The 53,615-nt window shown below is 69.8% G+C and carries 53 protein-coding genes and 3 pseudogenes (1 of these 56 running past the window's edge); 29 read left to right on the forward strand and 27 right to left on the reverse strand.

Features of this window, described 5'->3' with window-relative positions:
- Positions 1 to 131: 131 nt before the first annotated feature.
- The 3 genes from HHL28_RS13590 to HHL28_RS13600 all read right to left on the reverse strand — a co-directional run bounded on the left by HHL28_RS13590 (position 132) and on the right by HHL28_RS13600 (position 3,642).
- Positions 132 to 806: an MBL fold metallo-hydrolase gene (locus tag HHL28_RS13590; RefSeq protein ID WP_075772417.1), complete on the reverse strand. Its 675-nt coding sequence runs from the start codon at positions 804 to 806 to the stop codon at positions 132 to 134.
- A gap of 113 nt (positions 807 to 919) precedes the next feature.
- The gene (gene pyk / locus HHL28_RS13595) at positions 920 to 2,359 is read right to left on the reverse strand and encodes a pyruvate kinase (RefSeq protein WP_075772418.1); all 1,440 of its coding nucleotides are present in this window, start codon (positions 2,357 to 2,359) and stop codon (positions 920 to 922) included.
- Between the two features lie 62 nt (positions 2,360 to 2,421).
- Positions 2,422 to 3,642, reverse strand: a complete 1,221-nt coding sequence (locus tag HHL28_RS13600) for a glycerate kinase type-2 family protein (protein ID WP_404325768.1) — start codon at positions 3,640 to 3,642, stop codon at positions 2,422 to 2,424.
- A 184-nt stretch (positions 3,643 to 3,826) separates the two neighbouring features.
- On the opposite strand from HHL28_RS13600, the gene HHL28_RS13605 reads away from it, so the two are divergent.
- Positions 3,827 to 4,621 carry an N-formylglutamate amidohydrolase gene (locus tag HHL28_RS13605; RefSeq protein WP_075772420.1) on the forward strand — a complete coding sequence of 265 codons (795 nt, stop codon included), beginning with the start codon at positions 3,827 to 3,829 and terminating at the stop codon, positions 4,619 to 4,621.
- 5 nt (positions 4,622 to 4,626) lie between these two features.
- Here the strand turns inward: HHL28_RS13605 and HHL28_RS13610 are convergent, their stop codons facing one another.
- Positions 4,627 to 4,803 (reverse strand): hypothetical protein, encoded by a 177-nt coding sequence (locus HHL28_RS13610; protein ID WP_169655282.1) that lies wholly within the window; start codon positions 4,801 to 4,803, stop codon positions 4,627 to 4,629.
- A gap of 283 nt (positions 4,804 to 5,086) precedes the next feature.
- Between HHL28_RS13610 and HHL28_RS13615 the strand changes: the two genes are divergently transcribed.
- The 4 genes from HHL28_RS13615 to HHL28_RS13630 all read left to right on the forward strand — a co-directional run bounded on the left by HHL28_RS13615 (position 5,087) and on the right by HHL28_RS13630 (position 9,414).
- Positions 5,087 to 5,386: a DUF1244 domain-containing protein gene (locus tag HHL28_RS13615; RefSeq protein ID WP_075772421.1), complete on the forward strand. Its 300-nt coding sequence runs from the start codon at positions 5,087 to 5,089 to the stop codon at positions 5,384 to 5,386.
- Between the two features lie 124 nt (positions 5,387 to 5,510).
- Complete coding sequence (locus tag HHL28_RS13620) at positions 5,511 to 5,774, forward strand: DUF2312 domain-containing protein (RefSeq protein ID WP_075772422.1); 264 nt, start codon at positions 5,511 to 5,513, stop codon at positions 5,772 to 5,774.
- A gap of 314 nt (positions 5,775 to 6,088) precedes the next feature.
- Entirely contained in the window at positions 6,089 to 7,543 is a 1,455-nt protein-coding gene (locus tag HHL28_RS13625) for a TrkH family potassium uptake protein (RefSeq protein ID WP_083699343.1), read from the forward strand.
- Between the two features lie 71 nt (positions 7,544 to 7,614).
- Positions 7,615 to 9,414 carry an acyl-CoA dehydrogenase gene (locus HHL28_RS13630; RefSeq protein WP_075772423.1) on the forward strand — a complete coding sequence of 600 codons (1,800 nt, stop codon included), beginning with the start codon at positions 7,615 to 7,617 and terminating at the stop codon, positions 9,412 to 9,414.
- 289 nt (positions 9,415 to 9,703) lie between these two features.
- Here the strand turns inward: HHL28_RS13630 and HHL28_RS13635 are convergent, their stop codons facing one another.
- The 3 genes from HHL28_RS13635 to HHL28_RS13645 form a co-directional block, all read right to left on the reverse strand.
- Positions 9,704 to 10,108, reverse strand: coding sequence for a type II toxin-antitoxin system VapC family toxin (locus HHL28_RS13635; protein WP_404326931.1), 405 nt, complete (start codon positions 10,106 to 10,108; stop codon positions 9,704 to 9,706).
- A 5-nt stretch (positions 10,109 to 10,113) separates the two neighbouring features.
- Positions 10,114 to 10,368: a hypothetical protein gene (locus HHL28_RS13640; RefSeq protein ID WP_075772425.1), complete on the reverse strand. Its 255-nt coding sequence runs from the start codon at positions 10,366 to 10,368 to the stop codon at positions 10,114 to 10,116.
- Between the two features lie 183 nt (positions 10,369 to 10,551).
- On the reverse strand, positions 10,552 to 10,821 hold the full coding sequence (locus HHL28_RS13645) for a helix-turn-helix domain-containing protein (protein ID WP_404325772.1): 270 nt from the start codon (positions 10,819 to 10,821) through the stop codon (positions 10,552 to 10,554).
- Positions 10,822 to 10,935: 114 nt separating this feature from the next.
- Between HHL28_RS13645 and HHL28_RS13650 the strand changes: the two genes are divergently transcribed.
- Positions 10,936 to 11,202: a hypothetical protein gene (locus HHL28_RS13650; protein ID WP_169655284.1), complete on the forward strand. Its 267-nt coding sequence runs from the start codon at positions 10,936 to 10,938 to the stop codon at positions 11,200 to 11,202.
- 30 nt (positions 11,203 to 11,232) lie between these two features.
- Here the strand turns inward: HHL28_RS13650 and HHL28_RS13655 are convergent, their stop codons facing one another.
- Positions 11,233 to 12,726 carry a hypothetical protein gene (locus tag HHL28_RS13655; RefSeq protein ID WP_169655286.1) on the reverse strand — a complete coding sequence of 498 codons (1,494 nt, stop codon included), beginning with the start codon at positions 12,724 to 12,726 and terminating at the stop codon, positions 11,233 to 11,235.
- A 19-nt stretch (positions 12,727 to 12,745) separates the two neighbouring features.
- Positions 12,746 to 14,596 (reverse strand): ribonucleoside-diphosphate reductase subunit alpha, encoded by a 1,851-nt coding sequence (locus HHL28_RS13660; protein WP_169655289.1) that lies wholly within the window; start codon positions 14,594 to 14,596, stop codon positions 12,746 to 12,748.
- A gap of 596 nt (positions 14,597 to 15,192) precedes the next feature.
- Here HHL28_RS13660 and HHL28_RS18765 point away from each other — a divergent pair.
- Together HHL28_RS18765 and HHL28_RS18770 are read left to right on the forward strand one after the other, a co-directional pair.
- A pseudogene (locus HHL28_RS18765) lies at positions 15,193 to 16,002 on the forward strand (FG-GAP repeat domain-containing protein); the annotation flags it as partial.
- Between the two features lie 353 nt (positions 16,003 to 16,355).
- Positions 16,356 to 16,538, forward strand: a complete 183-nt coding sequence (locus tag HHL28_RS18770; protein WP_404325774.1) for an ASPIC/UnbV domain-containing protein — start codon at positions 16,356 to 16,358, stop codon at positions 16,536 to 16,538.
- Between the two features lie 381 nt (positions 16,539 to 16,919).
- On the opposite strand, the gene HHL28_RS13670 is transcribed toward HHL28_RS18770, so the two are convergent.
- A complete protein-coding gene (locus tag HHL28_RS13670) occupies positions 16,920 to 17,702 on the reverse strand; it encodes a hypothetical protein (protein ID WP_075773185.1) in 783 nt (260 codons plus the stop codon).
- 77 nt (positions 17,703 to 17,779) lie between these two features.
- Complete coding sequence (locus HHL28_RS13675; RefSeq protein WP_075773184.1) at positions 17,780 to 18,520, reverse strand: hypothetical protein; 741 nt, start codon at positions 18,518 to 18,520, stop codon at positions 17,780 to 17,782.
- 233 nt (positions 18,521 to 18,753) lie between these two features.
- Between HHL28_RS13675 and dgcN the strand changes: the two genes are divergently transcribed.
- The 3 genes from dgcN to HHL28_RS18775 all read left to right on the forward strand — a co-directional run bounded on the left by dgcN (position 18,754) and on the right by HHL28_RS18775 (position 21,112).
- A complete protein-coding gene (dgcN, locus tag HHL28_RS13680) occupies positions 18,754 to 19,776 on the forward strand; it encodes an N-acetyltransferase DgcN (RefSeq protein WP_075773183.1) in 1,023 nt (340 codons plus the stop codon).
- Positions 19,763 to 20,767 (forward strand): N-acetyl-D-Glu racemase DgcA, encoded by a 1,005-nt coding sequence (gene dgcA, locus HHL28_RS13685; RefSeq protein WP_075773182.1) that lies wholly within the window; start codon positions 19,763 to 19,765, stop codon positions 20,765 to 20,767. The genes dgcN and dgcA overlap by 14 nt, the downstream gene beginning before the upstream one ends.
- 180 nt (positions 20,768 to 20,947) lie before the next feature.
- Positions 20,948 to 21,112: a hypothetical protein gene (locus tag HHL28_RS18775; protein ID WP_404325776.1), complete on the forward strand. Its 165-nt coding sequence runs from the start codon at positions 20,948 to 20,950 to the stop codon at positions 21,110 to 21,112.
- Positions 21,113 to 21,206: 94 nt separating this feature from the next.
- Here the strand turns inward: HHL28_RS18775 and HHL28_RS13690 are convergent, their stop codons facing one another.
- Positions 21,207 to 21,848, reverse strand: coding sequence for a methyltransferase domain-containing protein (locus HHL28_RS13690; protein ID WP_404325778.1), 642 nt, complete (start codon positions 21,846 to 21,848; stop codon positions 21,207 to 21,209).
- An 89-nt stretch (positions 21,849 to 21,937) separates the two neighbouring features.
- Here HHL28_RS13690 and HHL28_RS13695 point away from each other — a divergent pair, with 89 nt between their 5' ends.
- The 4 genes from HHL28_RS13695 (at position 21,938) to truA (ending at position 24,853) form a co-directional block, all read left to right on the forward strand.
- Positions 21,938 to 22,723, forward strand: a complete 786-nt coding sequence (locus HHL28_RS13695) for a ComF family protein (RefSeq protein ID WP_404325780.1) — start codon at positions 21,938 to 21,940, stop codon at positions 22,721 to 22,723.
- Positions 22,724 to 22,830: 107 nt separating this feature from the next.
- Positions 22,831 to 23,094, forward strand: coding sequence for a glutaredoxin 3 (grxC, locus tag HHL28_RS13700; RefSeq protein ID WP_075773180.1), 264 nt, complete (start codon positions 22,831 to 22,833; stop codon positions 23,092 to 23,094).
- Between the two features lie 3 nt (positions 23,095 to 23,097).
- Positions 23,098 to 23,925 (forward strand): carbon-nitrogen hydrolase family protein, encoded by an 828-nt coding sequence (locus HHL28_RS13705; protein ID WP_075773179.1) that lies wholly within the window; start codon positions 23,098 to 23,100, stop codon positions 23,923 to 23,925.
- A 187-nt stretch (positions 23,926 to 24,112) separates the two neighbouring features.
- Positions 24,113 to 24,853 carry a tRNA pseudouridine(38-40) synthase TruA gene (gene truA / locus HHL28_RS13710; protein WP_075773178.1) on the forward strand — a complete coding sequence of 247 codons (741 nt, stop codon included), beginning with the start codon at positions 24,113 to 24,115 and terminating at the stop codon, positions 24,851 to 24,853.
- A 3-nt stretch (positions 24,854 to 24,856) separates the two neighbouring features.
- Here truA and HHL28_RS13715 read toward each other — a convergent pair whose 3' ends face one another.
- From HHL28_RS13715 to dapD, 4 genes and pseudogenes are all read right to left on the reverse strand, one after another.
- On the reverse strand, positions 24,857 to 26,248 hold the full coding sequence (locus HHL28_RS13715; RefSeq protein ID WP_075773177.1) for a hypothetical protein: 1,392 nt from the start codon (positions 26,246 to 26,248) through the stop codon (positions 24,857 to 24,859).
- A 118-nt stretch (positions 26,249 to 26,366) separates the two neighbouring features.
- A complete protein-coding gene (locus HHL28_RS13720) occupies positions 26,367 to 26,957 on the reverse strand; it encodes a hypothetical protein (protein ID WP_075773176.1) in 591 nt (196 codons plus the stop codon).
- Positions 26,954 to 28,107, reverse strand: a pseudogene (dapE, locus tag HHL28_RS13725) (succinyl-diaminopimelate desuccinylase). Before dapE ends, HHL28_RS13720 begins: the two are co-directional and overlap by 4 nt.
- Before the next feature lie 8 nt (positions 28,108 to 28,115).
- Positions 28,116 to 28,958 carry a 2,3,4,5-tetrahydropyridine-2,6-dicarboxylate N-succinyltransferase gene (dapD, locus tag HHL28_RS13730; protein WP_075773174.1) on the reverse strand — a complete coding sequence of 281 codons (843 nt, stop codon included), beginning with the start codon at positions 28,956 to 28,958 and terminating at the stop codon, positions 28,116 to 28,118.
- A gap of 225 nt (positions 28,959 to 29,183) precedes the next feature.
- On the opposite strand from dapD, the gene HHL28_RS13735 reads away from it, so the two are divergent.
- A complete protein-coding gene (locus tag HHL28_RS13735; protein WP_075773173.1) occupies positions 29,184 to 29,486 on the forward strand; it encodes a hypothetical protein in 303 nt (100 codons plus the stop codon).
- Between the two features lie 308 nt (positions 29,487 to 29,794).
- Here HHL28_RS13735 and HHL28_RS13740 read toward each other — a convergent pair whose 3' ends face one another.
- Together HHL28_RS13740 and HHL28_RS13745 are read right to left on the reverse strand one after the other, a co-directional pair.
- Positions 29,795 to 30,280: a PRC-barrel domain-containing protein gene (locus HHL28_RS13740; RefSeq protein ID WP_169655291.1), complete on the reverse strand. Its 486-nt coding sequence runs from the start codon at positions 30,278 to 30,280 to the stop codon at positions 29,795 to 29,797.
- A gap of 77 nt (positions 30,281 to 30,357) precedes the next feature.
- Positions 30,358 to 31,089 carry a pyrimidine 5'-nucleotidase gene (locus tag HHL28_RS13745; protein WP_075769818.1) on the reverse strand — a complete coding sequence of 244 codons (732 nt, stop codon included), beginning with the start codon at positions 31,087 to 31,089 and terminating at the stop codon, positions 30,358 to 30,360.
- A gap of 154 nt (positions 31,090 to 31,243) precedes the next feature.
- Here HHL28_RS13745 and HHL28_RS18780 point away from each other — a divergent pair, with 154 nt between their 5' ends.
- From HHL28_RS18780 to HHL28_RS13760, 4 genes are all read left to right on the forward strand, one after another.
- Entirely contained in the window at positions 31,244 to 31,765 is a 522-nt protein-coding gene (locus tag HHL28_RS18780; protein ID WP_404325784.1) for a hypothetical protein, read from the forward strand.
- Entirely contained in the window at positions 31,666 to 32,850 is a 1,185-nt protein-coding gene (locus HHL28_RS13750) for a GGDEF domain-containing protein (RefSeq protein ID WP_404325786.1), read from the forward strand. The genes HHL28_RS18780 and HHL28_RS13750 overlap by 100 nt, the downstream gene beginning before the upstream one ends.
- Before the next feature lie 19 nt (positions 32,851 to 32,869).
- Entirely contained in the window at positions 32,870 to 34,123 is a 1,254-nt protein-coding gene (locus HHL28_RS13755; RefSeq protein WP_075769819.1) for a DUF2336 domain-containing protein, read from the forward strand.
- A 166-nt stretch (positions 34,124 to 34,289) separates the two neighbouring features.
- Entirely contained in the window at positions 34,290 to 34,526 is a 237-nt protein-coding gene (locus tag HHL28_RS13760; RefSeq protein WP_075769820.1) for a hypothetical protein, read from the forward strand.
- An 84-nt stretch (positions 34,527 to 34,610) separates the two neighbouring features.
- Here HHL28_RS13760 and HHL28_RS13765 read toward each other — a convergent pair whose 3' ends face one another.
- Together HHL28_RS13765 and aceA are read right to left on the reverse strand one after the other, a co-directional pair.
- A complete protein-coding gene (locus HHL28_RS13765; protein ID WP_169655293.1) occupies positions 34,611 to 34,769 on the reverse strand; it encodes a hypothetical protein in 159 nt (52 codons plus the stop codon).
- Positions 34,770 to 35,051: 282 nt separating this feature from the next.
- A complete protein-coding gene (aceA, locus tag HHL28_RS13770) occupies positions 35,052 to 36,347 on the reverse strand; it encodes an isocitrate lyase (protein WP_169655295.1) in 1,296 nt (431 codons plus the stop codon).
- A 268-nt stretch (positions 36,348 to 36,615) separates the two neighbouring features.
- Between aceA and HHL28_RS13775 the strand changes: the two genes are divergently transcribed.
- From HHL28_RS13775 to HHL28_RS13795, 5 genes are all read left to right on the forward strand, one after another.
- On the forward strand, positions 36,616 to 36,939 hold the full coding sequence (locus HHL28_RS13775; protein WP_075769821.1) for a BrnT family toxin: 324 nt from the start codon (positions 36,616 to 36,618) through the stop codon (positions 36,937 to 36,939).
- A gap of 99 nt (positions 36,940 to 37,038) precedes the next feature.
- Entirely contained in the window at positions 37,039 to 37,203 is a 165-nt protein-coding gene (locus tag HHL28_RS18785) for a BrnA antitoxin family protein (RefSeq protein ID WP_404325788.1), read from the forward strand.
- Between the two features lie 140 nt (positions 37,204 to 37,343).
- Complete coding sequence (locus HHL28_RS13785; RefSeq protein ID WP_075769823.1) at positions 37,344 to 38,792, forward strand: helix-turn-helix domain-containing protein; 1,449 nt, start codon at positions 37,344 to 37,346, stop codon at positions 38,790 to 38,792.
- A gap of 109 nt (positions 38,793 to 38,901) precedes the next feature.
- The gene (locus HHL28_RS13790; protein WP_075769824.1) at positions 38,902 to 39,609 is read left to right on the forward strand and encodes an aspartyl/asparaginyl beta-hydroxylase domain-containing protein; all 708 of its coding nucleotides are present in this window, start codon (positions 38,902 to 38,904) and stop codon (positions 39,607 to 39,609) included.
- Between the two features lie 62 nt (positions 39,610 to 39,671).
- On the forward strand, positions 39,672 to 39,983 hold the full coding sequence (locus HHL28_RS13795) for a hypothetical protein (protein ID WP_075769825.1): 312 nt from the start codon (positions 39,672 to 39,674) through the stop codon (positions 39,981 to 39,983).
- Here the strand turns inward: HHL28_RS13795 and HHL28_RS13800 are convergent, their stop codons facing one another.
- The gene (locus HHL28_RS13800) at positions 39,984 to 40,982 is read right to left on the reverse strand and encodes a site-specific tyrosine recombinase XerD (RefSeq protein ID WP_075769826.1); all 999 of its coding nucleotides are present in this window, start codon (positions 40,980 to 40,982) and stop codon (positions 39,984 to 39,986) included.
- 360 nt (positions 40,983 to 41,342) lie between these two features.
- Positions 41,343 to 43,016, reverse strand: a complete 1,674-nt coding sequence (locus HHL28_RS13805) for a hypothetical protein (protein ID WP_169655297.1) — start codon at positions 43,014 to 43,016, stop codon at positions 41,343 to 41,345.
- Positions 43,017 to 43,340: 324 nt separating this feature from the next.
- Between HHL28_RS13805 and HHL28_RS13810 the strand changes: the two genes are divergently transcribed.
- Positions 43,341 to 43,922, forward strand: coding sequence for a shikimate kinase (locus HHL28_RS13810; RefSeq protein ID WP_075769828.1), 582 nt, complete (start codon positions 43,341 to 43,343; stop codon positions 43,920 to 43,922).
- Positions 43,919 to 45,046, forward strand: a complete 1,128-nt coding sequence (aroB, locus tag HHL28_RS13815) for a 3-dehydroquinate synthase (protein WP_075769829.1) — start codon at positions 43,919 to 43,921, stop codon at positions 45,044 to 45,046. The genes HHL28_RS13810 and aroB overlap by 4 nt, the downstream gene beginning before the upstream one ends.
- Positions 45,047 to 45,262: 216 nt before the next feature.
- On the opposite strand, the gene hutH is transcribed toward aroB, so the two are convergent.
- From hutH to HHL28_RS13835, 4 genes and pseudogenes are all read right to left on the reverse strand, one after another.
- Entirely contained in the window at positions 45,263 to 46,789 is a 1,527-nt protein-coding gene (gene hutH, locus HHL28_RS13820) for a histidine ammonia-lyase (RefSeq protein ID WP_075769830.1), read from the reverse strand.
- Positions 46,789 to 47,714: pseudogene (gene hutG, locus HHL28_RS13825) on the reverse strand (N-formylglutamate deformylase). Before hutG ends, hutH begins: the two are co-directional and overlap by 1 nt.
- A 220-nt stretch (positions 47,715 to 47,934) precedes the next feature.
- Positions 47,935 to 49,617 carry a urocanate hydratase gene (hutU, locus tag HHL28_RS13830; RefSeq protein WP_075769832.1) on the reverse strand — a complete coding sequence of 561 codons (1,683 nt, stop codon included), beginning with the start codon at positions 49,615 to 49,617 and terminating at the stop codon, positions 47,935 to 47,937.
- Between the two features lie 169 nt (positions 49,618 to 49,786).
- Entirely contained in the window at positions 49,787 to 51,157 is a 1,371-nt protein-coding gene (locus HHL28_RS13835; protein WP_075769833.1) for a formimidoylglutamate deiminase, read from the reverse strand.
- Between the two features lie 106 nt (positions 51,158 to 51,263).
- Between HHL28_RS13835 and hutI the strand changes: the two genes are divergently transcribed.
- Positions 51,264 to 52,499 (forward strand): imidazolonepropionase, encoded by a 1,236-nt coding sequence (gene hutI, locus HHL28_RS13840; RefSeq protein ID WP_075769834.1) that lies wholly within the window; start codon positions 51,264 to 51,266, stop codon positions 52,497 to 52,499.
- 186 nt (positions 52,500 to 52,685) lie between these two features.
- On the opposite strand, the gene hutC is transcribed toward hutI, so the two are convergent.
- Positions 52,686 to 53,435: a histidine utilization repressor gene (hutC, locus tag HHL28_RS13845; RefSeq protein ID WP_404325791.1), complete on the reverse strand. Its 750-nt coding sequence runs from the start codon at positions 53,433 to 53,435 to the stop codon at positions 52,686 to 52,688.
- An 84-nt stretch (positions 53,436 to 53,519) separates the two neighbouring features.
- Here hutC and HHL28_RS13850 point away from each other — a divergent pair, with 84 nt between their 5' ends.
- Positions 53,520 to 53,615: the beginning of a hypothetical protein gene (locus HHL28_RS13850; RefSeq protein ID WP_404325793.1), read on the forward strand. The gene runs 369 nt beyond the window's last position; only the first 96 of its 465 coding nucleotides appear in the window; the start codon lies at positions 53,520 to 53,522; the stop codon falls past the right edge of the window.

Raw genomic sequence — 53,615 nt, forward strand, 5'->3', positions numbered from 1 at the left:
GGGAAGGCGCCGCAGGCAGGCGCCCATCCCGTCTGGCATCCCTTCCGCAGGCAAGCCGCTAAATCCGTGTCATCCGGCATCCATCCCTTTCATCCGTGCCCAAATCCTTCCGCACCCCCTCCACCCCGATGTCACCCCCGCATTGTCGCCCGGTCCCCGCAGAAGGGGTTGGTCTGGCGTTCCTGGCCGAAGGTGGACGGGTTGCCGTGGCCGGGCAGGAAGGTGATGTCGTCGCCCAGGGGGAACAGCTTTTCCCGGATGCTGCGGATCAGCGTGGCGTGGTCGCCCCCGGGGAAGTCGGTGCGGCCGATGCTGCCCTGGAAGATCACGTCGCCCACCACGGCGAAGCGGCTGGGGGCGTGGTAGAATACCACATGGCCGGGGGAGTGGCCCGGGCAGTGCAGCACCGACAGGGTCAGGTTGCCCACCGTCACCGTGTCCCCCTCCGCCAGCCAGCGGTCGGGGGTGAAGGTCTTGGCGTAGCGCATGCCGTATTCCAGGCCGCGGACCGGCAAATCCTCCAGCCAGAAGCCGTCCGCCGTGTGCGGCCCTTCCACGGGCACGCCAAGCTGCGCCTTCAGGTCCGCCACGCCGGCCGCATGGTCCACATGGCCATGGGTGACCAGGATGCGCTCCACCGTCAGCCCGTGCTGGCGCAGGGCGGCCTGCACCTGCGACGGCTCCCCGCCCGGGTCGATCACCGCGGCCTTGTTCGTGGCCGTGCACCACAGGATGGAGCAGTTCTGCTGGAACGGCGTGACCGGGATGATCATCGCCTTCAGCGGCGGGAGGGTCTGGGCGGTCATCGGGTCATCCCCCGTAGGTCGGATTAGCGGCGTCCGCCGCGTAATCCGACGGCTTTCGCCGTCGGCGTCGGATTACGGTGCATCGCACCTAATCCGACCTACCACAAGCCTCCTCACCCCTCCACCCACGCGATGCGCAGGATGTTGGTGTTGCCCGGGGTGCCGAAGGGGACGCCGGCGGTGACGACGATGCGGCTGCCGGCGGGGGCCAAGCCGTGGTCGTGGGCCAGGCGGGTGGCCTTCTGCACCATCTCGGCGAAGGTGTGCACGTCACTGGTGTGGATGGCGTGGACGCCGAAGGACAGGGTCACCCGGCGGGCCGTGTTCAGGTTGCTGGTCAGGCCGATGATGGGCACGTCGGGCCGTTCCCGCGCGGCGCGCAGGGTGGTGGAGCCCGAGGTGGTGTAGGTGACGATGCTGGCCGCCTGGATGGTGCGGGCCACCTGGCGGGCGGCGGCGGTGATGGCGTCGGCCGTGGTGCTTTCCAGGTCGGGGTGGGCGGCGTCCACGATCTTCTTGTAGTTGGGGTCCCGCTCCACGCGCTTGGCGATGCGGTCCATGATGGTGACCGCCTCGATGGGGTACTGGCCGGCGGCCGTCTCCGCCGACAGCATCACCGCGTCCGCCCCGTCATAGACGGCGGTGGCCACGTCCGATGCCTCCGCCCGGGTGGGCGTGGGGGAGGAGATCATGCTTTCCAGCATCTGGGTGGCCACGATCACCGGCTTCCCGGCGATGCGCGCCTCCCGCACGATCTGCTTCTGGAGGGAGGGCACGTCTTCCGGCGGCATCTCCACGCCAAGGTCGCCGCGGGCCACCATGATGCCGTCGGACAGCTCGACGATCTCTTCCAGGTGCTGGATGGCGCTGGGCTTCTCCAGCTTGGACAGCAGCGCCGCCCGGCCGGCGATCAGGCGCCGCGCCTCCGCCACGTCCTCCGGCCGCTGCACGAAGGACAGGGCGACCCAGTCCACGCCGATCTCCAGGGCATAGCGGAGGTCGTCCCGGTCCTTGGGCGTCAGCGGCGACAGTGGCAGCACCGCGTTGGGCACGTTCACGCCCTTGCGGTCGGAGATGCGGGTGCCGGCCTCCACCTCCGTCTCGGCGAAGTCCTCCCCGTGGCGCAGGACGCGCAGCCGCACCTTGCCGTCATCCACCAGCAGGATGGTGCCTTCGGCAATGGCGCGGAAGATTTCCGGGTGGGGCAGGCCCACGCGGGTCGCGTCGCCGGGGGTCTTGTCCAGGTCCAGGCGGAACTTCTGGCCCTGGGTCAGGGTCACCGGCCCGTTGGCGAAGGTCCCGACGCGCAGCTTGGGGCCCTGCAGGTCCGCCATGACACAGACGGGGCGGCCCGACTCCTCCTCCACCGCGCGGATGGCCCTCAGTCGCTCGGCATGGTCCTCTTGGCGGCCATGGCTGAAGTTCAGGCGGAACACGTCCGCCCCAGCCTGGAACAGGGCCCGGATCATCTCCGGGCTGGAGGAGGCCGGGCCGAGGGTGGCCACGATCTTGGTCAAGCGCTCACGGTGAAGGGTGGCGGCCTTGCGCTTCATGGATGGCGGTGTCCTTCTGGGGGTCCCGGGCGGCGGGCCCTGCCGGGCCTTCTGTAATGGAATTACACGATCAGGATCGCGCGAAAGTCATTGACGTTGGTGCGCGTCGGCCCCGTCACGACAAGGCTCCCAATGGCCTTGAACAGGGTGTAGGCGTCATTGTCCGCCAGGGCTTGGGTAGGATTCTTACCCGATTGGCGGGCCTCTGCCAAGCCATTGGGGGTAAGGATCGCCCCGGCCGCGTCTTCCGTCCCGTCGATCCCGTCCGTGTCGCAGGCCAGGGCCCAGACATTGGGCGCCCCGTCCAGGGCCAGCGCGAGGCCCAGCAGGTACTCCACGTTCCGCCCGCCGCGGCCCTGCCCGCGCACGGTCACCGTCGTTTCCCCGCCGGACAGGATCACGGTGCCCGGGGGGTGCTGCCGCGCCAGGACGGCATGGGCGGCACCCAGCTCCCGCGCCTCCCCCTCCAGGTCGTCGCCCAGGATGACGGGGTTCAGCCCGTGCTGCCGGGCCAGGTCCGCCGCGGCCTGTAGCGCCCGGGCAGGGGTGGCGACCATGCGGAATTCCGCCCGGTCCAGGCGCGGGTCGCCGGGCTTCGGCGTTTCCTCCGCCGCGCGCTCCAGGTGGGCGGCCACGGCGGGGGGTGGGGTGATGCCATACTTGGCCAGGATGGCGCGGGCGTCGGCGAAGCTGGTGGGGTCCGGCACGGTGGGGCCGCTGGCGATGGTGGCGGGGTCATCCCCCGGCACGTCGGACAGGCCCAGTGTCACGCAGGCGGCGGGGAACGCGGCGGCGGCCAGCCGCCCGCCCTTCACGGCGGACAGATGGCGGCGGACGGTGTTCATCTCCCCGATATTCGCCCCGCTGCGCAGCAGGGCCTTGTTCACGGCCCGCTTGTCCTCCAGCGTCAGCCCCGGCGCCGGTAGGGACAGCAGGGAGGAGCCGCCGCCGGAGATCAGGCAGAGCAGCAGGTCCCCCTCCCCCACACCCGCCGCCAGTTCCAGGATGCGTTGCGCCGCCTGCTGGCCGGCGGCGTCGGGCACGGGGTGCGCGGCCTCCACCACCTCGATCCGGGATGTGGGCGCCCCATGGCCGTAGCGGGTGACGACCAGGCCGGAGAGCGGGCCCTGCCAATGCGCCTCCACCGCCGCGGCCATGGCGGCGGCGGCCTTCCCGGCCCCAACCACCACCGTGCGGCCGGCGGGCGGGGGCGGCAGGGCCGGCGGGACCACCGTGTGGGCGGCGACGCTGTCCACCGCCGCGTCGAACAGGGCACGCAGCAAGGCTGCCGGTTCCAGACCCAAGACGACCCTCCGCCATCAGCATCCACCCGTCCGGCGGGCGGTTGCCGGCATCATGCGTCAGCCGGCGGCGGGACGGAAGCCGTGAAGCGCAAGGGGCCGAACGGTTTCCGAACCGGAACCACCTTTCCCCCAGCGGCATGCTGGGCTAAAGCTTGGGGCCACCATGGATGCCCCCGCCCCCCTGCTCACCCCCGGTGAGCCGCCCGCCGTCACCGTCCTGAACAGCCAAGGCCGCGCGCCGGTGCTGCTGGTCTGCGACCATGCCAGCAAGCGCGTGCCCGACGCGCTGGCCGACCTGGGCCTGCCGGACGCGGAGCTGTCCCGCCATATCGGCTGGGACATCGGGGCCGCGGCGGTGACGGAACGGCTGGCCGCCCTGCTGGACGCGCCCGCCGTGCTGACCGGCTATTCCCGGCTGGTGGTGGACTGCAACCGCCGCCCGGACGACCCCACCCTGATGCCGGAGATCAGCGACGGCACCATCGTGCCCGGCAACCTGAACCTGACGGCGGCGGAGCGGGAGCGGCGGCTGGCGGCCCTGTTCCGGCCCTATCACGACACCGTGGCGGGCCTGCTGGCGGCGAGCCTGGACCGGGGCATGGTGCCGGCGGTGATCTCCGTCCACAGCTTCACGCCAGTGATGCGGGGCTTCGCGCGGCCCTGGCATGTGGGGGTGCTGTGGAACCGCGACCCGCGGCTGGCCGTGCCCCTGCTGGAGTCGCTGGCCGCGGAGGGGGACTTGGTGGTGGGGGACAACGAGCCCTACTCCGCCCGCACCGGTTGCGGCCACACCATCAACACCCATTGCGAGCCGGCGGGCATCCCGTCCGTCATGCTGGAGATCCGGCAGGACCTGATCGGGGACGCAGACGGCGCCAACGCCTGGGCCGACCGGCTGCACCGGCTGTTCCGGCCCATCCTGGCCCGGGACGGGCTGAATGGTCTGAGGGTCTACTGAGCCGCTCAATCCCGCGGGGCGGCCGCCTCCAGCAGGGGGCCGACATCCAGGGCCTGCAGGTCGGCCATCACGGCCTGGAGTTGCTGGGCGCAGCGGCGGAGCTGTTCCGCGTGGAAGCGCATGGTGGCGGCATGGCTGGCGAGGTGGCCGTAGGGGAGGCGGGTCCGCATGTCGATGACCATGTCACGGCTCCTCAATGTCCAGGTATGGAATGCGTGTAATAAGCCTATGAGGTAATCCGACTGGCGCGGAGGTCCAGTCCGCGTTAGGTGCGAAGGGATCGCCATCCCCTTGGCTTTCGTTATAGGTCGAAAGCGAGTGTGCCAGAAAAGCCCAGGGGGAGGAGGGGTGATTCGCCGCGCTATCCCTGTGGATAGGAGGGATGGCGACGCCCCCTTGCCAGGGCCGGGCCGGAGGTGCCATCTCCTGGGCCAGACAGAGCCATCCACCCGAGGAGCCACCACCATGGACGACGCCACCCGTACCGAACTGGAGGCCGCAGCCTTCCGCCGCCTGGTCCAGCACCTGCGGGACCGGACGGACGTGCAGAACATCGACCTGATGAACCTGGCCGGCTTCTGCCGCAACTGCCTGTCCAAATGGTACCGGGCCGCGGCAGAGGAAAAGGGCATGGCCATGAGCTATGACGAGGCGCGGGAGATCGTCTATGGCATGCCGTACGAGGAGTGGAAGGCAAAGCACCAGGTGGAGGCCACGCCGGAGCAGCAGGCCGCCTTCGCCAAGAGCAGCGCCGCCAGCCACTGAGGGCATCGGCCCGGCATGACGGGCGGGGACAAGGGCGTGCCGCCCCTTCCCCGTCCCTTGCGCGGGCCCGTCGGCGTGGGTATGGTCGCGCCCTTCCGAACGACCACCCGAACGAGGCACCCCCATGTCTGACGCGGCAACCACGACCGACGTCGGCGGCATCGCAGCCGAGCGCCTTCGCTCCTTCATCGAGCGCATCGAGCGCCTGGAGGAGGAGAAGAAGGGCATCCAGGACGACATCAAGGACATCTTCGCCGAGGCCAAGGGCACCGGCTTCGACGTGAAGACCATCCGGCAGATCATCCGCCTCCGGAAGATGGAGAAGGACGACCGGCAGGAGAGCGAAGCCCTGCTGGAGCTGTACAAGGCCGCCCTGGGCATGGAGTGACCCGTCGGGGCGCGCCGGGCGGGGGCAAGGGCCCCAAGGTCGCCGGCGCGCCCCCACCCCATTGGGGCGAATGACCGGGAACCGGGCCCGGGATGCCGGCGTGCCTGGGCCGGCGGGGGTGTCCGGTGGGGCCATGACGCCCCGATATCCCCTTTCAGCTTGCAGGCCTATCCGCAAAGATATACCTCCCTTTGGCAGGAAGCCGTGTCGGCGCAACCGCGGTAGCGGATAGGACGTCGGGACGGCCTTGGCCTGACCGATCCCGCGCGGCGTGCCGGCTGGCCTCGCCGGGCTCCCCGTTGTGCCGGAGTGCCATGTCCGCCCTGGACGTACGCCCCATCTTCTATGTGATCGGCAGCCTGCTGGTGGTGCTGGCCACGGCGATGCTGGTGCCCATGCTGGTGGACCTGTCCACCGGCCACCGGGACTGGCAGACCTTCGCCGTGTCCGCGGCGCTGACCTTGTTCTTCGGCGTGCTGCTGATGCTGACCAACCGCACCCGCGGCATCAGCCTGAACCTGCGCCAGACCTTCGTGCTGACCACGCTGGCCTGGATCGTGGTGTGCCTGTTCAGCTCCCTGCCCTTCATGCTGTCGGAAAGCAAGCTGGGCTTCGCCGACGGCTTCTTCGAGGCCATGTCGGGCCTGACCACCACGGGGGCCAGCGTCTATGCCACCGTGTCCGACCTGCCGCCGGGCATCCTGCTGTGGCGGGCCTTGCTGGTCTGGCTGGGGGGCATCGGGATCGTCGGCATGGGTATCGTGATCCTGCCGTTCCTGCGGGTCGGCGGGATGCAGCTGTTCCGCGCCGAATCCTCCGACAAGTCGGACAAGGTGGTGCCGCGGGCGGCGGACTTGGCGTTGGGCTTCGGCTGGGTCTATCTGGCCCTGACCATCGCCTGCGTGCTGGGCATGACCACGGCGGGCATGGGCGTGTTCGACGCCATCTGCCATGCCATGGCGGCGCTGGGCACCGGCGGCTTCAGCACCCAGGACACCTCCATCGGCGCCTACAAGAGCCCGGGCGTGGAGTGGGTGACCATCCTGTTCATGTATCTGGGCTCCCTGCCCTTCGTCCGCTTCATCAGCATGGTCCGGGGCGACACCACCGCCCTGTGGCGGGACAGCCAGGTGCGGAACTACACCGTCTTCTGCCTGGTCGTGTCCGCCGTGCTGGCCCTGTACCTGCTGGGGTCGGGGCAGATGGGGATCGGGGAGGCGTTCCGGCACAGCCTGTTCAACTGCGTGTCCCTGATCACCACCACCGGCTTCGCCAGCACCGATTATACCCTGTGGGGGCCGGGGCCGGTGGCGCTGTTCTTCATCCTGACCTTCGTGGGCGGCTGCACCGGCTCCACGTCAGGCGGGATCAAGATGTTCCGGTTCGAGATCCTGTGGCTGGCCCTGCGCACCCAGGTGCACAAGCTGTTCAGCCCCCGCCGGGTGCTGCCCCTGGCCTATAACGGGAAGCCGGTGGACGCGGAGGTGATCGTGTCCGTCATGGGCTTCACCTTCGTCTACATGGCGCTGATCCTGATCATCGCCGTCGGCTTGGGGCTGACGGGGCTGGACTTCGTGACCGCCATATCCGGTGCCGCCTCCGCCCTGGGCAATGTGGGCCCGGGGCTGGGCAGCCTGATCGGGCCGGTGGGCAACTATTCCACCCTGGAGGACGAGGCCAAGTGGCTGCTGTCCCTGGGGATGCTGCTGGGCCGGCTGGAGCTGTTCACCGTGCTGGTCATGCTGAGCCCCAACTTCTGGCGGACCTAACAGCCCTCGACGAAGCCCCGACTCCGGTTTAAACATCTGTTTGAACCAAGAACACCGGGGAGGAACCGTCGATGAGCCGCATGGACCCGCGCGAGATCGCTTTCCTGCTGGACGAGGTGCTGGAGGTGCCCGGCCTGCTGGACCGGCCGCGCTTCGCCCACCTGGACCGCGGCGCCATCGACCAGGTGCTGGAGACGGCGGCCAAGCTGGCGGATGAGAAGTTCGGCCCCCACTACCACGAGGCCGACAAGCACGAACCGGACCGGGAGGGCGGCACCGGCAAGGTGGTGATGATCCCGCAGGTGAAGCAGGCGGTGGACGCCTTCGCCGAGGCCGGGTTCCTGGCCGCCCACCATGATGAGGAACGGGGCGGGTTGCAGCTGCCCTGGACCGTGGTGCAGGCGGCGTTCAGCTTCTTCCAGACCGCCAACATCGCCACGGCGGCCTATCCGTTCCTGACCATCGGCGCCGCCAACCTGATCGACAGCTTCGGGACCGAGGCGCAGAAGCAGCGCTACATGGCCCATATGCTGACGGGCCGCTTCTTCGGCACCATGGCCCTGTCGGAGCCGCAGGCGGGCAGTTCCCTGGCCGACATCCGCACCCTGGCCGTCCCCAACGAGGACGGGTCCTACAGCATCACCGGCACCAAGCAGTGGATCAGCGCCGGGGAGCATGAGCTGTCCGAGAATATCGTCCACATGGTGCTGGCCAAGATCAAGGGCGGGCCGGTGGGCGTGAAGGGCATCAGCCTGTTCATCGTGCCCCGCTACCGGGTGAACGAGGACGGGAGCTTAGGTGACCACAACGACGTGCGGCTGGTCAGCCTGCTGCACAAGATGGGCTATCGCGGCACCACCAGCACCATCCTGGCCTTTGGCGAGGAGGGGCGGTGCCAGGGCTTCCTGTTGGGGGAGCCGCACAAGGGCCTGTCCTACATGTTCCAGATGATGAACGAGGCGCGGATCGGTGTGGGCCTGGGGGCGGCGGCGCTGGGCTATGCCGGCTACCGCTACAGCCTGGAATACGCCAAGACCCGGCCCCAGGGGCGGCCGGCCCACGCCAAGGACCCGGCGAGCCCCATGGTGCCCATCATCGAGCACCCGGACGTGAAGCGCATGCTGCTGCAACAGAAGGCGGCGTCGGAGGGGGCGCTGGCCCTGTGCCTGCTGTGCGCTCGGCTGGTGGATGAGGAGAAGACCGCCGAGGAGCCCGAGGCCCGGAAGCGGGCCGCCCTGCTGCTGGAGGTGCTGACCCCCATTGCCAAGTCCTGGCCCTCGGAACACTGCCTGGAGGCCAACAAGTGGGCCATCCAGATCCTGGGCGGCTACGGCTACACCCGCGACTACCCGGTGGAGCAGTATTACCGGGACAATCGCCTGAACCCGATCCACGAGGGTACCTACGGTATCCAGGCCCTGGACCTGCTGGGCCGCAAGGCCTTCATGCAGGACGGCGCCGCCCTGGCCCTGCTGGGGCAGGAGGTCCAGGGCACCATCAAGGCCGCGGCCGAGGTGCCTGCCCTGGCGGGCTATGCGGCGGAGCTGGGCAAGGCCCTGGCCCTGGTGGGGGAGACGACGGCCACCCTTGGCAAGGCCATGGCCGGGGGCCAGGCGGCCCCCGCGCTGGCCAACGCCGTGGCCTATCTGGAGCTGGTGGGCCACACGGTGCTGGCCTGGACCTGGCTGCGGCTGGCCCTGGCGGCGAGCAAGGCCCTGGCCGAGGGCCGCGGCGACCCGGACCATCTGAACGGCAAGCTGGCGGCCTGCCGGTACTTCCACGCCTGGGAACTGCCCAAGATCCGGGCGCAGGCCAAGCTGCTGCAAAGCCTGGACACCACCACGCTGGAAACGCCGGCGGCGTGGCTGTGACGCTGGGTGACGTAACGAGACCTTAAGGTGACCAAAGGTGACGCTTAAGGTGACACGCGTCACCTTCCAAGTGCCTGGGAATGCTGGGACTTACGCCTTAAGGAGACTAACGAGACGGGGTCGGCACCACGTCACCTTTGTCTCCTTAAGCGCGCCCGGTCGGGCATGAAGGGGCCGCTGACGGCGGACGATGCTGCACGATGACCAAGACCCGGCGCCCGTGGGGGCACTGGGGTGGAGTGTGGCATGGGATAGGATTTTTGTCCAGGCGGGGCAAGCTCAGGGGGCGTCAGGCCGGGAGCACGGGGACTCTGATGGCCTTGGCCGCGGCAATGAGTTCCGCGTCCAGGCTGGCGAGGGGCAAGTCCCGACTATGCGCCAGGGCCAGATAAGCGGCATCATAGATCGTCAGCCGATGAGCGCGCGCCAACATGACGATAAGATGAGTGTCGGCAGGCAGCGGAGGGGCAACCAAGGTGACGTCCACCCTGCCAAGCTGGCTGATGAATCCTGCCACCTCGTCGGCCGTGACCCGGCGGCGACGCTCCGCCATCAGAAGTGCATTCGTGACTTCCAGCGACCACAGGGCCGGGGCGACGGCCCCTTCCGTTATGATCCGGTCCCATAGGGTGTCGATGGCGTCGTCCTTCTCCTCCGGGAACAGCCACGCCAACGTGACCGACGCATCGATCACGACGCTCAACGCCGGCCCTCGTTAATCAAGTCCTTGATGGACAGACCGCGGAGGGACAGTCCGGCACGGATGCGGCGGACCTCCGCCTGGATGGCGTCAACCTCTTCCCGCGAGACGACACGCCGCTCCGCGGCGGCCGGGCGCAGTTCGACCAGAGGCGCGCCCGCCTCGGTGACGACGACGGTTTCCCCGCTGGCGACGCGGCGGACCAGGGAGCGCGCGGCGTCGGGTATCTGCTCGATGGGCAGGATGGTGTCCATGGCTGTCCCCTTCCGGCTTCAGATGATAGGCGCGGCGGAGCGCGACGGGAAGTCCTATGCCTGGATTGAGGCGTAAGGGGAGTATTTGAACGCAGAGGACGCAGATGGCCGCAGAGGACACGGAGGGGTGCGTTTCCTTGCATGGTGGCGCCCCCGTCCCCTCTCCCCAGGGAGAGGGGAGGGTCAGTCCTGCCCGGTGCGGCGCACGGCACCTTCGCGGCCGGGTTCGGTGATGAACTCAATGCCGGCGGCCTCGAAGCAGGCGCGCAGGGCGTCGATGGTGGAGGCTTGGGGGAGGGTCTTGCCGGTCTCGAGGTTGTTCAGGGTGTTCTTGGAGACCTTGGAACGGTCGGCCAGCTCGTCCAGCGTCCAGGCCAGCAGGGCGCGGGCGGCGCGGCACTGGGCGGGGGAGAGGGAATAGCGGGGACCGGATTGGGTGGCGGGCCTTGACACCAGGAACCTTCTTGTGATCATATCACAATAGTTGGCGGAGAACCCCGCCCCACCCCCACCCTACCCAAGATGCCCCGCCGCGGCAAAGCCCGGCGGGACCGGAGGCGCCTTGCCATGATCAGCCCTGCCATCGCCGCCGCCCGGGCCAAGCTGGAGGAGATCGAGCGCCGGATGCAGACGGCCGGCGACGACGAGTCCAACCGCCTGTCCGCGGAGCTGGAACGCACCACCCTGTGGCTCGCCCGCGAACCAGCCCTGTCCCCCGCCGACAGCGCCGCCAAGCTCCAAACCCTCCTGACCCGCCTCCGCCGCGACCTCCCCCCAGACAACGCCCCGGCGGTTACGGATTACCTGCTGCTGGAGAGTGCGTTGGCGGGGTAAAGTCATGCAATCAAGAGATTTCTTGAGAGTTTATGCAGCCTTATTGTTCTCCTGTTCGGAGCTTTCAGTTTCATCAGATCGCTTCTTCATTGCTGCTTTAGCTGCGGCTGTAATGGGCGCTATTATTTCCGAAATATAGGTGTTCTGCCTTTGCGGGATAGACTTCAATGCCGTAATAGGATTAAATAGCAATTCCTCAAATGCGGCTGCTGCCATTGCTTGGTCATGGTTGGGGGCTTGCTTTCTAAATCCATCTATTGAAGCGGCTACTGTGTATTTATATGCGTATTGCTCTCGAAGGAGAAAATTCTGACGATACTGGTTGATGTTGAATGCTGTCAGCACTAAAGATGGAAACATTATGGCAATCCTGATTGCCATCCCAGAAATAAACTTCAGAACTTCGTTAGTTTCACCGGTTGCCGAACCTACGCTTGGCAATGAAATAACTTCTTTCAGAAAAGGCAAAGAATTGGTGGCAATGAGTACACTCAGAAATAAGAAACCTATGGAAACATAAATAGACTTCCTGAGTCTTCCAAGCTTCTCATCAAGGCTCGCCTTCTCCTTGATAAAAGACTCCGATAGGCCAGCTGCCGTTGCCGTTCCTAAAACTTCTTTAGCCTGAACCACCAGATTTTCTGCTTCTTTGCCTGTAGCTTTCAATATCTGCGATACCTCAGCAATGGTCTTTCGACCGGACTCAATTTCCTTCTCGCGGCTCGATAGCTTCCGGTCGAATCCAACCATGCGCTCATGCAAAGCTTTTGCATCGGCATCAAGGACAATTGCTCTTTCAATGATGTTTTCTAGCTTAGAGAACTGAGCGTTAGACTTTCCAGCTAGATCATCTATTTGTCGTTTGTATAGATCGCATTGTTCATGCAGCAGCTTCAATTCTTCAGCTAAAGCTAAATTGCGTGACCTGAGGGTCTCAAGCTCAGCAATATGCGCGGCGACTTCTGACGATTTCTCATTTGCGACCCGCGCTGCAGTCGCCGACATCTCCACGTTTTTTGAAATTTTGTCGAGAGCATCCGAAAAATCGGCAACAGATTTTGGCCGAGATATGACCAGAACTGGAGCCAATGCCGCAAATAGGTTATCAATATTCTGCTCAACTTGCCTCAGCGACTCTCCAAAATTATATGCATTGCCATTTGAAGAATACAGATGCTGATTAGATGGCTCATACCGAACAGGCTGTCCAGCTTGCATTGCTGAATTGAAACTATTCAATGCAGCTTTCAAATTATTATTTACTTCGCTAAAATGTGAATTTAACGCTTTTACCTGGCTGTATGGAATGAGCAGATAAGCCCTCGACTCGCCTTTTGCAACACTCCGAACTGTTTCTGATGCAAGAATGGCACGGCGGCAAATATCAGAAAATGACCGCACAAATGTTTGCTGAGTAATCGCACAGGTTTCCCCCAGCCGGCCCAATAACTCCAGAAGGCGAAGAGCGGATTCCCGGGCATTTGCAGCAACGGTTTCAGAATTCTTCCAAAGCTTGTCAACCATAGAATCCGCTCTCCAAAACTCACTGACAGGCCAAGCACTCCTCGTACTTGTTCGCCTCCTTCGGCGCCTCCAGCACGGCCTTTTCCTGGGTCTGGCGGCTCTCCGCGCGCTGCACGGAGAGGCTGCGGAGGTAGTAGAGGCTCTTGACGCCGCGCTTCCAGGCCTGGAAGTGGATCTGGTGCAGGTCGCGCTTGTGGACGTCCGCCGGCAGGAAGATGTTCAGGCTCTGGGACTGGCAGACGAAGGGGGTGCGGTCGGCGGCGTGTTCGATCAGCCAGCGCTGGTCCAGCTCGAACGCGGTCTTGAACACGTCCTTCTCATCCTGGGACAGGAAGTCCAGGTGCTGGACGGACCCGCCGGTCAGGGTGATGTCGGACCAGGTGTCTTCGTCGTTGCGGCCGTACTTGTCCAGCACCGCCTCCAGGTGCTTGTTCCGCACGGACCAGGAGCCGGACAGGGTCTTGTGGGTGTAGGCGTTGGCGGCGTTGGGCTCGATGCCGGGCGACGCACCGCCGGTGATGATGGAGATGCTGGCGGTGGGGGCGATGGCCAGCTTGTTGCTGAACCGCTCCATCACGCCGTATTCCGCCGCGTCGGGGCAGGGCCCGCGCTCATGGGCCAGCTTGACGGAAGCGGCGTCGGCCTGGCGCTTGATGTGGGCGAACATGCGCTTGTTCCAGACCTTGGCCATCACCCCCTCGATGGGGAGCATCTGGCTTTGCAGGAAGCTGTGGAAGCCCATGACGCCCAGGCCCACCGAGCGTTCCCGCATGGCGCTGTAGCGGGCGCGGGCCATGTCGTCCGGCGCCTTGGCGATGAAGTCGGTCATCACGTTGTCGAGGAAACGCAGCGTGTCCTCGATGAAGGTGGGGTGGTCCTGCCACTCCAGGAAATATTCCAGGTTCAGGCTGGACAGGCAGCAGACGGCGGTGCGCTGCTGGCCCCAGGGGTCCAGGCCCGTGGGCAGCGTGATCTCACTGCACAGGTTGGACATCTTCACGTTCAGGCCGGCCAGCTTGTGGTGCTCCGGCACGGCCTTGTTCACGTGATCGATGAACAGCAGGTAGGGCTCCCCCGTCTCCACCCGCGCGGTCAGGATGCGAATCCACAGGTCGCGCGCCTTCACCATGCGGATGGTGGCGCCGTCCTTGGGGCTGGTCAGCTTCCAGTCCTCATCCGCCTCCACGGCGCGCATGAAGGCGTCGGGGATGACCACGCCGTGGTGCAGGTTCAGGGCCTTGCGGTTCGGGTCGCCGCCAGTGGGGCGGCGCATCTCGATGAACTCCTCGATCTCAGGATGCGAGACGGGGAGGTAGCAGGCGGCGGAGCCGCGGCGGAGGGACCCCTGGCTGATGGCGAGGGTCAGCGAATCCATGACGCGGATGAAGGGGATGACGCCGGACGTCTTGCCGTTGCCCTTCACCTTTTCGCCGATGGAGCGGAGGTTGCCCCAGTAGGAGCCGATGCCGCCGCCCTTGGCCGCCAGCCACACATTCTCATTCCACAGGCCGACGATGCCCTCCAGCGAGTCGCTGGCCTCATTCAGGAAGCAGGAGATGGGCAGGCCACGCTCGGTCCCGCCATTGGACAGGACGGGGGTGGCCGGCATGAACCACAGGCGCGAGATATAGTCGTACAGGCGCTGGGCGTGGGCCTGGTCGTCGGCGTAATAGCTGGCCACGCGGGCGAACAGGTCCTGGTAGGACTCGCCCGGCATGAGGTACCGGTCCTTCAGCGTCTCCTTGCCGAAGGCGGTCAGCAACTCATCCCGGGAATGGTCCACAACCACCGCCGGCTTCTTGGCGTACTGGACCTGGCCGAACACGTCGCCACCCTGCGGCGTCCACTCATGCACTTCGCCGTCACGCATCGGATTATCCCCGTTTTCCCCAGGCCCTGAACCAAGCCGCTTCTGTGGATAAGTTGGGTGTCGGCCCAATATCTAGCGGCGGCGGCGGCGGATCGTACCAGATGCGGGAACAGCCACAAGCGGCTTTTTGTGCCCTATGTCCATTAGGGGTGCCTCGGGGTGATAGGGGGTTTGCGGGGGCCCATGGCGGGCGGGGCGGAAGGATTCGGGCACGGATGAACGGGATGAAGGCCGGATGCACGGGGATGGCCTGGGGGATGCTTCGGGTGGGATGGGGCCGGTGGATTGGGGAAAAGGACATTCACGGACACACACGAACACACGCACGAACACGCACAAAAAGAAGGAATGCGGCTTCGCCGCGTTGGGGGAGCGCCGCAGGCGGCCGGATCTCCTGGGACTAGATGTAGTGGGTGGGGGATAAAGCGCTTGTGCGTGTCCGTGTGTGTGTTCGTGCGTGTTTCCCGCACTGCCCGCCGCGTGGCAGGCTCCATCCGGGACGATCCGTTATCCATCCCGTTCATCCGTGCCCGAGTCCTTCCGCCACGGTGGGGTCCCGCGCTATCCTCTCCGCCTCGCAGCGGTGAGGGACGGTGATGTTCATCCGGTGCTCCAACCTGATCACGCGCAACCCGGCGGCCCTGCATGGCGGGGTCAGCGTGGCGGACCTGGACGGGGACGGGCAGGACGAGATCGTCGTGGCCGGGTTCGCCGGCCCCAACCGGGTGCTGAAATGGGACGGGCAGGCGCTGGTGGACGCTGCCGACCCTGCCCTGGCGGACGAGCGGGGCAAGGCGCTGGCCGTGCTCTGCGCCGACCTGGACGGGGACGGGCGGGAAGAGGCCTATGTGCTGAACGGCGGCGCCCGGCGGCAGCCGGACCGGCTGTTCGCCGGGTTCGGCAAGCGCTGGGTGGACCTGCTGTCCCTGCCCGACTCGGACCTGGCCCCGGCGGCGGGGCCGGGGCGATGCGCGGGCGTGCTGGACCGGTCGGGCACCGGTCGCTACGGCTTCCTGGTGGCGGCGGAGGGTGAGCCGCTGCGCCTGCTGGAGCTGGGCCGCGACGGGAAGCTGGCCGACGTGGCGGAGGAGGCCGGGCTGGACGCGGAGGGGGCGGTGGGCTGCCTGCTGGCCGCGCCGCTGCTGGGGGAGCAGCCGGACATCTTCGTCGGGATGGAGGGCGGGCCGAACCTGCTGTACCGCAACCTGGGCGACGGCACCTTCGAGGAGGTGGGGGAGGACTGGGACCTGGCCGACCCGCGGCAGGACAGCCTTGCCGCCGCGCGCCTGGACGGGGACGGGCTGGCCGACCTGGCGGTGGGCAATGCAGACGGGCCGTTGAGGCTGTGGCAGCAGCGGGCCGGCGGCAGCTTCGCCGAGGTGGCGCCGGCGGATGTCTCCCTGCCCGCGGCGGTGCGGACGGTGATCGTCGCCGACTTCGACAATGACGGGTTCGAGGAGATCTTCCTGCACTGCCACGGGGAGGAGAACCGCCTGTTCGCCTGGCGGGAGGACCGCTGGCAGGAGATCGACATCGGCGACGCCGCCCTGCCCGACGGGGCCGCCACCGGCGCCGCCGTGATGGACCTGGACGGGGACGGGCAGCTGGAGCTGCTGCTGGCCCATGGCGACACGGAGGCCCAGCCGCTGGCCCTGTTCCTGGCGGAACCGCGGGGCCACCACTGGCTGCGGGTGCGGCCCCTGACCCGCGCCGGGGCGCCTGCCCGGGGGCGGAGGTGCGGCTGTGGGCGGGGGGCCGGGTGCAGGGCCGCGCCATCTGCGGCGGCTCCGGCCACCTCTGCCAGATGGAGCCGGTGGCCCATTTCGGCTTGGGACACGAGCGCAAGGTGGAGAAGGTGGAAGTCCGCTGGCCCGACGGGACCGTGGCCGTGGTGGAAGGGCCGAAGCCTTGCCAGACGCTGGTGGTGAGGCAGCCGGGGTGAGGCGGCGGGCGTGGCTGTCTGGCGGTGTTGCGGAAGGACTCGGGCACGGATGTACGCGGATGAGGGACGGATCGTCCCGGATGGGGCGATTTGGCGGGCGGAGTGCCGTCAACATTCACGGACACGCACAAGGACACACACGAACATTCACGGCACTTCAGGCTGAGGGCTGGGCAACGCGCAAAGAGTTGGATGCCTGCGGCGCTTTTGTCGCCGCGGCGAAGCCGCATTCAATTCTTTGTGGGTGTTCGTGCGTGTGATTGTGGGTGTCCGTGAGTGTTGATGGCAGCCACGGCCCCGAAGCAGGCCCCATCCGGGACGATCCGGCGTCAATCCCGTTCATCCGTGTCCGAATCCATCAACACCGCCAGCCATGGCGCCTCACGCCTCCAGGTCCACCCGCCTTGGCAGGGGCTGGTCGATGGCGGCGGACCAGATGCGGGCCCAGAGGATGGCCATCAGGGCGGCCATCAAGGGCTGGACCACGGCGAGGCTGAGCTGGGTCAGCAGCGCCAGCAGCGGGTTGTCCGTGGCCAGGCTGGCGAAGATCAGCAGGCCGGGGATGATTTGCAGCGGCAGGTTCACCAGGGCGAAGGCCACGAAGGCGGGCAGGCCCCCCATGGCCGAGGTGGCCCGCCAGCTCTGCCCCAGCAGGGCCGGGCGGTCCACGGAGACGCCGGTCAGGCCCGGGCCCAGGCGCGACACCAGCCACATGACGATGCCCACCACCGGCACCAGGGCCAGCAGCACGGCGGCCACGCTCGGCCCCTCCCCCTCCCCCGGCGGGGAGGCGGTGAGGAACAGGCCCACCAGCAGCGAGGCCGCGATGAGGGCCAGCAGACCCGCGGCCATGAACATCAGCAGCACCCGGCCGCCCATCTTCCAGACGCGCGTTTCCGCCGGCATGTCCCAGAACTTCGCCGTGTCCTCCCCCAGCAGCATGAAACGCTGCCAGCGCACCACCCACAGCCCCTGGACCCAGACCAGGGCCACCACGGACAGCAGCATGAACAGGGTGCCCGACCCCGGCCCGGCGGTGAGCTGCACCAGCCCGAAGACGACGAAGACCAGGGCCGGCGCCCCGGCGAACCGCAGCACCCGGCCGGGGTCCGACAACATCAGGAGATAGGCCGCCAAGGCCTCCCGCACCGCGCCCGCGATCATGCTTACCTTGCTCCCCTTGTCCCGTCGGCAGGCTAGAGATAGGGGGACGGGCGGGCGAACGCCATGGGAAGGATGGGTCAGAAGTTCACGCTGAGCTTCACCGGGATGTACCAGCGCCCGCCCTCGTCGTTGATGCTGTTCAGGCCCAGGGCGGCCAGGGTGCTGTCGTCGTCGCGAAGCTCGCCATCATAGAAGATGCCCGTCTCAAGCCCCAGCACCACCCCGGCATAGGGGCTGCGCCAGCCGAAGGTCAGGCCGCCGGTGGGCACCCAGCTGGACTTGTAGAAGTCGGAGCCCAGCTCCGCCGGCAGGGTGAGCTGGGCGAAGCCGCCGGAGCGGAATTCCGCGTCCATGGCGCCCACCCGGCGCACGCCCGCCGTGACGCCCACATAGGGATAGAAGCCGGGGCTGACCTGGAAGTACTGGCGATAGGACAGGCGCGCGGTCCAGGCCTCGTAATCATCGAACTTGGCGCGCAGGGGCACGCCCGCCAGCTCACCCACGCCCAGGGACTCGGCCTCCGACCGGGTGTAGCCCAAGGTCAGGGCCAGCTCCGACAGGTCGGACAGGCCATAGGTCACCTCCCCCTCCAGCCCCAGGAAATACTCGTGGGTGCTGGTCCAGGTGCGGGAGCCGATACGCGCGATGCCGGCGGTGCCGCCGCCGTGGAATTCCCCGCCCACGCCGAACTCCGGCCCCACGGCGATGCCGAAGCCGATGGCGCCGACCTCCGGCGTCTTGGCCGTCTGGGCCAGGGCTGGGGCCGAGGCCAGCAAGGGGGCGAGCAGGAGGGCGGCCAAACGGGCGCGGGACGACATGCGGAGGCTCCGTCGTTCATTTCTGGGGCTTTCCCTCCGATGTAACCCCCGCCCCCTTCCGAACCATCCCCGAATGGGGGGCATCCCATCGGCATGGCCCACCGACCGGGGCCGCCGATCCCCGGCCCGCGGGCCGGGGGCGCCTGGGGAACCGCGAGCCCAGGCTTGCGCGCCGACCGCCGGATGGGGCTAGGATGGGGGTCCCGGCGACCCCGAGCGGAGGCCCGTGCCCCATGCGGATCGAGACCCCCTACCTGCTGTTCCTGGGCGACGCGGCCGACCCCCTTGCCGCCAAGACCGCCGCCGGCATCGCCCAGTGGCGGCCGGAAAACTGCCTGGGCCAGATGCGCCTGCCCGGCTGCAACGCCGACCTGGGCCTGCCCGACATGGGGATCGCGGAGGCGCGGGCCGCCGGCGTGCGGACGCTGGTGGTGGGGGCGGCCAACCGGGGCGGCAACCTGAACGAGGCCTGGGTTCCCCTGCTGATCCAGGCGCTGGAGGCGGGGCTGGACCTGGCCAGCGGCCTGCACCAGAAGCTGGCGGACATCCCCGCCCTGGCCGGGCTGGCCGCCAGCCTGGGCCGGCAGGTGCATGACGTGCGCCATCCCACCGGGACCTTCCCCATCGGGACGGGGGAGAAGCGGCCGGGCCTGCGGGTGCTGGCGGTGGGCACCGACTGTTCCATCGGCAAGATGTACACGGCCCTGGCCCTGGAGCGGGAGATGCAGGCCCGCGGCATGCGGGCGACGTTCCGGGCCACGGGCCAGACCGGCATCCTGATCGCCGGGTCGGGCGTGTCGGTGGACGCGGTGGTCAGCGACTTCGTGGCGGGGGCGGTGGAGCAGCTCTGCCCCGCCAACGCGCCCAACCATTGGGACGTGGTGGAGGGCCAGGCCAGCGTGCTGCACCCCAGCTATGGCGGCGTGACCCTGGCCCTGGTCCATGGCAGCCAGCCGGACGCGCTGGTCATGTGCCATGAGCCCACCCGGCCCCACATGCGCGGCCTGCCCCACCGGCCCCTGCCGCACCTGGCGGACTGCATCGCGGCGCATGAGGCGGCGGCCCGCCTGACCAACCCGCGGGCCAAGGTGGTGGGCTTCTCCCTGAACACCTCGGCCTTGTCGGAGGACAACGCCCAGCGGGTGCTGCTGGAGTTGGAGGAGCGGTTCGGCCTGCCGGCGGTTGACCCGTTGCGCACGGGCGTCGGCCCCCTGGTGGACCAGTTGGAGGAGATCGAGGCCCATGCCCTCGCTTGAGGCGAAACGCATCCTGCGGGTCCGGGTGGAGAGCTTCCCCATCCGCGGCACCTTCCGCATCAGCCGCGGCGCCAAGACGCAAGCCGCGGTGGTGGTGGCGGAGATCGACGATGACGGCGTGGTGGGACGGGGGGAGTGCGTGCCCTATGCCCGCTATGGCGAGACGGTGGAGCAGGTGGCGGCCGACATCCAGGCCCTGGCGGCGGAGGTATCGGCCGGGCTGGACCGGGCGGGGCTGCAATCCATCATGAAGGCGGGGGCCGCCCGCAACGCCCTGGACTGCGCCTTCTGGGACCTGGAGGCCAAGCTGACCGGGGTGCCGGTGTGGGAGAACGCGGAGCTGGCCGCCCCGCCGGGGCCGCTGAGCACCGCCTTCACCCTGAGCATCGACACGCCGGAGGCCATGGCGGTGGCCGCGGCGGGCAGCGCCGACAAGCCGCTGCTGAAGTTGAAGCTGGCGGGGGATGGGCTGGACCTGGAGCGGGTCGCCGCAGTGCGGACCCATGCGCCCAACAGCCGGCTGGTGGTGGATGCCAACGAGGGTTGGTCGCTGGACGACCTGAAGGTGCTGCCCGGCAAACTGGCCGATTTGGGCGTGGAGATGATCGAGCAGCCCTTGCCGGCGGCGGACGACGACGCCCTGCTGGGCTTCCGCAGCCCCCTGCCCCTGGGGGCGGATGAGAGCGCCCATGGGCTGGACAGCCTGGAGCGGCTGCGGGGCAAGTACCAGGTGGTGAACATCAAGCTGGACAAGACCGGCGGCCTGACCGAGGCCCTGGCCATGCGCCGGGCGGCGGAGGCGGCGGGGCTGGAGGTGATGGTGGGCTGCATGGTGGCCACGTCCCTGGCCATGGCGCCCGCCGTGTACGTGGCGCAAGGGGCGCGGTACGTGGACCTGGACGGGCCGCTGCTGCTGGCAAAGGACCGGGAGCCGGGCCTGCGGTTCGAGGGCACGACCCTGTACCCGCCGGGGCCAGAGGTCTGGGGGTGACGTTGCGTTCCTTCTCCCTGGGGAGAAGGTGGCGCGGTAGCGCCGGATGAGGGAGGTGGGTTCCTCGAACCGGGGTGGTTTGCGTTATTCTCTACGCCCACCTCCCTCACCCGCCTCGCTGTGCGAGGCACCCTCTCCCCAGGGAGAGGGAACTGAAGGTCACCCCCCGGCTTTACGCCCGTGCCCACCTCCGTGGTCTTCAGCGCCTCGGCCAGCCTTGCGTTGGCGCTGCCGCGGCGGGCGGGTTGCTGCTGGGTGGTGGGGTCGGGGGACCAGGCGGCCAGGAAGATCACGTCGAAGGTGGCGGGGACGGTGCCGTCCTGTTCCTGGAACAGCTCGGCATAGCGTTCCATGGCGCGGGCGATGACGGCGCGGCGGGTGGGGGCCTTCAGCCGGGCCAGGGCGGCGTTCGTCTCCCCCATCCCGCGCAGATCCTGCATCAGGCGGACTGGGTTGGGGTAGCTGACGGTGATGCTGTCCATGTCCGCCACGGGCAGGGCGAAGCCGGCCCGTTGCAGCAGGCCCGCCGCGTCGCGCAGGCCGGCCATGGGGCTGATCCGGGGGACAGGCCGCCGGTCACCTCCTGCTCCGCCTCGAACAGGCTGCGGCGCAGCTCGAACAGGGTTTCCCCGCCCAGCAGGGCCGCCAGGAACAGGCCGTCGGGCTTCAGGGCCTGGCGGGCCTGGATCAGGGCGCCGGGCAGGTCGTTCACCCAATGGAGTGACAGGTTGCTGACCACCAGGTCGAAGCTGCCGGGGGCGAAGGGCAGCAGCTCCTCATCCGCCGCCAGGGTGGGCTGGCCGTTGGCGGCGGCGGTGCTGGCCATGGCGGGGGACAGGTCGGCCTGCACCACCGTCTCGATGCCTGCCTTGCCCAGCAGGGCGCCCGCCATCTCCCCCCCATGGCAGCCCAAATCCAGGGCGCGGGGGAAGCTGCGGCGGATGATCTCCAGCCGGTCCGCCAGCCGCTCCGCCACCTCCTTGAACAGGAAGTCGTGCGCGGCGATGGCGGGTGCCGCCCGGTCCCGGTGCAGGCGCACCACCCGGCGGTCGAACACGGTCATGGAATCGGCGTCGGTCATGGGGGACCCATAGGACAGCGGCAGCCAGGGCTCAACCGGAAACGACGTCAGGCGTGTCGCGGCGATTGGGAACCTGCTAGTGTAAGGACATGGAAAGCACCATTCCCACACGCCCTGGCGGCATCACGCGTAGCCTCCGCGCCGGGGCGTTGCTGCTGCTCGACCTGATCCTGCCGCCCCGCTGCCTGTCCTGCGGGGCGGACGTGGCCCAGGCGGGGGCGCTGTGCGGGGCCTGCTGGGCCAAGGTGGATTTCCTGGGGCCGCCGCAGTGTGCCTGCTGCGGCCTGCCGTTCGAGGTGGCGGCCCTGGCGGGCGACCTGTGCGCCGGCTGCATCCGCAAGCCGCCGCCCTATGCCCGCTGCCGCAGCGTCTTCGCCTATGATCCGGACAGCCGCGGGCTGGTGCTGGCCTTCAAGCATGCCGACCGGACCGACGCCGCCCCCGGATTCGCCGCCTGGATGGCCCGGGCAGGGGCGGAGCTGCTGGCTGACGCGGACATCGTGGCGCCCGTTCCCCTGCACCGCTGGCGCCTGTTCCGCCGCCGCTACAACCAGGCGGCCCTGCTGGCCCTGGGGATCGGGAAACTGTCGGGGCGGACGGTGGCGCCCGACCTGCTGGCCCGCCGCCGCGACACGGGCAACCAGGGCGGGCGGTCAAGGGTGGGGCGTGCGCGAAACGTGGCCGGGGCCTTCACGGTGCGGCCGGCGTACAAGGAGCGGGTGAAGGGAAAGCGGGTGCTGCTGGTGGACGACGTCTACACCACGGGCGCCACGGCGGGGGAATGCGCCAAGGCCCTGCTGCGGGCCGGCGCCGCGGCCGTGGACGTGCTGACCCTGGCCCGGGTGGTGAAGCCGGTGGGAACCGACCTGGGGTGACCCCTGATCCGCATGCCACACCCGCCTTGCGTCCGCGAAGGGTTTCCCCACCGTCCTTGCGTTGTCATATTGGGGACGTGTCCCTTCAACAGCGACCGAGATTCACCATGCCCAAGGTCGAGATCTACACGAGCCCCTGGTGCGGCTACTGCGCCCGGGCGAAGCGCCTGCTGGATGCCAAGGGCGTGGCCTATGAGGAGATCGACGTGATGGCGGAGCCGCGCCGCCGGCCGGAGATGGTGGAGCGGGCCGGCGGCCGCACCAGCGTGCCGCAGGTCTTCATCGACGGGCAGCATATCGGTGGCTGCGACGACACCTATGCCCTGGACAAGGCGGGCAAGCTGGACGCCCTGCTGGGCGTGGGCGCCTGAGCCATGGCGGCGGGCATGCTGCGCGCGGCGGTGGTCCAGGTCAATGCGGGGCCGGAGATCGCCCCCAACCTGGAGGCGGCCGGCACCCTGGTCCGCCGGGCCCGGGAGGCGGGGGCCGAGCTGGTCTGCCTGCCGGAGAACGTGGCCCTGATGGTGCAGGGACGGGACAGGATCCTGCCGCTGGCGAAGCCGGAGGGCGAGCACCCCGGCGTGCCCTTCTTCCAGGATTTGGCGCGGGAGACGGGCGCCTGGCTGATGACCGGCAGCCTGCAATGCCTGCTGGAGGATGGCCGCGTGGCCAACCGGGCCTTCGTGGTGGACCCGGCCGGCGGCATCGTCGCCCGCTATGACAAGATCCACATGTTCGACGTGGACCTGGCCGGGGGCGAGAGCTACCGGGAAAGCGCCACCTATCGCCCCGGCACCCGCGCCGTGGTGGCTCCGACGCCCTGGGGCGGGCTGGGCATGAGCATCTGCTATGACGTGCGCTTCGCCTATCTGTACCGGGCGCTGGCCAAGGCGGGGGCGAGCATCATCACCGTTCCCAGCGCCTTTACCGTGCCCACGGGGCGGGCACACTGGCACGTTCTGCTGCGGGCCCGGGCCATCGAGACGGGCTGCTACGTGCTGGCGCCCGCCCAGACGGGGGTGCATGACGGCGGCCGGGGCACCTATGGCCACGCGCTGATCATCAGCCCCTGGGGGGAGGTGCTGGCCGACGCCGGGGAGGAACCGGGCTTCATCATCGCCGACCTGGACCTGTCCAAGGTGGCCGAAGCCCGCCGGATGGTGCCGTCCCTGACCCACGACCGGGGGTTCGAGGGGCCGTGAGGTTCGGGCCCTTTGACACGGACGGCACGGACATGCCACGGACGGACACGGACAGGATGCACCCGTCCTGACCCGTCCTCCTGGACAAGGACCTGAAGGCTGGCTGCGCCGCAGGCTTTAGAGTTCTTGTCCGTGGCTGTCCGTGTCCTCGTCCGTGCCGTCCGTGTCCCCTGGAACCACGCTCCCCATGACCCAGCGCTGGAAACTGACCATCGAGTATGACGGCCGGCCCTTCGTGGGCTGGCAGCGGCAGGACAATGGCCTGTCCGTCCAGGGCTGCCTGGAGGAGGCGGTGCGGCGCTTCTCGGGCGAGGCGGCCACGGTCCATGCCGCCGGGCGGACGGATGCGGGGGTGCATGCCCTGGCCATGGTGGCGAGCCTGGACCTGGAGAAGCAGTGCCGGCCCGACACGGTGCGCGACGCGCTGAACCACCATCTGCGGCCGCACCCCGTCTCCGTCCTGTCGGCAGAGCCGATGGCGGAGGATTTCCATGCCCGCTTTTCCTGCCGGGGCCGGTCCTACCTGTACCGCATCGTCAACCGCCGGGCGCCCCTGGCGCTGGAGGCGGGGCGGGCCTGGCAGGTGTCGGTGCCCCTGGATGCCGAAGCGATGCAGGAGGCCGCGCAAAGGCTGGTGGGGCGGCATGACTTCACCAGCTTCCGCGCCAGCCTGTGCCAGGCGAAGGACCCGGTGAAGACCCTGGACCGGCTTGACGTGGAACGGGTGGGGGAGGAAATCCGCGTCACCACCGCGGCCCGCAGCTTCCTGCACCACCAGGTGCGCAACATGGTGGGCACGCTGAAGCTGGTGGGGGAAGGCAAGTGGGCGGCCGACGCCGTGACGGCCGCGCTGGAAGCCCGCGACCGCGCCAAGGCAGGCCCCACGGCCCCGGCGGACGGGCTGTACTTCACCGGGGCGTGGTACTGAGGCTCAGCCCGCCCAGGCCGGGCGCCGCCGGTTGAGCCGGGCCAATGCCACATCGCGCAAAGCGAACAGGGCCAGCACCAGGGCGATGGCCATGTCCCAGGCCAGCAGCCGCACCATCCAAGGGGCGTGCAGGGCCGTGTGGTTGCGGAACAGCAGGTACCAGACGGGCACCACCAGGGCGGAGGCCAGCAGCAACTGCGCCCTTGGCCCCGAACCGGGCCGCCCGGCCAGGGTCAAGGCCAGGTAGCTGCCCAGCAGCATCACCCCCGCGCCCAGCAGGGCGAGCTGCCGGTGGCGGGCGTTCTCCAGGGGGATGATGACGAACAGCGCCTTCTCCAGCCGGTCCGCGACCTCCCCCACCCCGAAGCCGCCGCCGCCCGTCCGCTCGGTAAGCTTGGCGGCGAAGCTGGTCCAGACCGGGTCCCCGAACAGCAGGCCCGCCAGGGCGAGCTTCAACAGGAAGCACAGGGCGAAGGCCAGCAGGAACGCGGCCAGGGCGGGCACCAGCCAGGCGAGCACCTCCCGCAGGCCCTTGCGGGTTCCGGCCTGGATGGCGGCCACCGCGATGATGGCCGCCACCGCCATGGGCAGGGCGCCCACCAGGAACTCGAAGAAGGCGACCAGGCAGCCGAACCCGGCCATCAGGGTGTGGCGGGACGCGGGCCGCAACTCCTCCAGCCGAAGGAACAGGGCGGACAGCAGGAAGCCGGCCAGGATGATGTCGGACGGCGCCTGGGACAGGGACATGCCGTAGAACGGCAGGCCGTAGAAGCCCAGCAACACCGCGCCGATGCCGGCCAGGGCGAGGGACGGCACCGGTTCCCCCCTGGCCCCGGCCAGGGCGGCGCGGGCGAGGCCGAGGGCGAGCAGGGCGGCGAACAGGCCATAGGCCAGGCCCTTCAGCACGGCCCGCACCTCCTCCATGGTGAGGAAGCCGAGCAGGGCGGCGGCAACCACCCGGTGGCCATGCAGGTAGCGGTGGTACGGGTATAGGGACGCACGGAAATCGTCCGGGACGCCTTCCGCCAGCAGGATGCGGAGGATGCGGCATTCGCTGACCACCATCCCGCCACGGGCCAGGGTCACCGGCGCGTCATTGAAGATCACCGTGGGCGTCACGGCATCGCGCAGCCGGCTTTCCCCACGCAACAGGGTCATCTGGCCGATAAGGCAGTCATTGTACTGGTTGGCCCCGCGGGGATCGCCGAAGTCGGGCCAGTCCTCATCCCCCAGGGCGCCGGTGGCAAAGGATGCGCGCAGAGAAGCGGCCACCCGGTCAGCGGGCACCAGCAGGGAAGCATAACTTGCCAGCAGGAACAGGCAGAACACCCCCAGGGTGACGCCGACAGTCACCCGCAGCCAAGCCAGCCCGGCCAGAACGGGTCGTTCGCCCATCCCCCCATCCCCCCGCGGTTCCCCGGGGAGGAGTCTCGGTCCGATAGGGTGCCGAAGGCAGCCCGCGCATGCGGGTGGGGGCGCGGGCAAGGGGCGTAAAACCGACGACGGGCAAGCCCTATCCCGCCGCGACGGTCCCCATCGGCAGCATGCCGCGGGCCACGCTGTCCACGATGGCGCCGACGAACAGGTCCAGCAGCACGAAGCCCGCGGCGGCCAAGCCGCTGACGGCCAGGCTGGTGCGGGTGACGAACCAGCCATAGGCCAGGGCCCAGACGCTGGCCACCAGGCCGATGACCTGCTGCATGGGCACTGGCAGGCCCACCAGGCCGGACAGGCCCACGGTCAGCACCAGCACGCCCACCTGGACGACGCTGGACCAGTTGCCGGCGGTGATGAAGGCGGGCATGCGGCTGTCATCGCCCTGCATGGCCATGACCTGCCAGATCAGCAGCAGGATGCCCGCCAGCTTGGCCACGAAGGCGATGCTGGTCAGCAGCAGGAACGGCAGCAGCCCCGCCGCCTGTTCCTCCGGCGTGCGGACCAGGGAGGCCAGCACCAAGTAGGCCGGCAGCACCACCCAAAGGGCCTGGAAGCTGCGCCAGGCCGCGCCGGCGCTGGGGTCCAGGCTGGCCGCACCAGACGCGTCGAACCGGGCGAAGCGCAGGGCGGCGTGCAGACCATAGGCCGCGTCGCGGGCGAAACTCATGCCGCGGGCCGCCCGAAGTAAGAGGACAGCACCCGGTCATAGATGGATGCCAGGTCGCGCACGTCGGCAACGGACACGTTCTCATCCACCTTGTGCATGGTCCGGCCCACCAGGCCGAATTCCACCACGGGGCAATGGTCCTTGATGAAGCGGGCGTCGGAGGTTCCGCCGGAGGTGCTCAGCTCCGGCACGCGGCCGGTGACGGCGGTGACGGCGCCCGCCACCACCTCCACCAACGGGCCCGGCGGGGTCAGGAAGGCGACGCCGCTGGTCTGGAGCGACAGCTCCCAGGTCCCGCCCACCTCTTCCAACACGTCGCGGATATGGGCCTCCAGGCTGGCGGGGGTGTGCAGGTCATTGAAACGGATGTTGAAGCGCGCCGTTCCCTTGGCCGGGATCACGTTGCTGGCGGGTTGGCCACGTCGATGGTGGTGAGGGCCAGGGTGCTGGGCTGGAAATGGTCGGTGCCTTCGTCCAGAGGGCTCTCCGCCAGCAGGGACAGGGCCTTGACCAGGCGCGGCAGCGGGTTGTCCGCGAGGTGCGGGTAGGCCACGTGGCCCTGGGCGCCCAGGGCGGTCAGGGTGGCCGTCACGCTGCCGCGGCGGCCGATCTTCATCATGTCGCCCAGGGCGCGGGGGTTGGTGGGTTCGCCCACCACGCAGGCATCCAGCCGCTCCCCCCTCGCCGCCAGCCAGTCCAGCACCGGCTTGGTACCGTTGACGCTGGGGCCTTCCTCATCCCCGGTGATCAGCAGGGAGATGCTGCCGTCCGGACGACCGTTGCGGTCGAGGAACGAGCTGACGGCGCCGATGAAGCTGGCGATGGCGCCCTTCATGTCTGACGCGCCACGGCCATAGAGTCGGCCGTCGATGATCTCGCCCCCGAAAGGATCCACGCTCCACCCGGCCCGGTCGCCCGGCGGCACCACGTCCGTGTGGCCGGCGAAGCAGAAATTCCGCCCGCCCGTGCCCAGCCGGGCATAGAGGTTGTCCACCCAATCCGTCCCCGGCGCCTGGAAGGGCAGCCGGGTGCAGGCGAAGCCCATCCCCTCCAGCGCCTTCTGCACCACGTCCAGGGCGCCGGCGTCGGCGGGCGTTACGCTGGCGCAACGGATAAGGTCCTGGGCCAGGGTGACGGGGTCGAGGGCCATGGTGGGGGTCAGTCCCGCAGCAGCTCGTTGATGCTGGTCTTCGAACGGGTCTTCTCATCCACCCGCTTGACGATGACGGCGCAATAGAGGCTGGGGCCGGGGCTGCCGTCCGGCAGGGGCTTGCCGGGCAAGCTGCCGGAGACGACGACGGAATAGGCGGGGACGCGGCCCATGAATACCTCCCCCGTCGTGCGGTCGATGACCTTGGTGCTGGCGCCGATGAAGACGCCCATGGAGATGACAGAGCCCCGCTCCACCACCACGCCTTCCACGATCTCTGACCGGGCGCCGATGAAGCAGTCGTCCTCGATCACCACGGGGCCGGCCTGCAAGGGTTCCAGCACGCCGCCGATGCCGACGCCGCCGGACAGGTGCACGTTCTTGCCGATCTGGGCGCAGGAGCCGACGGTGACCCAGGTGTCCACCATGGTGCCCTTGTCCACATAGGCACCAAGGTTGACGAAGCTGGGCATCAGGATCACCCCCGGCGCCACATAGGCGGAGTGGCGCACCACCGCCCCCGGCACGCCGCGGAAGCCGGCCTGGCGCCAGCGCGCCTCATCCCAGCCGGCGAACTTGCTCGGCACCTTGTCGAACCAGGTCGCCCCGCCGGGGCCGCCCTCGATCACTTGGTTGTCGTTCAGGCGGAAGGACAGCAGCACCGCCTTCTTCAGCCACTGGTTCACCACCCAGCCGCCGTCGCCCGGTTCCGCCACCCGGCGTTCGCCCCGGTCCAGCAGGGCCAGCGCCTGCTCCACCGCGTCCCGCACGGGGCCCTTGGTGCCGGTGTTGATGCCGTCGCGGGCATCCCAGGCCTGGTTGATGGCGGATTCGAGGTCGGCGTGGCTCATGGTCGGGGCTTCGCGGCTGGGAAAGACGCCGGACCATGGGACAGCCGGGCGGCCCCTGTCAACGGATGGGGGATGGCACCTTGGGCGGGGGTGGCACCACTTGCCGCATGGGGGCCGGAACCGGCAAGTATTACGGCGGCCCGTTCAAGAGTATTCGGCAATTTTGACTCGACTCTACCACGAAATCGAGTCGGGATTCCCCTTGTTTGCCGAGGGGAGTCAAAGATGCGCGCAAGTGTATTCTGTGGTTTACTTGTATTCCTGGCTACCCTTCCTGGACCGCCTGTCCGGGCGCAGTCGGATGAGGCGCTGAAGCAGGCGATCATCCAGGAATCCATCGCCGGCTACCCCGGCAACTGCCCCTGCCCTTACAACACCATGCGCAACGGGGCCCGCTGCGGCGGGCGCAGCGCCTATAGCAGGCCGGGCGGCTACGCACCCCTGTGCTACCCGGGGGACGTCACGCCGGAGATGCTGGCCCAATACAAGAAAGCCCAGGCCCGGAAGGCCCCGGCGAAGGCGGGGTGAAGGGCTTGTGGCCTCGCCATCACAGCCTGCTCAGCGCACCTCGATGCAGCAGCCCTCCATAGGAGAATGAGTCGAACGGCACCACTACGTACCCTCCCCCAGAGGGGGAGGGACAGGGAGAGGGGTTGGGCCCTTTCCGGAAAGGGCAACCTGCGACGTGGCGTCTGCTGTCCTGGTCGCACCACCCCTCACCCTGTCCCTCTCCCCCTGGGAGAGGGGACGGGACCGTGCCGTTCAACCCACATTCAGCCGGAATGACCGCGACGGCGTGCATTAGCAGGATGCCCCCGCGGCCCCCGCCGCATCCCTTACTTGCGCGTGCTGGGCTCGTTCGACAGGCCCACCTGCGAGGTGTCATAGGTGAATTCGGGCAGGGCGGTCAGTTGCTGGCGGTCCATGCCCTGGAGCACCAGGTCGTCACTGCCCTGCTTGGCCTGGAGCCGGTTGGCGTCCACGGCCACGTCCTTCTCATCATCCTCGATGTCGATGATGGCCTGGATGCGGGAGCCGTCGCGGCTCATCACCACGTCCTCCACCTCGCCCAGCTCCTTGCCCTGGGCGTCCACCACGTCGCGGTCGATCAGCTTGTTCAGGCTGACCCAGTTGGGGCCCTGCGCCACGCCGCCGGTGCCGGCCGTGTTGCCGGCGGAGGTGCCGGGGCCGGTGGTGGCCATGCTGCCGCTGCCGGTGGTGCTGGTCCCCGCCCCGGTGCCCGTGGCCGAGCCGCCGGACTGGGCAAAGGCGGCGCCGGACAGCGCCAGGGCCGCCGCGGCGGCGAGAAGGGTCGTACGCATGGTTGGACCTCCGCTTCGTTGAACCGGCACGCCGTCGGGGGCGCACCAAGGGGTTCAACAGCGAAGGGAGTGGAAAATCACGCCCGTGGCCCGGCCAACCCGGTGGACAGGTCGCCCAGCCAGGCCTCCAGATCGTCCACCACATGGTGGATATGGTCGCCATGGCCGACGCCGCCCATGTCGGGGCGGCTCCAGTCCGCCTCGCTGCGGACCCAGACGGTGGTCATGCCCAGCGCCGCGGCGGGGACCAGGTTACGGGCGATGTCCTCCACCATCACGGCACGGGAGGGGTCCACCTCGAAGCGCCGCACGAATTCCGCATAGGGGCGCGGGTCGGGCTTGGGCACATAGTCGGCGGCGACGATGTCATAGATGCCGTCGAAGCGCGTGGCGATGCCCAGCCGGGCCAGGATGTTCTCCGCATGGCGGACGGAGCCGTTGGTATAGACCAGCTTGCGCCCGGGAAGGGCAGCCAGGGCCTGGTCCAGGGGTTCCGACGGGCCGATGGGCGTCACGTCGATGTCGTGGACATATTCCAGGAACGGCACCGGGTCCATGTCGTGTTCCAGCATCAGGCCGCGCAGCGAGGTGCCGTAGGTGCGGAAATAGGCCTTCTGCTTGGCCCGCGCCTCCTCGTAGCTCAGACCGAAGCGCTCGGCGATGAACTCCCCGATCCGGCGGTCCACCTGGGCGAACAGGTTGCAGTGGGCGGGATAGAGGGTGTTGTCCAGGTCGAAGACCCAGGCCTCCACATGGCGGAAGCTGTCGGGGTCGGTGGCCTCGGGGCCGGGCGTGGGGATGTGGCTCATGGGCTAAGGATGGGGCGTCGGGCCGCAACGGGCAAGGTCGCTGGACGACAGGCGACAAGCAGGATAGGACTTTGGGGTTAACCACAACCCATTGGAAGCCTTCTCCCGTGACGGCAGCCCCCCTTCCCCGGATGCGGACACCGGGCCCGGCCTGATGTCGGTGATGGCCGGCTGGCCCGGCCCCGCCTTGTGGCTGGACGCGGGCGGCCGCGTGTTGCAGGCCAACACGGACGCGCAAGGCCTGGCCCCCGGCTATGATGGCTGGCGGGAGGAGCTGGGCCGCTGGGTCGCCAGCGGCGGCCCGTTGGTGGAGGCCACCCATTCCGTGCTGCTGGAACCCCAGTGGGAAGCACCGGTGGTGGAGTTCACCGCCGTGCCCCTGGCCGACGGCGGGGTGCTGTGCCTGGGGCGCAACGTCACGCTGGAACGGCGCCTGCGCAACGTGCTGGCCGAGTCGCGCCAGCGCTACAAGGACTTGGTGGAGATTTCCAGCGACTTCGCCTGGGAGGTGGGGCCGGACGGGCTGTTCGCCTTCGTCTCCCCGGCGGGGCCATCGGCTATGCGGCGGAGGAGCTGGTGGGCAGCGACCCCAAGGCCCTGGTCCTGGCGGAGTTCGGGGATGAGGCCCTGCCCTTCGACACCCCCGTGCCCATCGAGCGGACGGAGGTCTGGCTGAAGGCCAAGGACGGCACCGCCGCCTGCCTGATCAGCAGTGCGGTCCCCCTGCTGGGGCCGGGCGGTGAGTGGCGGGGGGCCCGCGGCGCCTGCCGCAACATCACCGAGGCGCGGGTGAAGGGCATGGAGCTGGCCCGCATCCGGCTGCGGGAGAAGTACCTGGGCTATATCGTCAGCTCCACCCGCGACGACGTGGACCCGTCCCGCACGCTGGAGATCGCGGCCGGCGTGGCGGTGAACGCCACGGGGGCCCTGGGGGTGCGCCTGCATGCCCAGGCCGGCGACGCCTTCCCCCTGGCCGCGTCGCAGGGGGAGCTGGAGGGCAAGGCGGCTGATGTGGCCGACGCGCTGCTGCCCCAGGCCGCCGCCAGCGAGGGGCCGGTGTCGGCAGTGGCGGGCGACATGGCCCTGCTGGCCTGCCGCACCCTGTTCCGGCACGAGGTGAACGGCGCCCTGCTGGTCTGGCGGGCGGCGGACAAGCCCTGGGTGGGCGAGGATCTGGAGATGGTGCAGGCCATCGCCGACCATGTGGGCGTCACCGTGGCCCAGGCCCGCTACCAGGAGCGGCTGAAGACCCTGTCGGAACGGGACGGCCTGACCGGCCTGTACAATCGCCGCACCTTCTTCGAGAAGCTGGAGGTGCGGCTGTCCAAGCAGGTGGGCGGCGGCTCGGCGCTGCTGTATTTCGACCTGGACAACTTCAAGGCGGTGAACGACAAGCTCGGCCATACGGCGGGGGACGACGTGCTGAAGGCCGTCGGTTCCCTGCTGACCCGGCTGGCCCGGCCCGGCGACCTGCCCGGCCGGCTGGGCGGGGACGAGTTCGTGCTGTGGATCGAGCGGGTGGACGAGGCACAGGCCCTGGCCGTGGCCGACCGGCTGCTACGGGAGGCGGCGGAGTTCCTGCGGCCCCTGTCCGCCTCCCCCGACAAGCCCCTGGGCGTGTCGGTGGGCGTGGCGGTGCATGGCGGCGGCTCGGGTGAGCCGGTGAAGGGGTTGGTGGACCGCGGCGACCACGCCATGTACGCGGCCAAGCGCATGGGCAAGGGCCACCGGTCCCTGGCCCCCGCCTTCGGGGCCGAGTAGAAGACGGGATCAGGGCATCATGGGTTTCGGGATCGATTACGACACGGCCAAGAAGCTGGCGGCCAGCGAGGACGCGGCGGAACGGCGCTTCATCGCGTCCCGCGACGACACGCGGCCGGAGATCCTGTTCTACCTGGCCAACGACCAGAGCGCGGAGGTGCGGCGGGAGATCGCCCGCAACAACGCCACCCCGCGCCAAGCCGACATGCTGCTGGTCCAGGACCCGGACGAGGGCGTTCGCACCGGCCTGGCCGGCAAGATCGCCGCCCTGGTGCCGTCCCTGGGCGCCGACAAGGTGGGCCAGTTGGAGAAGATGGCCCTGGACATCCTGGAGGCCCTGGCCAAGGACCAGGCGGGGGCCGTCCGCCAGGTGCTGGCGGAGACGCTGAAGGACACGCCCAACGCCCCGCCGCACATCGTGCAGCAACTGGCCCGGGACCTGGAGCTGTCGGTCAGCGCCCCGGTGCTGCGGCACAGCCCGCTGCTGACCGATGACGACCTGCTGTCCATCATCGGCAGCCAGCCCCTGGATGGGAAGCTGGTGGCCATCGCCGAGCGGGCGGGGGTTTCCCATTCCGTCTCCGACGCCGTGGCCCGCACGGGCAGCGAGGCGGCGGTGGCGGCCCTGCTGGGCAACGCCTCCGCCCAGATCCGGGAGGAGACGCTGGACCGGATCATCGACATGGCCCCGCGGCATGAGCCCTGGCACGCCCCCCTGGTGCGGCGGCCCGCCCTGCCGGCCCAGGCCGCCGCCCGCATCGCCGGCTTCGTCAACGACCAGTTGGTGAAGGTGCTGGAAAGCCGCGCCGACCTGCCCCCGGAGGTGCGCGCCGCCGTGCGGGACGCCGTGAAGGCCCGCATCCCCGCCGCCGCCCCCCGCCCCGGCGGCGGGATCGAGACGGCGGAGGAGGAGGCGCCCAAGGAGCGGCCCCTGGACCGGGCGAAGAAGCTGCACGCCGAGGGCAAGCTGGATGAGGAGGCCATCGCCAGCGCCCTGACCCGCGGTGACCGGGGCCTGGTCATGGCGGCATTGGCCGTGCGCACCGGTTACCCGCTGGACGCGGTGGACAAGATCGTCGGCGGCCAGAGCCCCCGCGGCGTCACCGCCCTGTGCTGGAAGGCCAAGCTGTCCATGCGCTTCTGCCGGCAGGTCCAGCTCCGCCTGGCCGGCATCCCCCCCACCGGCGTGCTGAACGCCCGGGAAGGCACCCATTACCCCATGACCGACGCCGAGATGAAGTGGCAGTTGGAGTTCTTCGGGCTGAAGGGGTGATCGCGTAGGTCGGATTAGGAGCCGCGAGGCTCCGTAATCCGACGGTCTGCCCGCACCCGCACCACCCTGTCGGATTACGCGCCATCGGCGCTAATCCGACCTACGGCTTTCGGAACCCCCTTCCCCACCCCCTGTTGCCCAGGCGGATCGGCAATGGAGGAAGGCCATGGCGGAGCAGGCGAAGAAGGAAGACAAGCAGGGCGTGCTGCCCATCGACATCCCGCCGGCCCCGTCGGGCGCCGGGGCGCCGGGGGGTGACCCCATGGGCGGCGGGAATGCCGGGACCGGCCGGGCCGGGACGGGCATGGGCGCTTCCCGCGGGACGGGGCAGACCCCGCGCAACCGCACCAACGAGGGACCGGGCACCACCAAGACGGTGGGCGAGGATTCAGGACAGGCCTGAGGCAGCCCGGAGGCCGGATAACGAAACGGCGGCACCATGCCCGGTGCCGCCGTTGCAGTGTCTGGTGCGCCTGTCGGCGCGGCCTCAACCTTCCCATTCCACCATCACGGCAAAGCCCTGGGACTGGTAGACCATCCAGTGCCGTTCGGGGGCCGGGGTGTCCGGCGCGGCCAGCGGCGCCGGAAGGGGGGTGGAGACCAGGGACTCGGTGTCGAGCCCGTCGGGGCAGAGGTAGCCATCCATCGGGAACCTGCCTTCTTCCGTCGGACGCCGCCCATCCAGCGGGTACGGCTGTCCGGTGGAGAGAGAACCCGGCGATGGGGCGGCCGGACGGAACGGCGATCCTGCGCGCCGCACCTGCCCTTTCGGGCCCGGTCCCCGGGTTTCCGAACCCCCTTCAGCAGGGTCGGGAAGCCTGGGGGTCACCCCATCGCGGGTCGGGTGGGGGGCTGCGTCCTGCGCGCCGCCCCCCGGTTCCCCGGCCGTTCAGCCAGCCGGGGAAACTGAACGCACCTGACCGTCGGCTCAGTGGAACTGGTCGGTCTCGGTGCTGTCCTTCATGGCCGTCGTGGAGGAAGAGCCGCCGGAGATCGCCAGGCTGACCTGGTCGAAGTAGCCGGTGCCCACCTCACGCTGGTGCTTCACGGCGGTGAAGCCCTTGTCCACGGCGGCGAACTCACGCTGCTGCATCTCGGAGTAGGCGGCCATGCCGCGCTCCTTGTAGCCCTTCGCCAGCTCGAAGGTGGCCAGGTTCAGGCTGTGGAAGCCCGCCAGGGTGACGAACTGGTACTTGTAGCCCATGGCGCCCAGCTCGGCCTGGTACTTGGCGATGGTCGCGTCGTCCAGGTTGGCCTTCCAGTTGAAGGAGGGCGAGCAGTTGTAGGCCAGCATCTTGCCCGGGTAGACCTTGTGCACCGCCTCGGCGAAGCGGCGGGCGTCGTCCAGGTTCGGCTTGGACGTCTCCCACCACATCAGGTCGGAGTAGGGGGCGTATTCCAGGGCGCGGGCGATGCAGTAGTCGACGCCGACGCCCTTCTTGATCCGGAAGAAGCCCTCGGGCGTGCGGTCGTTGCGGTCGATGAAGGGGTGGTCCCGCTCATCGATGTCGCTGGTGATCAGCTGCGCGCTCTCCGCGTCGGTGCGGGCCACCACCAGGGTGCTGGTGCCGCAGACGTCGGCGGCCAGGCGGGCCGCGTTCAGGGTGCGGATGAACTGCTGGATGGGGATCAGCACCTTGCCGCCCAGGTGGCCGCACTTCTTCTCGGAGGCCAGCTGGTCCTCGAAGTGCACCGCGGCGGCGCCGGCCTCGATCATGGCCTTCATCAGCTCGAAGGCGTTCAGCGGGCCGCCGAAGCCGGCCTCCGCGTCGGCGATGATGGGGGCGAACCAGTAGGTGTCACCCTTGCCCTCGGCCGTCTGGATCTGGTCGGCGCGCTGGAAGGCGTTGTTGATGCGCTTCACCACGGCGGGGACGGAGTTGGCCGGGTACAGGGACTGGTCCGGGTACATCTGGCCCGCCAGGTTGGCGTCGGCCGCCACCTGCCAGCCGGACAGGTAGATGGCCTCCAGGCCGGCCTTCACGTGTTGCAGGGCCTGGTTGCCGGTGAAGGCGCCCAGCGTGTGCACGTAGGGGCGGGTGTGCAGCAGCTCCCACAGGCGGCGGGCGCCCATCTCGGCCAGGGTGTACTCGATCTTCACGGAGCCGGACAGCTTGCGCACGTCCTCGGCGGTGAAGTCGCGGCGGATGCCCTCATAACGCTTGGCGTGGATCGCCTCACGGTCGGTGGCGCTGAGGGAGATGCCGTTGTCGAGCGGGGCCATGGTGGTAACTCCTTCCCAAAACTCAGTCCGGCGCTGCTTGGTCGTTTACAACCACCCGGTCGGCGGCGTTTGGTGCAGCGCACACAGGTAGACAATGCGCAAGGCGGGCCCTTGGTTCAACAGGGCACCACCAGAAAAAGGGTCAGCTTGTCACACGCTGTAATGGCCTTGCTTGTCATGCTGTAAAGTTTGTAAATTCACCGTTGGGGGAAGATCACAGGGCGGACGATTTTCTGTACATACAAAAAATATGGCCGGAGGGGGCGGCATGGCGTATGAATGGGATGAGGCCAAGCGCCAGGCGAACCTGGCCAAGCACGGCGTGGACTTCGCCTTGGCAGCGGACCTGGAGTGGAACACGGCGCTGACTGTGCCGGATACCCGCTTCGGCTATGGCGAGGAGCGAAACACGACGTTCGGCTTCATCAGGGACCGTCTTTACGCCTTGGTCTGGACGCCGCGGGCTGACGGGGTGGTCCGGATCATCAGCCTGAGGAAGGCCAACCGACGGGAGGTCAGGATCTATGGATGGGCAAACGAGCAAGGACGTCTTGCGGGCACGGATCCAGCAGGCCCTGGAAGCCATCACTGACGAGGAGGAGGCGGCCATCAACGCCGGGATCGTCGCCGACCCCGACAACCCGGAGCTGACGGAGGAGGACTTCGCCCGCATGCGCCCCATGCGGAGGTCATGCGGGAGGTCGAGGCCCGCCGCCGCGGCCGCCCCCGGCAGGACCAAGTGAAGGAGTCCGTCACCATGCGGGTGGACGCCGACGTGCTGGAGGCTTGGCGCGCCACGGGGCCCGGCTGGCAAAGCCGGATGAACGAGACGCTGCGCCGCGCCATCGGTCTGTGAGCCGATACCGGGTAGCCAGGAAAGGCACCCAAGGCCGGCGACCGCCGGCCCGCGGGCCCGTGCCCGCGCAAGCCAAGGGCGCGGATGCGCCCGCGAGCCTGCCCCGGCCCCGAGCCGGGGGCGCCTGAGGGAACGTGAAGATGTCCGAAAAGAAGGCCATGCTCGGCCACAAGGTCCGGCGGTTGCGCCGGGACCTGAAGATGACCCAGGCGCAGATGGCGGAGGAGATCGGCATCTCCCCCAGCTACCTGAACCTGATCGAGGCGAACCAGCGCCCCCTGACGGTGCCGCTGCTGCTGAAGATCGCCGGCGTCTATGGCATCGACCTGGCCAGCTTCGCGGAGGATGACGAGACGCGGCTGGTGGCGAACCTGCGGGAGGTGTTCGCCGACCCGCTGTTCGAGACCGGCGACATCAAGAACCAGGACATGAAGGAACTGGCCGCCGTGGCCCCCACCCTGGGGCAGGCGGTGGTGCAACTCTACCGCGCCTACCGGGAGGCGCGGGAGGACCTTGGCGCGCTGGCGGAGAGCGTGGCCGACGGCGGCAGCCTGCAGGCCAACACGGCCGGGGTCCAGGCCTTCCCGCAGGAGGATGTGGGGGAATTCTTCCAGTCCCACCAGAACCACTTCCCCGACGTGGAGACGGTGGCTGAATCCTTGTGGATCGATGGCGACCTGGATTCGGGTGACCTGTATGGCAGCCTGGCCGCCCACCTGAAGCGGGCGCACGGCGTGTCGGTGAAGCTGATGCCGTCGGAGGTGATCGGCCAGGCGGTGCGCCGCTATGACCGGCACTCCAAGCGGGTGCTGATCTCGGAGATGCTGCCGCCGTCCGGCCGGGCCTTCCACCTGGCCGCCCAGATCGGCCTGTTGAAGCACCGGGAAATGCTGGAGGCCCAGGTGGCCCAGGGCCATTTCGCCAGCGAGGAGGCACGGCGGCTGGCGTTGATCGGCCTGTCCAGCTACTTCGCCGGCGCCGTGATGATGCCCTATGGCCGGTTCATCCAGGCGGCCCGCGCCCTGCGCTATGACGTGGAGGTGCTGATGGGCCGCTTCGTCGCCAGCTTCGAGCAGGTCTGCCACCGGCTGACGACCTTGCAGCGGCCGGGGGCGAAGGGCGTGCCCTTCTTCTTCCTGCGCATCGACCATGCCGGCAACATCTCGAAACGGTTCAGCGCGGCGCCCGGCTTCCACTTCGCCCGGTTCGGCGGGGCCTGCCCGCGCTGGACCATCCACGACGCCTTCCGCCTGCCCGGCGCCATCCAGACCCAGCTGGCGCAACTGCCCGACGGCAGCACCTATTTCTCCATCGCCCGGCGCATCGTGAAGCCGGGCGGCGGCTGGCGGAATCCGGCGCGGCAGTTCGCCATCGCCTTGGGCACTGACATCGCCCATGCGGGGCAGCTGGTCTATGCCGACGGCATCGACCTGTCCAACCTGGCCGCGGCCACGCCCATCGGCATGAACTGCCGCATCTGCCCCCGGCTGGACTGCACCCAGCGGGCCTTCCCGCCCCTGAACCACCGGCTGGCCGTGGATGAGAACATCCGCGGCATCACCAGCTATGTGGGCGTCGGCGTGACGTGAGTCCCGCCGCCAGAAGTCCCTTTACCGCCCCCGACCGGATCATCTACCTACAAGGTCATAGGCCATAGGCCCGCATCGGTAGCGGCGAACGGCAGGACGGGGGGCTGGGATGACCGGACAGGGCGTGACGGGCACGGGGGAAACGACCCTCCTGCCTTGGGAGCAGGTGACCGTCGGCTGCGGCCTGACCCTGCACGCGCCCGCCACCCTGCGCCTGGACCCCGCCCGGCTGAAGGCGGAGTTCGCCGCCCTGGACGCGGCCATCCCGGATAGGGCGCGCACCCATTATGGCGCCCAGGCCGGCACCGGCTGGACCGCCATCCCTTTGGCCCTGCCCGCCCGGCAACCGGGGCGGGGGCTGGAGCTGCTCCCGGCCCTGGACCACATGCCCCTGGTCCGGGACCTGTTGGGCACGCCCGGCTGGGCGGTGCGGAGCGCCAACCTGCTCCGCCAGCCGGCAAGGGGCTGCCTGGCTTGGCACTATGACAACGAGGCCCTGCACCTGGATTGCGTGCGCCTGCTGGTGCCGATCCACGCCCCTGCCGGCGCCACCACCCGCATCGGCCATGAGCGCGCGGCCTATGCCGAGGGCCAAGCCTGGACCGGGGACTTCAGCTTCCCCCACCAGGTGGAAAACGCCACGCCCGCCGACCGGGTGGTGCTGGCCGTGGACATGGCCTCCACCCCCACCCTGCGCGCCCTGTTCCCGCCCGCCCTGTCAGCGGAGGTCGACAGGCGCCGCGCCCTTGCGGCGGAAGCGGTGAACAGCCTGCTGGGCTGGTGGGCGGCGGGCAACCGCAGCCCCGGGCAGGCCTGACCCGCGACGCCCGCTGCCCCCGCCTGTTGCCCCGGCATCCACCGGAACCAGGCGGAGGCCCCATGGCCCAGATCAAGCATCCCCAGCACGACCAGAGCGTGACCCCGCAGACGGAGGGTGGCGACCACCCCAGGGAGACGGACGCCAAGAACTACGACCGGACCCTGCCCCGCCAGTCCGGGGAGCCCATCGGCAAGGACGCCAGCCGGGAACCGGGTGAGCGCAAGGGGTTCGGCAAGCATATCGACAGCCCCGACGTGCCCCGCGGCCCGGATGACCTGGACCGCAATCCGTCCATCGGCTCCTCCAAGGGCACCAGCCAGGGCGGGGACGCCCGGGGCGACGTGGAGGATGAGGGCAGCACCAACCCCTGATCAGCCCTTCCGCTTCGCCAACGGGTGGTGCGCCTGGACGGTCTGTTTCAGGCGCCCCTCCACCACATGGGTGTAGATCTGGGTCGTGCCGATGTCGGCATGGCCCAGCATCTTCTGCACGCTGCGCAGGTCGGCGCCGTGGTCCAGCAGGTGGGTGGCGAAGCAGTGGCGCAGCACGTGGGGGCTGACCTTGGCCGGGTCCAGGTTGGCCTCCAGCGCCAGTTCCTTCAGCAATTGGCCGAGTCGCTGGCGGGTCAGCACGCCGCTGCCGCTGCGGGACGGGAACAGGTAGGCCTGCTGCTTGGCCTCCCGCCCCTTGACCATGAAATAGGGCCGGTCGGGCAGATAGGCGGCCAAGGCGTCGCGGGCCGGCTGGGACAGGGGCACCAACCGCTCCTTCCCGCCCTTGCCCTTCACCAGCAGGGCGCGGGCATCGCGGGTCAGCGCCTTGGTCGGCAGGCCCACCAGTTCCGACACGCGCAGGCCCGAGGCATAGAGGATTTCCAGCAGGGCCGTCAGCCGCCGCCCCTCCGGCCCGCCGCGGTCCGCCGCCACGGCCAGCATGGCGCCCACGTCCGCCTCGGTCAGGATCTTGGGCAGGGACCGGCCCTGCTTGGGGGTGTCCAGGACCGATGACGGGTCCTCTGCCCGGCCGTTCTCGCTGACCAGGAACTTGTAGTACTGGCGCAGGGCCGACAGCCGCCGCGCCACCGTGCGCACCGCCGCCTTTTCCTTCACCCCGCCGGCGGAGAGGTGGTCCAGGTAGGCGCGGAGGTCGTCGCTGGAGGCCTGGTCAAGGGCCGTGCCGCCCCGCTGCGCCTTCAGGAAGGCGGCCACGTCCAGCAGGTCGCGCTTGTAGGCGTCCTTGGTGTTGGCCGCGGCCCCCCGCTCCGCCACCAGCATGTCCAGGAAGGCATCCACGAAGGGGGGCAGGGGGGCGGGGGGCTTCCGGGGACGGCCGGGGCGGGCGGCCTTGGCGGGTTTGTCGAGGGTGGTCATGGCGGGGGCTTGCCCCTCAACCGGCCCGCGAGCGGGCCGACCCCGGACGCGATCCCATGAGCGCTAAGTTCGGGCCAGAATACGCCTTTTCTGTCTCCCCTGCGAAAGCAGGGACCCACAGTTCTTCGACTACAGTGCCGTGGTTGACCGGGTCAAAAACCGTGGGCCCCTGCTTTCGCAGGGGAGACGGTTGTACCGGCTGGACGCGTATTGCTACCATCTTAGCGCTCATCGGACCCGATCCGGGGTCGGGCGCCAGCGCCCGGGTGAGGGGGTCGGCATACCCGTCCTCACCCCCCAACATCCCGGCGAGCGCCTCCACTGCCACCTGGCGCCCCTCGGCGGACAGGCCGGCGGCGTTCAGCAGGGACAGGGCGTCGGCCAGGGTGGCGGGGTCCTGCAACCCGGCCTCCGACAGCAGGGACAGGGCGCGTAGGGCGGCCTCCCCCTTGCCGGTGGGGGCGGGCGCGATCCCCGGCCGCCGGGGTTGCCGGCGGCGGAGAGGACCAGCAGCACGTTGTCCGCCAGGTCCCGTGCCGCGGCCGGATCCTTGCCCAGGTCGCGGACCCAGGGGCCCATGTCCACCTCTCCCTCCCGCACGATGCCTTGGGCCGCGGCCAGGGGCCACAGCCGGGCATAGGCGCCGGAATCCTTGCCGGCACGGAAATCGTCGCGGGACAGGGCCACCCAGGGGCGGGAGCGGTCGGCTTCCCCCTGCAACAGCAGCAGGCGGGCGATGTGGGGCGCCACCACGGCGAAGCCCGGCGTGGGCTGCATCACCCCCACCTCCGCCGCCAGCAGGGCGCCGAAGGGGCCGGACAGCAGGCCGGGGCCGGAGGATTGCACCGCCGCCTTCAGCAGCCCGGCCTTGGCGGCGGCCGACGGCTCCGCCCGCAGGGCGCGGACCAGCTGGGCGCGGTACAGCGGGTTGGGCTTGCGCCCCGGGGCCAGCAAGGCCTTGGCGTCCGCCGGCTCCACCTGCTCATACAGCTTCAGCAGGCCGTCCTTGTCGATGGCCCCCCAGAGGGCCGCCTGCTCCGCCGCGGCGAGGCGGACAGCCATGGGGCTGGCGGAGCGCACGAGGCCCAGGGCATGGGCGGGGCTGAGCACCTTCACGTCCGCCGGCAGGGCGCGCCCGCTGGCGATGGCCAGGGCGAGTTGGGGCGGCGTGGGTTCCGTCACCCCCTTGATGGGGGCCTTCTGGCCGGCGGCCGCGGCCTCCGCCAGGCGGAAGAAGGTGTCGTCCTTGTCCCCCTGCTCCCGCAGCAGATCGATGCCCAGGGTGGCGGCATCGGCCTGGCCGCCCTGCACCTGGCAGGCGATCTGGTATTTCTGCCAGGTGGGGTGCTTGAACCGGGCCAGCAGCACGGCGGCCTGGGCGCAGGCGGTCTCCCCGCCGGACAGCAGCTCCAGCGCCATCCAGGCCAGGGCGCCGTCCTCATCCTCCAGGGCCGGCGGGGCGGTCTGGGCCAGGGCGTCGGCGTCCCTCGGCTCTCCCAGCAGGGCCAGCTTCTCCAGCCGCAGGCCGGCCAGGTTGCGGGGGCCCGGCTCCCCCTCCGGCGCGTCGGCCGCGGTCAGCAGCACCTTGCGGGCGATGGCGCGGAGGGAGCCGGACGGCAGGGGTGCCGGCAGTTCCGCCAGCAGCCGCTCCACCTCTGCCCGCGGCGTGCCGGACCAGAGGTCGGCGGGCAGGCCGCCGTTGCTGGCGTCCAGCGGCCCGGCCATCTGCGGGTCCAGGGCCTTCAGCTCCTGCACCTCCACGCCGGACGGGCCGAGCCTGGGCTGTTCCGGCCGGACCAGCCGGTCCTGGAGCGGGTCGCCCAGGGGCACGGCCTCCACCCCGCCGGGGGCCGGCAGCGACTCGCCGCGCGGCGCCTCGGCACCCGGTTGCGGGCCCAGGGGGATGGGCGCGTTGCCCTGGCCCTGCGGCGTCAGGGGGATGGGCTGGGCCAGGGCGGCGGGGGCGGCACCCAGCAACAGGGCGGCCAGAAGGGCGGCGCGCACCGGGGCGGGCCGGTCAGCCGAAGCGGTCATTCGGGATCACCCGCTGTACGGGTTCCGTCGGGGCGGGCATGTCCCAGGTGGCCAGGAAGGCCACGCCCCCACCAGGACGATCAGCACCAGCAGGAACAGGATCTGGACAAGCTTGCTCATGAACGACCGGACCGCACGCGGGAAGGGCCGGCGCGCCCTGCGCGGGACGGGCGGGGCCGGCATGACATCGGGGGCTGGGACAGGATGCGTCCGCCGTGCTATGGGAAACGCACGATGCTGTCCCTGACCCACACTATCCTAACGCCCGCACCCCCGGCTGGCAATCTTGCCCCCGGGCGGGCTTAAGACTTCTGGGAAGCCAAAATGGCACCATCCCAGGCCCATGCCCACATCCCCTTCGTCCCGCCGCGCACCGTGGTGCTGATCGGCCTGATGGGGGCCGGCAAGACCAGCATCGGCAAGCGGCTGGCCACGCGGCTGCACCTGCCCTTCGTCGATGCCGACCATGAGATCGAGCGCGCGGCCGGCTGCACCATCCAGGAAATCTTCGACCGGTACGGGGAAGCGGGATTCCGCGACGGGGAGCGGCGGGTGATCGCCCGGCTGCTGGACCAGCCGGTGCAGGTGCTGTCCACCGGCGGCGGCGCCTTCATGGACCCCATCACCCGCGCCCTGATCCGGGACAAGGGCCTGTCCGTCTGGCTGCGGGCGGACCTGGACCTGCTGGTGCACCGCACCGCGCGGCGCGACCACCGCCCCCTGCTGCGCCAGGGCGACCCGCGGGAGGTGCTGCGCAGCCTGATGGAGAAGCGCTATCCCGTCTATGCCGAGGCGGACCTGACCGTGGACAGCGACGACAGCCCGCCCGACGTGACCACCGACCGGGTGGTGGCGGCCCTGCGCGACCACCTGACCCCGCCTGACGCCCGGAGGGCGAGCCCATGAGTTCCACGAGCGTCCGCGTCGCCCTGGGCGACCGCGGCTATGACATCCTGATCGGCCCGGGGCTGGTGGCCGACGCCGGCCGGCATGTCGCCGAGCGGCTGCCCGGCCGGCCCCTGGTGGTGCTGACCGACAGCACCGTGGCGGGGCTGCACCTGGACCCGCTGATGGCGTCCCTGCGGGCCTCCGGCGCCAAGGTGCTGGACCCCATCATCGTGCCCTCAGGCGAAGCGTCCAAGGACATGGGCACCCTGGCCGGCGTGCTGGACGATCTCTTATCCCGCGGGATCGAGCGCAAGACCGTGCTGGTGGCGCTGGGGGGCGGCGTGGTCGGCGACCTTGGCGGGTTCGCGGCGGCGGTGGCCCTGCGCGGGCTGGACTTCGTGCAGGTGCCCACCACCCTGCTGGCCCAGGTGGACAGCTCCGTCGGCGGCAAGACGGGGGTCAACTCCAGGCACGGCAAGAACCTGATCGGCGCCTTCCACCAGCCGCGGCTGGTCCTGGCCGACACCGGCGTGTTGGACACCCTGCCCCGGCGGGAGCTGCTGGCCGGCTATGCGGAGGTGGTGAAATACGGGCTGATCGACCGGCCGGACTTCTTCACCTGGCTGGAGGCGAACGGGGAGAAGCTGCTGGCCGGCGACCCAGGGTTACGGGCCGAGGCGATCCGGGTGAGCTGCGAGGCCAAGGCCGCCGTGGTGGCGGCGGACGAGAAGGAATCCGGCCTGCGCGAGCTGCTGAACCTCGGCCACACCTTCGGCCACGCGCTGGAGGCGGAGGCCGGCTATGGCACCGCCCTGCTGCATGGGGAGGCGGTTTCCATCGGCATGGTCATGGCCTTCGACCTGTCGGTGAAGCTGGGCCTCTGCCCAGCGGGGGACGCCGCCCGCCTGCGCGCGCACCTGTCCAGCGTCGGCCTGCCGGTCACCGCCGCCCACCTGCCGGCCCTGGTGCCCGGTGGGGATTGGTCGCCCGGGAACCTGATGGCCCACATGGGTAAGGACAAAAAGGTGAAGGACGGCACCATCACCTTCATCCTGGCCCGTGGAATCGGCCAGAGCTTCCGCCAGGCGGGGGTGGGGATGGACGGGGTGGGGGAGGTGTTGCGGGGGTCGTTGGGGACATAAGTCCCCTCTCCCTGGGGAGAGGGTGGCGAGCGCAGCGAGCCGGGTGAGAGCCTGCCCCCGCGGAGGCGGGGGGAGGTGGGCGTAGGGACCGACCGTTGGCCTGCTCCCGGCACCCCCTCACCCCAACCCTCTCCCCGGCGGGGAGAGGGGGAGGTTTCGCTGCTCCCGTCTCCCTCACCCGGCCCTTCGGGCCACCCTCTCCCCAGGGAGAGGGAACTACACCCACGCCCCCACCCCCGCGCCCACGGCCCCGATCCTCACCAACTCCTTCGCCGCGGCCAGGTCGGGGGCGAAGAACCGGTCCTTGTCCCAGAACGGCACCTGGGAGCGCAGCAGGCCGTGCGCCTCCTCGATCCGATCGGCGGACTTCAGCGGGCGGTGGAAGTCCAGCCCCTGGGCGGCCTCCAGCAGCTCCACCGCCACGATGCCGGCGGCGTTGTCGGCCATGTCCAGCAGCCGCCGGGCGGCCCAGGTGGCCATGCTGACATGGTCCTCCTGGTTGGCGCTGGTCGGGATGCTGTCCACGCTGGCCGGGTGGGCCAAGCCCTTGTTCTCGCTGGCCAGGGCCGCGGCGGTGACCTGGGCGATCATGAAGCCGCTGTTGACGCCGCCGTTCGCCACCAGGAAGGCGGGCAGGCCGCCATTGTGGTTGGGGTCCACCAGCATGGCGCTGCGCCGCTCCGACAGGTTGCCTACCTCAGCCAGGGCAATGGCGACTTGGTCGGCGGCGAAGGCCACCGGCTCCGCATGGAAGTTGCCGCCGGACAGGATCGCCTGGTCGTCGCCGAAGACCAGCGGGTTGTCGGTGACGGCGTTCGCCTCGATGGACAGGGTGTGGGCCGCCATGCGCAGCTGGTCCAGGCAGGCGCCCATCACCTGGGGCTGGCAGCGCAGGCAATAGGGGTCCTGCACCCGGCTGCAATTGACATGGCTTTCCCGGATGGCGCTGCCCGCCAACAGCCGGCGGTAAGCGGCGGCCACGTCCATCTGGCCCTGGTGGCCGCGGATCTCATGGATGCGGGCATCAAACGGCGTGTCGCTGCCCCGGGCGGCGTCCACGCTCATGGCCCCGGCCAGGATGGCGGCGTCGAACACCGTCTCCGCCGCGAACAGGCCGGCCAGCGCCAGGGCCGTGCTGACCTGGGTGCCGTTCAGCAGGGCCAGGCCCTCCTTCGGCCCCAGCTCCAGCGGGGCCAGGCCGGCGATGGCCAGACCCTCGGCGGCCGGCAGCACCTTGCCCTGGTGCCGTACCTCCCCCACCCCCAGCAGCGGCGCCACGAGGTGGGCCAGGGGGGCCAGGTCGCCCGACGCACCGACGGAGCCCTTGGACGGGATGCAGGGATAGACCTGCGCGTTCACCAGCGCCACCAGCGCCAGGATCGCCCCATCGCGCACGCCGCTGTAGCCCCGCAGCAGGCTGGCCGCCTTCAGCACCAGCACCAGCCGCACCACCGCGTCGTCCAGCAGGGGCCCGGTGCCGGTGGCGTGGCTCAGCACCAGGTTGCGTTGCAGCTCCGCCAACTGGTCGGCGCCGATGCGGGTCTTGGCCAGCAGGCCGAAGCCAGTGTTGATGCCATAGGCGGTGCGGCCCTGGGCGACCAGCGCCTCCACCACGCTCGCGGAGGCCGCCGCCTTGGCCAGGTCGGCCCGGGCGATGTCCAGCCGCACCGGCCCCGCCAGCACGCGGCGGAGGTCGTCCAGGGTCAGGCTGCCGGGGGTCAGGCGCAGGGGGGCTGCGGTCATCATGCGGGCTCCAGGAAGCGGGCTGATTCGGTGGTGAAGGCGTGGACCATGGCGCGCAGGCAGGGGCGCAAGGTCGCACAGCGGGCGGGGTCCAGGGCGGCGGGCAGGCCGTCGGCCAGGTGGGTGGCCTGGGACAGCTCCAGTTGCAGGGCGAAGACCCGCTGGTCGGGGCGGCCATAATGCCGGGTGATGTGCCCGCCCTTGAACCGCCCGTCCAGCACCCGCGTGAAGGCGGGGAACGCCTCCGCCGCTTGTAAGACAGCCTGCGCCACGGCGGGGGGCAGGACTGGCCGCCATTGCTGCCCAAATTCAGGTCGGGCAACCGCCCCTCGAACAGCCGGGGCAATTCGGGGGCGATGGAGTGGGCGTCCCACAGCAGGGCATAGCCGTGCCGGGCCTTCAGCCGCTCCAGCTCGGCGGAGAGCTGGGTGTGGTAGGGGGCCCAGACCGTGTCGCGGTGCTGGTCCCTCTCACCTTGCGTCAGCGGGGTCTGCCAGACCGGCTCCCCCGTGAACGTCTTCGCCGGGAACAGGCCGGTGGTGGTCTGGCCGGGGTAGAGGCTTTCGTCCGTCGCCGGCCGGTTAAGGTCCACCACGTAGCGGCTGTAATGCGCCACGAGGGTGCTGGCGCCCAGGTCGGTGAGGAAGTCGTAGAGGTCCGGCAGCAGCCAGTCCGTGTCCGGCAGGTCCTTGGCCGCTGGCGTCAGCCTTTGGGCCAACCCCGGCAGCAGGTCCGTGCCGACGTGGGGGAAGGAGACCAGGAGGGGGATGCGGCCTTGGGTGAGGGTGAAGGGGGTGGTCATGGTTGGGCCTGGCGGAAGGATTTGGACACGGATGAACGGGGATATGATTTGGGATTGGCGCGGATAGGCAAGGCGCTGGCGACGACGTCGGGCCAGGTCGGGTAAGTGGCGCCTATAGAACATTCACGAACACGCACAATACACTCACGAACACACACAGGACTCATTGCGGCTACGCCGCATTCAGGCAGCGCCGGAGGCATTTTATTTTTGTGAATGTTCGTGCGTGTTTGGTGCGTGTCCGTGAATGTCCCCAAACTTCCCCCTCCCCATCTGCACACCATCCGGGTCAATCCGGCCATCATCCGCGTTCATCCGTGTCCCCTGGCCCAACACCACGGGCTCACCCCAGCATCGGCATGTCCACGCCCAGCCGCTTGGCGCAGTCCACCGCGTCCTCGTAGCCGGCGTCGGCGTGGCGCATCACGCCGGTGGCGGGGTCGTTCCACAGGGTGCGTTCCAGGCGGCGGGCGGCGTCGGCTGTCCCGTCGCACAGGATCACCATGCCGCTGTGCTGGCTGAAACCCATGCCCACGCCGCCGCCATGGTGCAAGGATACCCAGGTGGCCCCCGACGCGCAGTTCAGCAGGGCGTTCAGCAGGGGCCAGTCGGACACGGCATCGGAGCCGTCCTTCATCGCCTCCGTCTCCCGGTTCGGGCTGGCGACGCTGCCGCTGTCCAGATGGTCGCGGCCGATGACCACGGGCCCGATCTCCCCCCGCGCCACCATCTCGTTGAAGGCCAGGCCGATGCGGTGCCGGTCGCCCAGGCCCAGCCAGCAGATGCGGGCGGGCAGGCCCTGGAAGGATATCCTCTCCCGCGCCATGTCCAGCCAGCGGTGCAGGTGCCGGTCGTGGGGCATCAGCTCCTTGACCTTCTCGTCCGTCTTGCGGATGTCGTCCGGGTCGCCGGACAGGGCGGCCCAGCGGAACGGGCCTTTTCCTAAGCAGAACAGCGGCCGGATATAGGCCGGGACGAAGCCGGGGAAGGCGAAGGCATCCGCCAGCCCCTCCTCTTTCGCCACCTGGCGGATGTTGTTGCCATAGTCCAGGGTCGGCACGCCGAGCCGGAAGAAGTCCAGCATGGCCTGGACATGGGTCACCATGCTCCGCCGCGCCGCGGCCTCCACCGCCTTCGGGTCCCGCTCCCGCTTTTCCAGCCACTCCGCCACCGTCCAGCCGGCGGGCAGATAGCCGTTGATGGGGTCGTGGGCGCTGGTCTGGTCGGTCACCGCGTCCGGCGTGGCGCGCCTGTCGCCGGCCTTGGCGCGGCGGGCCAACTCCGGGAACACCTCCGCCGCGTTGCCCAGCAGGCCGACGGAGACGGGTTTACCGCTCAACCGCGCCTCTTCCATCCAGTCCAGGGCCTGCTCCAGGCTGTCGGTCTGCCGGTCCAGGTAGCGGGTCTCCAGCCGCCGCTCGATCCGGCTGGGCTGGCACTCCACCGCCAGGCAGCTCGCACCCGCCATGGTGGCGGCCAGCGGCTGGGCCCCGCCCATGCCGCCCAGCCCGCCGGTCAGGATCCATTTGCCGGTCAGGTCGCCGCCATAATGCTTCTGCCCCACGGCGACGAAGGTCTCGTACGTGCCCTGCACGATGCCTTGGGTGCCGATATAGATCCAGGACCCGGCCGTCATCTGGCCGTACATCATCAGCCCCAGCCGGTCCAGCTCATGGAACTTGTCCCAGCTCGCCCAGTGGGGGACCAGGTTGGAATTGGCGATCAGCACACGGGGCGCATCCTTGTGCGTCCGGAACACGCCCACCGGCTTGCCCGACTGCACCAGCAGGGTCTGGTCATCCTCCAGCCGCTTCAGCGTGTCCACGATGCGGTCGAAGCTTTCCCAATCCCGCGCCGCCCGGCCGATGCCGCCATAGACCACCAGCGCTTCCGGGTTCTCCGCCACCTCCGGGTCCAGGTTGTTCATCAGCATGCGCAAGGGCGCCTCGGTGGCCCAGGACTTGGCCGTGAGGGTCAGGCCGCGGGGGCTGCGGATGATGCGGGTGTTGTCGCGGCGGGTGGGCATGTCTCAAGGGCTCCGGATTATCCTGTTCCCTCTCCCTGGGGAGAGGGTCCGCCGAAGGCGGGGGTGAGGGGGACGGGTTCATCGAAACGGTGCGGTTCGCGTGGGTCCCTACGCCCACCTCCCTCACCCGGCGCTATCGCGCCACCCTCTCCCCAGGGAGAGGGAAAGTTTACGAAAGCAGTTTCCGCACCACGCCCCCATAGCGCGCGGCCACCGCCTCCTCGGCCTTGTGGCGTCCCGCCTCCACGACCGGGGTACCGGCCACGAAGACGTCGCGGATGGGGTTGGTGCGGGTGTTGGCGAAGACGACGGAGTCCAGCAGCAGGTCCCCCTCCCGCCCCAGCAGCGTGGGGTGGTCCGGGTCCAGCACCAGGAAGTCGGCCTTGCAGCCGGGGGCGAGGCGGCCGGTGCGGCGGCCCAGGGCCTGGGCGCCGCCCTCCGCCGCATCCAGCCACAGCCGCGCGCCCAGGTTCGGCGACCGGCCGGGCAGGTCCAGGGCGCGCCGGCCAGTCAGCAGCCGCTGGCCGTAGTGCAGCCAGCGCAGCTCCTCCGCCGCGTCCACGCTGCAATGGCTGTCGCTGCCGATACCGAAGCGCCCGCCGGCTCGCCGCCAGGTTTCCCAGCGGAAGAAGCCGTCGCCCAGATTCGCCTCCGTCGTGGGGCACAGGCCGGCGATGGCGTCCGTTGCGGCCAGCTTCTTGGTCTCGGCCTCATTCATGTGGGTGGCGTGGACCAGGCACCAGCGCCGGTTCACCGGCATCTCCCCCAGCAGCCATTCCACCGGGCGGGCGCCCAGGAAGGCCTGCGCCTCCTCCACCTCCTTCGGCTGCTCGGCGATGTGGATGTGCACGGGTGCCGTGGGGTCCGTGTCGTCCAGCAGGGCCAAGGCCTCCCGCATGGCCCGGGCGGGCACGGCGCGGATGGAGTGCAGGGCAAGTCCTAAGCGCACCTCCGGCCCCGCCTCCTCCTGCAAGGCCAGCAGCAGGGACAGCATGCCGCCCGGCGTGCCCTGGAACCGGCGCTGCCCCTCCGCCAGCGGCTTCCCGTCCAGCCCGCCCACCATGTACAGCACCGGCAGGTGGGTCAGGGCGATGCCCGCCTCAGCGGCCGCGGCCAGGATGGCGCGGGACAGGGCGGCCGGGTCGGCGTAAGGCCGCCCGTCCAGGCCGTTGTGCAGGTAATGGAACTCCGCCACCGCGGTGTAGCCGGCTTTCAGCATCTCCACATAGAGCTGGGCGGCGATGGCCCGCACGTCGTCCGGGGTGAGGCGGGAGACGAAGCCGTACATGGTGCGGCGCCAGGACCAGAAGCTGTCGCCCGACGCCCCGCCCTGCTCCGCCAGCCCGGCCATGGCCCGCTGGAAGGCGTGGCTGTGCAGGTTGGGCATGCCCGGCACCACGGGCCCCGCCAGGCGCACGGCGTCCCCCGGCTCCGCGCCGGCGGTCACCGTTGTCAGCAGCCCGTCCGGCCCCACCTCCAGCCGCACGTCGCGGGCCCACCCTTCCGGCAGCCGGGCCGCGGGCGCGAAATAGCTGGGCATCGTTCCCTCCCCCACCCGGCCCCGGTCAGGCGGGGCCTTGGTTTGGAACTTGTCTATACAAGTAGCCTAACGCTAATCTTGGGCCCTGGGCAAGGGGAGGAATGGCATGGAAGGCGCACCGATGTGGGACACGCTATGGCTGGACGGGCACCTGGCCACCATGGCACCGGGCACCGACGCCTATGGCACCATGCGGGACGGTGCCATCGCCGCCAAGGACGGGCGCATCGCCTGGGTCGGCGCCCGTGCCGACCTGCCCGGCCCGCCGGAAGCCCTGGCGGGGCGGGTGGAGCGGCTGGGCGGAAGCTGGGTGACCCCGGGCCTCATCGACTGCCACACCCACCTGGTCTTCGGCGGCGACCGGGTGGGGGAGTGGGAACAGCGGCTGGAAGGCGTGCCCTATGCCGAGATCGCCAAGGCCGGCGGCGGCATCGCCCGCAGCGTGGCCCTGACAAGGGCGGCGTCGGAGGAGGCGCTGTTCGCCAGCGCCATGGCCCGCCTGTCGCCCCTGCTGGCGGAGGGCGTGACGACGGTGGAGGTGAAGTCCGGCTATGGCCTGGACCTGGAGTCCGAGCTGAAGATGCTGCGCGTCGCCCGCCGCATCGGGCAGGAGGGAGGGGTACGGGTGAGGACCACCCTGCTGGCCGCCCACGCCCTGCCGCCGGAATACAAGGACGACCGCGCCGGCTACATCGACCTGGTCTGCCAAACGATCATCCCGGCCGCGGCCCGGGACGGCTTGGCGGACGCGGTGGACGCCTTCTGCGAGGGCATCGCCTTCACCGTGGAAGAGGTGGAGCGGGTCTTCACCGCCGCCCAGGCCCATGGCCTGCCGGTGAAGCTGCACGCGGACCAGTTGAGCGATACCGGCGGTGCCGCCCTGGCCGCCCGCTTCGGCGCCCTGTCCGCCGACCACATCGAGTACACCGGCGACGCCGGGCTGGACGCCATGGCCGCCGCCGGCACCGTGGCCGTGCTGCTGCCCGGCGCCTTCTACCTGCTGCGGGAGCGCCAGGCCCCTGATGTGGTGGGCATGCGGGCGCGGGGCATCCCCATGGCCGTGGCAACGGACCTGAACCCCGGCACGTCGCCCGCCCGGTCGCTGCTGCTGATGCTGAACATGGCCTGCACCTTGTTCCGCCTGACCCCGGCCGAGGCCCTGGCCGGCGCCACCCGCCATGCCGCCACCGCCCTGGGGCTGGCGGATGAGGTGGGCACGCTGGAAGTCGGCAAGGCCTGCGACCTGGCGATCTGGGAGGTCGGCCAGCCGGCCGAGCTGGCCTACTGGCTGGGCGGGACGCGCTGCGTGGGGCGGGTGGTGGGGGGTGTGGGGGTGGGTTGAGGCAGGGCACGTGAGTCACCCCGGCCGCAGCGCAGCGGAGAGCCGGGGCCCTCGGGATCGGTCGATGCAGGGCACCGAAAGCCCTGCCACCCCTCCACAGGCCCGCTGCCGCCCCTTGGCACGTCCGCTTTCCCAAGGGCCCCGGCTCAAGGCCGGGGTGACCTCATGTGCCTTGCATTCTTCGTATCACCCCGGCCGGAACCGCCCTCCCAGCGCATAGCGCCCGCCGGGGTACCAGAGGCGGGCCAGGGAGGCGACGCGGGGGCCGGCGGGGGCGGCGACCCAGGTGCGGCGGCGGAGCAGCAGACAGGGCTCGGCGGCGCCCATCTCCAGCAGCCGGCGCAGGCGGGCGTCGGGTAGGGCGGCCTCCACCTGGTGCTCGGCCTCCTGCACCGGGGCCACGGCCAGCAGATAGTCGGACGGGGTGGTGGAAGTGTAGTCCTGGGCCAGGTAGGCGGGGGCCACGGCGGGCAGGACCCAGCGTTCCTCAAGCTGCAGGGGCCGGCCGTCCTCCCGGTGCAGGACTTCCGACCGGAACAGGGGCGTGCCGGGGGGCAGCTCGAAGGCGGCGGCCAGTTCGCCGGACGCCTCCTCCCGCGCCAGGCGCAGCACCTCCGCCGAATGGCGGCCGCCGCGGGCCAGGATCTCCTCCCGGATGGGGCGCAGTTCCAGCATGGCGCCGCGGGGCTTCGGCGCCGCGACGAAGGTGCCCACCCCGGCCACCCGGGTCAGCTTGCCCTCCGCCGTCAGCTCCCGCAGCGCCCGGTTGGCGGTCATGCGGGAGACGCCGAAGGCGGCCACCAGCTCATGCTCCGACGGCACCCGGTCGCCGGGCTTCAGGGCGCCCGCCGCCACCAGCCCCAGCACATGGGCCTTCACCTGCTGGTAGCGGGGCGTGTCCGCCGCCCCCACCTCCACCCCCTCTGCCGCCGACAAGCCGGTGCCCCCGCTGTTACCCTTCCGTTGACGCAGCATAGCGGGACCGGCCACCGTGGCAATGACCGGAAGGGACGAGGAGGAATGATGGCGCCGCACCGGCTGTTCCTGGACCTGGACGGGGTCCTGGCCGACTTCGACCGGGGGGTGGAGATGATCACGGGCAGGCGGCCGGACCAG

Origin of the sequence: Aerophototrophica crusticola, assembly GCF_012913305.1 — a bacterium.
GTDB classification, from domain to species: Bacteria; Pseudomonadota; Alphaproteobacteria; order Azospirillales; family Azospirillaceae; genus Niveispirillum; species Niveispirillum crusticola.

Excerpts from the sequence above, each read along its gene's own strand:
- HHL28_RS13745 (WP_075769818.1), bottom strand. The coding sequence starts at position 31,089 with ATGAGCCACATCCCCACGCCCGGCCCCGAGGCCACCGACCCCGACAGC.
- HHL28_RS13795 (WP_075769825.1), top strand. The coding sequence starts at position 39,672 with ATGGCCCAGATCAAGCATCCCCAGCACGACCAGAGCGTGACCCCGCAG.
- HHL28_RS13670 (WP_075773185.1), bottom strand. The coding sequence starts at position 17,702 with ATGATCGCGGGCGCGGTGCGGGAGGCCTTGGCGGCCTATCTCCTGATG.
- HHL28_RS13760 (WP_075769820.1), top strand. The coding sequence starts at position 34,290 with ATGGCGGAGCAGGCGAAGAAGGAAGACAAGCAGGGCGTGCTGCCCATC.
- pyk (WP_075772418.1), bottom strand. The coding sequence starts at position 2,359 with ATGAAGCGCAAGGCCGCCACCCTTCACCGTGAGCGCTTGACCAAGATC.
- HHL28_RS13720 (WP_075773176.1), bottom strand. The coding sequence starts at position 26,957 with ATGAGTTTCGCCCGCGACGCGGCCTATGGTCTGCACGCCGCCCTGCGC.
- HHL28_RS13705 (WP_075773179.1), top strand. The coding sequence starts at position 23,098 with ATGGCGGCGGGCATGCTGCGCGCGGCGGTGGTCCAGGTCAATGCGGGG.
- hutU (WP_075769832.1), bottom strand. The coding sequence starts at position 49,617 with ATGCCCACCCGCCGCGACAACACCCGCATCATCCGCAGCCCCCGCGGC.
- HHL28_RS13610 (WP_169655282.1), bottom strand. The coding sequence starts at position 4,803 with ATGGTCATCGACATGCGGACCCGCCTCCCCTACGGCCACCTCGCCAGC.
- HHL28_RS13690 (WP_404325778.1), bottom strand. The coding sequence starts at position 21,848 with ATGACCGACGCCGATTCCATGACCGTGTTCGACCGCCGGGTGGTGCGC.
- hutH (WP_075769830.1), bottom strand. The coding sequence starts at position 46,789 with ATGACCGCAGCCCCCCTGCGCCTGACCCCCGGCAGCCTGACCCTGGAC.
- grxC (WP_075773180.1), top strand. The coding sequence starts at position 22,831 with ATGCCCAAGGTCGAGATCTACACGAGCCCCTGGTGCGGCTACTGCGCC.
- HHL28_RS13660 (WP_169655289.1), bottom strand. The coding sequence starts at position 14,596 with ATGCGTGACGGCGAAGTGCATGAGTGGACGCCGCAGGGTGGCGACGTG.
- dgcN (WP_075773183.1), top strand. The coding sequence starts at position 18,754 with ATGCGGATCGAGACCCCCTACCTGCTGTTCCTGGGCGACGCGGCCGAC.
- aroB (WP_075769829.1), top strand. The coding sequence starts at position 43,919 with ATGAGTTCCACGAGCGTCCGCGTCGCCCTGGGCGACCGCGGCTATGAC.
- aceA (WP_169655295.1), bottom strand. The coding sequence starts at position 36,347 with ATGGCCCCGCTCGACAACGGCATCTCCCTCAGCGCCACCGACCGTGAG.
- HHL28_RS13775 (WP_075769821.1), top strand. The coding sequence starts at position 36,616 with ATGGCGTATGAATGGGATGAGGCCAAGCGCCAGGCGAACCTGGCCAAG.
- truA (WP_075773178.1), top strand. The coding sequence starts at position 24,113 with ATGACCCAGCGCTGGAAACTGACCATCGAGTATGACGGCCGGCCCTTC.
- HHL28_RS13605 (WP_075772420.1), top strand. The coding sequence starts at position 3,827 with ATGGATGCCCCCGCCCCCCTGCTCACCCCCGGTGAGCCGCCCGCCGTC.
- HHL28_RS13675 (WP_075773184.1), bottom strand. The coding sequence starts at position 18,520 with ATGTCGTCCCGCGCCCGTTTGGCCGCCCTCCTGCTCGCCCCCTTGCTG.
- HHL28_RS13650 (WP_169655284.1), top strand. The coding sequence starts at position 10,936 with ATGATCAGCCCTGCCATCGCCGCCGCCCGGGCCAAGCTGGAGGAGATC.
- HHL28_RS13615 (WP_075772421.1), top strand. The coding sequence starts at position 5,087 with ATGGACGACGCCACCCGTACCGAACTGGAGGCCGCAGCCTTCCGCCGC.
- HHL28_RS18785 (WP_404325788.1), top strand. The coding sequence starts at position 37,039 with ATGCGGGAGGTCGAGGCCCGCCGCCGCGGCCGCCCCCGGCAGGACCAA.
- HHL28_RS13655 (WP_169655286.1), bottom strand. The coding sequence starts at position 12,726 with ATGGTTGACAAGCTTTGGAAGAATTCTGAAACCGTTGCTGCAAATGCC.
- HHL28_RS13735 (WP_075773173.1), top strand. The coding sequence starts at position 29,184 with ATGCGCGCAAGTGTATTCTGTGGTTTACTTGTATTCCTGGCTACCCTT.
- HHL28_RS13625 (WP_083699343.1), top strand. The coding sequence starts at position 6,089 with ATGTCCGCCCTGGACGTACGCCCCATCTTCTATGTGATCGGCAGCCTG.
- HHL28_RS13715 (WP_075773177.1), bottom strand. The coding sequence starts at position 26,248 with ATGGGCGAACGACCCGTTCTGGCCGGGCTGGCTTGGCTGCGGGTGACT.
- HHL28_RS13835 (WP_075769833.1), bottom strand. The coding sequence starts at position 51,157 with ATGCCCAGCTATTTCGCGCCCGCGGCCCGGCTGCCGGAAGGGTGGGCC.
- HHL28_RS13630 (WP_075772423.1), top strand. The coding sequence starts at position 7,615 with ATGAGCCGCATGGACCCGCGCGAGATCGCTTTCCTGCTGGACGAGGTG.
- HHL28_RS13695 (WP_404325780.1), top strand. The coding sequence starts at position 21,938 with ATGGAAAGCACCATTCCCACACGCCCTGGCGGCATCACGCGTAGCCTC.
- HHL28_RS13765 (WP_169655293.1), bottom strand. The coding sequence starts at position 34,769 with ATGGATGGCTACCTCTGCCCCGACGGGCTCGACACCGAGTCCCTGGTC.
- HHL28_RS13790 (WP_075769824.1), top strand. The coding sequence starts at position 38,902 with ATGACCGGACAGGGCGTGACGGGCACGGGGGAAACGACCCTCCTGCCT.
- HHL28_RS18780 (WP_404325784.1), top strand. The coding sequence starts at position 31,244 with ATGTCGGTGATGGCCGGCTGGCCCGGCCCCGCCTTGTGGCTGGACGCG.
- HHL28_RS13800 (WP_075769826.1), bottom strand. The coding sequence starts at position 40,982 with ATGACCACCCTCGACAAACCCGCCAAGGCCGCCCGCCCCGGCCGTCCC.
- HHL28_RS13785 (WP_075769823.1), top strand. The coding sequence starts at position 37,344 with ATGTCCGAAAAGAAGGCCATGCTCGGCCACAAGGTCCGGCGGTTGCGC.
- HHL28_RS13740 (WP_169655291.1), bottom strand. The coding sequence starts at position 30,280 with ATGCGTACGACCCTTCTCGCCGCCGCGGCGGCCCTGGCGCTGTCCGGC.
- HHL28_RS13590 (WP_075772417.1), bottom strand. The coding sequence starts at position 806 with ATGACCGCCCAGACCCTCCCGCCGCTGAAGGCGATGATCATCCCGGTC.
- dgcA (WP_075773182.1), top strand. The coding sequence starts at position 19,763 with ATGCCCTCGCTTGAGGCGAAACGCATCCTGCGGGTCCGGGTGGAGAGC.
- HHL28_RS13640 (WP_075772425.1), bottom strand. The coding sequence starts at position 10,368 with ATGGACACCATCCTGCCCATCGAGCAGATACCCGACGCCGCGCGCTCC.
- HHL28_RS13620 (WP_075772422.1), top strand. The coding sequence starts at position 5,511 with ATGTCTGACGCGGCAACCACGACCGACGTCGGCGGCATCGCAGCCGAG.
- HHL28_RS13805 (WP_169655297.1), bottom strand. The coding sequence starts at position 43,016 with ATGACCGCTTCGGCTGACCGGCCCGCCCCGGTGCGCGCCGCCCTTCTG.
- hutI (WP_075769834.1), top strand. The coding sequence starts at position 51,264 with ATGGAAGGCGCACCGATGTGGGACACGCTATGGCTGGACGGGCACCTG.
- dapD (WP_075773174.1), bottom strand. The coding sequence starts at position 28,958 with ATGAGCCACGCCGACCTCGAATCCGCCATCAACCAGGCCTGGGATGCC.
- HHL28_RS13755 (WP_075769819.1), top strand. The coding sequence starts at position 32,870 with ATGGGTTTCGGGATCGATTACGACACGGCCAAGAAGCTGGCGGCCAGC.
- HHL28_RS13810 (WP_075769828.1), top strand. The coding sequence starts at position 43,341 with ATGGCACCATCCCAGGCCCATGCCCACATCCCCTTCGTCCCGCCGCGC.